Genomic DNA, 57671 nt, shown 5'->3' with positions numbered 1-57671 from the left:
GCATTTGCTCGTACGTGTCGAGCAGCTGCTGGAGAGCGTCGACCGTCCCGGCGTCGATCTTGTCGTCGGCGGCGGCCTCGTCGATGCGCTCGCGCAGGTCCTCGACCCGCTTGGCCCGGTCCTTGGGCTTGCCCTGGTCCAGCTCGGCCGCCTTCTCCCGCAGGTCGTTCGCGGTCTTCGGGTCGATCTGGCCGTTCACCTCGGCCTGGTCGAGCACCTCGGCGAACTGCGCGGCGAGCTCGCGGAGGGTGACCGGCGCCGGCCGGGTGGTGGTGGGCTCGGTGGTGGCCGGCTCGGGCGATTCCGTCGCGGGTTCCTCGGCGGGCGCCGAGGTGACCGGCCCGGCGTTCGTCGGGGGCTTGGAGTCGTCGTTGAGCAGCAGCGTGCCGACCAGGCCGAGCAGCAGCACCAGCCCGGCCGCGACCAGCACGCCGATGAGCCGGTTCGACCGGGCGGGCGGGCGCGACGCCGGCGGCGGGACAGGACGCACCGGCGCGGCCGCCCGGTCGATCAGGGTCGGCGAGTGCTCGGGCGGGGTCAGCGTGGGCATGATCGCGGTCGGCGGGTCCGCGGGCTGGCCGGCGCCGAACCGGGCGGCGAGCTGGGCGGCGGTGGGCCGGCGGGCCGGGTCCACGGACAGGCAGGCCAGGGTGAGGTCGGCGACGTCGGCGGGCAGCCCGGGGATCCGCAGCGGCGGCACCGGGGGTCGCCGGGCCTGCACGTCGTACACGTCGTCCCAGGTCTGCACCGGCAGCGGGGCCCGCCCGGTGAGGGTGCGGTAGAGCAGCGCACCGAGGGCGTAGATGTCGCTGGCCGGGTTCGCCGGTCCGGGCGTCATCCGCTCCGGGGCGAAGTAGGCCGGCGTACCCATCATCAGCTCGCCGGTCTGGCCGGCGAGGGGGTGGCGCGGCCCGGCGAGGGTGGCGATGCCGAAGTCGAGCACCTTCGCGCCCGTCTCGGTGAGCATCACGTTGCCGGGCTTGATGTCGCGGTGCACCACGCCGAGCTTGTGCGCGGCGGCCAGCGCGGCGGCGACCTGCCCGGCCACCCGGACCGCCTCCGGCCAGGCGAGCGGGCCGCCGGCCAGCCGGTCGGCCAGGGTGTGCCCCTCCACCAGCTCCATCACCAGGTAGGGCACCAGCGAGCCGTCGGGCAGGGTCGCCTCGCCGTAGTCGTACACCTGGGTGATGTGCGGGTGGGTGAGCCGGGCCGCGGCGCGCGCCTCCCGCTGGAGGGTGGCCCGCAGCTGCGGGTCGGCGGCGAGCTGCGTCGCGAGGGCCTTGACCGCCACGGGACGGTGCAGCACCTCGTCGTCGGCGCGCCACACCTCGGACATCCCGCCGAGCCCGATGTGCTCGCGCAGGACGTACCGATCGTGCAGACGCAGCGAGGGTGTGAACGGCGACATGGTGGTCCAGTCTGCCTGGCCCCCCGCCGGACCCACCAACCCGGTGCCCGGTTCGGTGCCGACCGGGCGTTTTCTGGGGCGAACGGGGTGCCGTCCGGGTGGTGCCAGCCACCCGGACGGCACGTCGAAGGAGGTCAGGGACGGCAGGGCGGCACCGCGGCCGGTCGGGGCTCCATGAGGTCGGCGAGCCGGCGCAGGGCCCCGGCAGCGGCCAGCCGGGTGGGCGCCAGCCGGGGCGTACGCGGCCGGTCGGGGCGGACCGGGGCGTCGGGCCGGGCGGAGTTGACGTGACGCGTGACCGCGTCGACGGCGAGGACGAAGCCGGTGGTGTGTTCCATGGTCAGCTCCTGGGGACGGGACCGGTGGAGGTGCGGACGACGAGGTCGGTGGGGAGCAGGAGGTGGCCGTCGACCGGCGAGGCCGGCGGCTCCAGCAGCAGCTCGGCGGCGAGCCGGCCCTTCTCCTCGGCCGGTTGCCGGACGGTGGTGAGCCCCGCGGTGGCCGCCTCGGCGATGTCGTCGAAGCCGGTGACCGAGACGGGGTGCGCCAGCCGCGGGCCGGCCGCGGCGAGTGCGTCGAGCACCCCGAGGGCCAGCACGTCGGAGCAGGCCAGCACGGCGGTGGGTGGTTCGTCGCCGGTCAGGGCGGGGGCGACGGCGGCGGCGCCGGCCGCGCGGCTGTTGCCGGTGGCGTTGAGCACGGTGATCGTGGGCCAGGCCACGCCGGCGGCGGCGAACGCGTCGGCGAAGCCGGTGAGCCGGCCACGGGTCGTCGGGTGGGGAGCGTCTCCGGGCTCGGCCAGCCGGAGCGGCCCGGGTGGGGCGTCGGGCAGCACGGTGTCGCCGAGCAGGGCCACCCGTCGGTGGCCGAGGGCGGCGACGTGGGCCGCGACGGAACGGGCGGCGGCCCGCTCGTCGATGCCCACGTACCGATCGGTGGGGCCGGCGTCGGCGCGGGGGGCGGTGGTGACGTAGGGCAGGCCCCGGTCGCGAATGGCCCGCAGGGCCCAGTCCTCGTCACCGACGCAGTAGACGCAGAACCCGTCGACGGCCGCGTTCTCGACGGCGGCGCGGACCCGGGCCCGGTCGGCGGGCAGCGGGACCAGCAGCAGGCTCGTGCCGTGCCGCTCGGCGGCCTGGCTGACGCCGGCGAGGAAGCGCACCGCGAAGGGGTCGGTGAAGGCGTACGACAGCTCGGAGGTGAAGAGGACACCGAGCGCGCCGACGAAGCCGCGGCGCAGCGAGCGCGCGGTCGGGTCGGGGCCGGGATAGCCGAGGCGCTGCGCGGCGTCGAGGATCTTCGCCCGGAGCGCCGCGGAGAGCTGGTCCGGCCGGCTGTAGGCGTTGGACACGGTGCTCCGGGACACGCCCACCTCGTTCGCGACGTCCTGCAGGGTCGGCTTCACGGTCTCCCCTTCTGGATCGATTCAGTACTGGATCGATCCAGAGGCTACTCGCACCGGTCGGTGACGGTCAATGCCAGGCGCGAAAGCCGGCCGGGGACGCCCGGTCAGGCCGGGTAGAGCTCGTCGCGGATCCGGGCGAGGATCTCGGGGGTGCGCTCCGGCGGCGCGGCCTCGACGCAGAGCCGCTCCATGGCCAGCGCGTAGTAGTCGAGGTCGTCGCGCTTGTCCAGATAGATGGCGCTGGTGAGCTGTTCGATGTAGACGATGTCGGGCAGGTCTCCGTCGCCGAAGCGGAGGATGCTGAAGGCGCCGCTGGCGGCGGCGTGCCCGCCGGCCGCGAACGGGACGACCTGCAGCTGGACGTGCGGCGCCTCGGTCGCCTCGATCAACGCGTCCAGTTGGCCGCGCATCACCTCGGGTCCGCCGATCGGTCGGCGCAGGGCCGCCTCGTCGAGCACCGCCCAGACCTGGGGCGGGTTGCTGCGGCGCAGCAGCTCCTGACGTTCCATCCGCAGGCTGACCCGGCGATCGATCTCCTCGGGCGCGGCACCCCGGTGGCCGAGCAGGATCACCGCCCGGGCGTAGTCGGGGGTCTGCAGCAGGCCGGGGACGAACTGCACCTCGTACGTGCGGACCAGCACGGCAGCCGCCTCCAGACCCAGGTAGGACTGGAACCAGCCGGGCAGTACGTCGCCGTAGCGGTGCCACCAGCCGGGGCTGTTCGCGTCGCGGGCGAGCTTGAGCAGCGCGTCCCGCTCCTCCGGTGCCGTGACGCCGTAGAGGGTGAGCAGGTCGGCGACGTCGCGTTCCTTGAAGCCGACCCGACCCAGCTCCATCCGACTGATCTTCGACTCGGAGGAGCGGATCTCCCAGCCGGCGGCCTCCCGGGTCACTCCGGCACCCTCGCGAAGCCGGCGCAGCTGGGACCCGAGCAGCATGCGCAGCACCGTCGGCCCGGTGGCTGGGCCTCCTTCGGCGGGCACCATCGTCACGTGCGTGTCCTTCGCATGTGGACTGTCGCCGGCCGGGCGCCCTGGCCCGGCCGACGTGTAAGCATGCCATGGACCCTGAGTGAGGTGAACTCCTCCGGACGGCCGAGTCGGTCCGGTCAGCGGGACGGGCGGTCGACGATGAGGTTGTCGAAGTCGCCGTCCCGAGCACCGAGCACGAACGCGGCGATCTCGTCCACTGTGTATATCAGCGCCGGACCCTCGGGATGCCGGGAGTTGCGAACCGCGATCCCGGCGCCGCCGGGAAGTGGGGCCAGTTCGACGCAGTTGCCGCTCGGGTTGCTCCGGCGACTCTTCTGCCACTGAAGCGGCGGTAGCTGATTGGTGGGTACGCCGTTCTGAGGCTGCTGCATGGGGCATCTTTCTGTGGAAGAGCCAGCCGATGCCGCGGGGAGGGGCGGTGGTGGCGACCGAGGGGTATATCGACTGTGGACTGAGATGCACGTGCATCTGCTATTGCATCTGCATTGGACAGCGAGCATGATAACGCACGTGCGGTGTACCCATCCGTTCACTGTGGGTTACCCCGATCCCGGTTGCCAGCAGGGAAAAAGCCGGGTCACCGACGAGACCGAGGGATGCGGTGAGGAGGGCGCGTGCCGGATCCGATGACCGTCGCCTCCGGTATCTCCGCCGTCGGTGCCCTGGTCTCCGCCTGGCAGCTGCGCCGCCGGGCGCTGCGCGCGGAAACGGAGATCGAGCTGCTCCAGGCCGAGTTGGAGGCCGAGCGGCACGCCGCCAGTCACGACCCGCTCACCGGGCTGCCCAACCGCCGCGCCTTCTTCCGGCTGGCCGCGACGCTGCTGACCGACGCGGCCGGCAAGCCGGTGGTCGCGATCGTGCTGGACCTCGACGGCTTCAAGCAGGTCAACGACCGCCACGGGCACGCCGCCGGCGACCAGGTGCTGATCAGCGTGGCCCAGCGGCTGTCCGCGTTCGCCGGGGACAACCTGGTCGCCCGGCTCGGCGGCGACGAGTTCGCCGGGCTGCTGGCCAGCCCAACCGTGGACCGGCGGTGGATCGAGCACGCCACCCGCCGGCTCTGCGAGGCGCTCGCCGCGCCCATCCCGCTCGGCACCCGGACGGTGCAGGTGACCGCCTCCGTGGGGCTCGCCCCGGTGCACGGCCCCACCCAGCTGGCCGAGGCGCTCTGCCGGGCGGACGCGGCGATGTACCAGGCGAAGAGCGTCGGCGCGGCCCGGGCGGCCCGCCAGCTCGTGGCCGAGTACTGAGCGGCCGGTCAATCCTCCCAGCGGCCGAGGTCATGCAGCGCGGCCCGGGCCAGGCCAACCAGTCCGAGCGGCGACAGCAGCCCGGCCACGATCCGCAGGGCGCGCACCCGGTCCGCGCCCGGGCGGCCCGGGTCGGCCGCCTCCGCCGACCAGCTCCAGATGTCGTCCAGCGCCCGGACGCCGAGGTGGTACGCGAGCCGGACCGGGTCGAGCTTCACCGGCCCGTAGCCGGTCCGGAAGGCCGCCTCGTCCACCCGCCCCTCGGGCGCGAAAGCCGGCCCGCCACCGATGACGAACATCAGGTCGCGTTCCCGTGGGGCGAGCACCGCGTCGTCCCAGTCGATCAGCCAGACCTGCCCGTCCGGGCCGAGCAGCAGGTTGCCCAGATGCGGGTCGCCGTGGCAGACCACCAGCTCCGCCGGCCGAGCCCGCAGCTCCGCGCCGAGCCGGTCCATCGCGGCCAGCAGCCGCGCGAGGTCGGGGGCGACGGCGCGCCAGTGGACGGCCGTCTCTCGGGTCCACCGGTCGGCGGCGTCGTCCACCGCGCGCAGTTGGCGGTCCGTCCGCCGGACCGCTGCGGCAACCGAGGCGTGGGTGTGGTCCTCCCGGGGCAGCCCGGCCAGCTCGTCGGTCACCGGAACCGCGTGCACGGCGGCGAGCAGGGCGCCGTACCCGCGCCAGTGGGCGGGGCGCAGGCCGCCGGCGGGGGCACGCTCGTCGGAGACCCACGGCACCACGGTGAGCCGGCGCCCGTCGTGGACCGCGCCGAGCCGCCCGTCCCGGGTGGTCAGCGGTGCGGCGATGCCCGGTACGCCCTGCCGGGCGAGCCGCGCCGTCACCACCGCGCCGGCCGGGGTACCGCCGCCGGTGAGCTTGACCGCGTACTCGCGGCCGTCGGCCGTGGTGGCCCGCCACAGCCGGGCGGCCGGGTCTGCGCCGAGGTCCACCGGCACGGCGGTGAGCAGGGTCAGGCCGAACTCCTCGGCGACCCAAGCGGCGAGCCGCGCGTCCACCCGCCGCCCGTCAGCGCCAGCCGTAACCGACGCGCAGCGCCTGGCCCACCCGGTCGAACCGCCGCCGGTCCAGCACCGCGCCCTCGCGGCGGATGCTGTCCTCGCGCATGGTGAGCACCCGGTCGAGGCGTACCCAGCTCGGGCGCTGGTCACGGTCCCACTCCCCCGGGCCGAGGGCCAGCCAGTGCCGCTGGCCGTCCCGCTCGCCCTGGCTGGAGAGCATCAGCCCGAACAGCGTCCGGCTCTGCCGGCCGACCACCAGCACCGGCCGGTCCTTGCCCTGGCGGGGGTCGTCCTCGTACGGCACCCAGGTCCAGACGATCTCCCCCGGGTCGGCCTGACCGTCCAGCTCCGGGGCGTACGCCAGCTCGCGCCGCTGCAGCGCGGACACCTGGCGCCGCCGCGCGACCTGGGCCGGGATCGGCCCGGCGGTCCGGGTCGGCGCGGACGCGCCCCCGGTGAGCCGACCAAACCGGGACGCCACACTCCTCAACAGACCTGCCACGGCCGGCAGCTTATCCCCTACGCACACCGGGCGCGCGGCCGCGGCGCGGGGCGAAACCCGGTGGCCGGGCGGGGCCGTCCCCGGCGACGATCCTCCGGTGACCGTTCCGCGCCACCAGATCAGAGCCGCCTTCACCGCCGACACCGTCACCGTCTACCAGGCGTACGGCCCGGAGATCGCCGACCCGGCGCTGGCCGCGGGCCGGTTCGTGCCGCCGTTCAAGCGGGCGCGGATGACGTGGATCAAGCCGTCGTTCCGGTGGATGATGTACCGCTGCGGCTGGGCGCTCAAGCCCGGGCAGGAGCGGGTCCTGGCGGTCGAGATCAGTCGGGCCGGCTTCGAGTGGGCCCTCGCCCACGCCTGCCTCAGCGGCTACGACCCCCGGCTGCACGCCGACCGGGCCGCCTGGCGCCGGCAGCTCCGGACCAGCCCGGTCCGGGTGCAGTGGGATCCGGAACGGTCGCTGCGGTTGGCGCCGCTGCCGTACCGCGCGGTGCAGGTGGGCCTCGCCGGCGACGCGGTACGCCGCTACCTGGACGAGTGGCTGGTCGACCTCACCGACGTCACGCCGCTGGCCCGGGCGGTGCACGCCCGGCTCACCGCCGGCGACGAGCCGGGCGCGGCCGCACTGCTGCCGGTCGAGCGCCCGTACCCGCTGCCGGCCGAGGTGGCCCGAGTGGTCGACGCCAGTTCGGACTGAAGCGCGGAGGGCGCCCGACCGGCCGGGCTGGTTGACTCGACCTGGTCGGGAGCAGAGGTGGTCGGCATGACCTTCGAGGTACGCACGCGCAGTCTGCCGGAGCGGCCGGCGGCGATCGGCTCGGCCGGCCCGTTCACGCTGGTGGTGGACCGGCCGGCGGAGGGCGGCGGGGACGGGCTCGGCTTCAACGGCGGGCAGCTGCTCTACCTGGCCGTCGCCGGCTGCGTCTCCAACGACCTGTTCCGGGAGGCCCAGGCGCTGGGGATCACCCTGCACCGGGTCGAGGTGACCGTGCACGGCGACTTCGCCGGCGACCCCGCCGTATCGACGGAGATCGGCTACGACGTACGGGTGGACGGTGAGGCCAGCGACGAGCGGCTGCGGGAGCTGGTGGCGCGAGTCGACGCGATCGCGGAGATCCCCAACTCGCTGCGCCGGGGCACCCCGGTGCGGCTGCGGCACGCCGAGGTGACCGGCGACGCAGGCTGACGCGCCGGCTCAGCCCGGTCAGGCCGGGCGGCGGGCCAGGACCAGCGTGGTGCGCAGGCCCAGGCCGAGCAGGGTCCGAGTGGCCAGGCCGGTCCCGGCGCCGACCTCGACCAGGGCGCCGGGCACCCTGCCGTCGTACACCCGGATCGCCTCGACGATGTCGGGCAGATAGCCTGGGCGGGCTTCGTCGTAACCGCCGGCCACCTCACCGAAGAGCTGCGACATGATCGCCATCTCGCAGGGCGGGCCGGTCGCCACCCACCGTTGGAGGAGCCGTGCGCCCCGAACTGCCCCAGGATCTCCCGGTGATCGAGCGCCGCGCGGTCCGGCTGGTGGTCCTCGACGCCGCGGACCGGGTGCTGCTGTTCCACACCCGCGACCCGGAGCACCCCCGCCTCGGCACCTGGTGGGAGCTGCCCGGCGGCGGGCTCGACCCCGGGGAGACGTACCTGGAGGCGGCGGTGCGGGAGCTGCGCGAGGAGACCGGAATCGTGGTCGCGCCGGCCGGCCTGGGCGCGCCGACCTGGCGGCGGCGGGCCAGCTTCATCCACCGGCAGCTGCGCCACCTTCAGGACGAGGTGGTCGTGCCGGTACGGCTGCCCGGGCCGGGACCGGACGTGGACGAGGCGGACCGGCTGGACTACGAGGTGGAGGACTACTTCGCCTTCCGCTGGTGGCCGGTCGCGGAGCTCGTCACGGAGCGGCCGCGCTGCTACCCGGGGCGGCTGCCCGAACTGCTGCCGGAGTTCCTTGCCGGCGAGGCGATCGACGAACCGTTCGAGCTGTGGTCATGACGGACGCCGCGGCAACCGGCACAGTGGAGCGGTGAACCCTCTCCGCGCACCCCTGGCCCGGTACGCCGAACGGTTGCACCGCGCCGCGGGCGACGGGCACCACGTCGCGTCGCCGCTCGGCGCCTGGCTGCTGCTCGCGCTCACCGGCCCCGCCGCCACCGGCCACACCCGCAAGGAGCTGGAGGTGGCGCTCGGCACCGACGTGGACGACGCCGCGGCGGCGGCCCATGCGCTGCTGGAAGCGCCCCACCCGCTGGTCGCCGCGGCCACCGCCCTGTGGGAGCGGACACCCCTCGACGGGCTGGCCGACTGGCGCGCGAGCCTGCCGGAGCGGACGCGGACCGGCCCGCTGCCCGACCAGGCTGGGCTGGACGCCTGGGCGCGGAAGCACACCGACGGGCTGATCGAGAGGTTCCCGATCAACCTTCGGCCGCAGGTCCTGCTGATCCTGGCCAGCGCGTTGGCCACCCGGGTGTCCTGGGTCGACCCGTTCCAGGTGGCGCCCGCCGACCAGCTCGGCCCGGGCAGCGCGTGGGCGGGGCGGCTGCGACGGGTGCTGCGCTCCCCCGCGCGGGGGCACACCAGCTGGATCGCGGCCACCGAGCGGGCCGGGGACGTCGCCGTGCACGCCGCGCCGGCCCGGCCGGTGTCCACCGACGGCGGGGAGGCCGGCCTGCTGGTGGTCTCGGTCGCCGCCGCCCCGGACGTGCCGGCGGTGGACGTCCTCGCTGCCGCGCAGGAGATCGCCACGGTGGCCGCCACCGCCAAGGAGGGTGCCGGACCAGGCCGCCGATCGCTGTTCGACCTGCCGTTGGGCGACACCCCGCTGTGGACGCTGCGCGAAGAGACGGTACGCACGTTCGCACGCGACCGCCGGGAGGAGCGGGCGACGGCCGTCCTGCCCTGCTGGTCGGCGGAGAGCCGGCACGACCTGACGCCGGCCGGGTTCGGCTTCGACGCCGCCGCGCGGGCGCTCGGCACGCTCATCGGGCTGGCCGCACCGCAGTACGACGCGGCCCAGTCGGCGGTGGCCCGGTTCGGGCGATACGGCTTCGAGGCAGCCGCGGTGACCGGGCTGATGGACTGGATGAGCCTGCCGCCGGAGGGCACCGCCCGCGTCGCGGAGCTGCGCTTCGGGCACCCGTACGCGGTGGTGGCGGTGACCACCGACCGCGCGGGCCGGCCGTGGCACGGCCTGCCGGTCTACTCGGCGTGGGTGGCCGAGCCCGAGGAACTGCCCACCGACGAGCTGGCCGACCCGCCGCAACAGTGGTGAGCGCGGGGCCCCCGGGCCGTACCGCCGGCGGCCCCGCGCGCTGCGCCCATGAGAAGGGAACCCTGCTCCACCGCAGGCGTGAAGGGGGGCCCTTCCTTACGTCAGGCCGCGATCGGCTCCCGCTCGGCGGCCCGGGCGGCGAGCCGCCGTTCCCGCTCCTGCGCGCCGACCAGGTCGTCGGGCAGTGAGTCGGGCACCTCGGTGTCGAACCGGCGCAGCGTCCTGATCAGGAACCCGCCGCCGGTGACCAGCGCCAGCATGATTCCGAACAGCAGGTAGGCGAACCCGATCCCGCGCCCGGGGCCGACCCCGATGAGGCCGCCGACCGAGCCGGCGAGCGCCCCGCCGGGCGCGAGCAACGGCTCGAGCAGCGCGGTCGCCGCCGGGGCGAGCAACGCGAACCCGATCGGCAGGGTCGACCAGGAGATGGTCTGGTTCAGCGCGAACACCCGGCCGTGGTAGCGCTGCGGCACCTTGACCTGCACGATCGTGGCGTAGATGTCCTGGGCCGTGGCCATCGCCGCGGTCATCAGGAACAGCCCGACGGTGACCACCACGATGGAGGGGCGGACGCCCACCAGCGCGCAACCCGCGGCGGTGCCGAGGTTGCCGAGCAGCACCCCGATCATCCGGCGCTGCCGGGGGCCACCCCAGACGGCCATCACCGTGCCGCCCGCGATCGCGCCGAGCGCCTCCGCGACGGCGACCTGCGCCACCTGGGCCACCGTGCCGAAGGACAGCACGAGCGGGGTGGTCAGCACCAGCGCCGGCGCCAGGAAGATGTTCCCGAGCGCGAAGTAGCCCAGCATCAACCGGAACCCGCGGTGGTTCCACGAGTAGCGCAGCCCGTTGACGATGGCGGTCGGCAACGGTTCCCTGGGCCGCCAGCCCAGCGAGTCCGGGAAGCGGATGAACAGCAGGGTCAACACCGCGAACAGGTAGCTCGCCACGTCGACCAGCAGGATGCCCTTCAGGTCGATCGCGGCGAGCAGTCCGGCCGCGATCATCGGCATCAGCAGCAGGGCGAAGCCGTTGGTGAGCTGGGTGATGCCCATCGCGTGGCCCAGGAAGCGCTTCGGCACCAGTTGGGGCACGGCCGACTGCAACGCGATCCGCTGGAACGAGGCGGCCACCTGGCTCAGCGACACCAGCGCGTAGATCTCCCACAGGGCGAGGTGCCCGGACCAGAGCAGCCCGGCCAGTACCAGTTGGAGGCTGCCGGAGACACAGCTGGCGATCATCATGATCCGCCGCCGGTCGACCCGGTCGACCAGCGCGCCGGCGACCGGCAGCGTGAGCACCCCGCAGAGCAGCGCCAGCGCCCAGAGCAGGCCGAGGTTGGCGACGGAGCCGGTACGGGCGTAGAGCCAGATCGGCAGCGCGAAGCTGGTCAGCGCCGACCCGGTGGTGGAGACGAGCTGACCGGCCGACACGGCCAGGAACCGCCGCATGCTCGGCTGCACGGTCCGGTCGGCCGGCTCGGCGTCCGCGCCGCGGCGCTGCCAGTCGTGCAGCGCCCAGGCCGCGTCCGCCCCGCGCGCCTCGGGTTCCAGGGCGGTCGTGTCCCCGTCGGCCAGCGCCGGATGCGTCGCCGTGACGATCTCGGCGAGTTCGTCGGCGCGGTGCTTGAGGAAGAAGTGGCCGGCCTCGTCCAGCACCACCAGGCCGACGGTGTCGCTGAGGAACTGCCACTCCGCGTACCGCTCCGCGTGGTACTCGGTGACCGGGTCCTCCGAACCCACCACCGAGATGATCGGCGCCCGGAGCTTGCGTACCTGGCGGTCGAGCAGCCCGGTGAAGTACTCCTCCGAGGCCCGCGAGTCGGCCCGCATGTTGCTGATGATCCGGTCGGCCTGCTCGGGGTCGAGTTCATCGGTGTCGACGCCCATGCCCTTGAGCCAGCTCGCGTAGTGCTTGTTGCTCCGCAGCGCCTCCAACCGGGTACGCAGTGCCGAGAAGAGCCCCTTGGGACGGGCGAACGGGAACATGGCGCCGATGTACACCGCGTCGAGTTCCCGGCCGGCCGCCTCGAGCTTGCGGGCCACCTCGGCGACGATCGCGCTGCCGACGCCGCAGTGCCCGTAGAGCACGAGCGGACCGGAAATCCGCTCCCGCACCTCCGCCGCGACCCGACCGGTCAGCTCGTCCAGCGGTACCGCCAGCTCGTCGAGGCCGACGTCGTGCCCGGGGATCGCCAGCGAGTACAGCGCGACGCCGTCGGGAAGCGCGTCGGCCAGCGGTTGGTAGACGATGGCGCTGCCGCCGCCGTACGGCACACAGACGTAGGTCAGCGTCCGCCGGTCCGCCGGCACCCGGGTCAGCTCGTAGAGCAGGCGGCGCGGACCGTCGTCCTGCGCCGGTCCGTCCACGAATTCGGTGAGGTCGCGGATGGTCCGGTGCTGGAAGAGGTCCATCACGCCGACCGGGCGACCGCCCAGCTCGACCTTGCGGATCCGCGCGACGACCTGGGTGGCCAGCATCGAATGCCCGCCCAGGTCGAAGAAGTCGTCGTCGATGCCGAGCGTCGGCACCCCGAGCACCTCGGACCAGATCCCCGCCAGGGATCGCTCGGTGGAAGTGCGGGGTTCGACGAGCTCCGCGGCCGACTCCCGGGTCACCACCGGCGCGGGCAGCGCCCGCCGGTCGAGCTTGCCGTTCGGGCTCAGCGGCAACGCGTCCAGCGCCACGAACGCCGCCGGCACCATGTACTCCGGCAACCGTTGCTTCAGCGCCGCCTTCAGGTCGGCGGCCGACGCCAGCCCGACCACGTACGCGGCGAGCCGCTTGTCGCCCGGCGTGTCCTCGCGGACCACGACCGCGGCCTCGGCCACCCCGTCCTGCTCGCGCAGCGCGCTCTCGATCTCGCCCAGCTCGATCCGCAGGCCGCGCAGCTTCACCTGGTGGTCGATCCGGCCGAGGAACTCGATCACCCCGGACGGTGGCACCGCGGCGCCGTCGTCCTCCGGTGTCGGCTCGGCCGGCGGCCGCCAGCGGACCAGGTCGCCGGTCCGGTACAACCGCGCCCCCGGCTCCGGGCCGTACGGATCCGGGACGAACCGCTCCGCGGTCAGCGCGGGCCGACGGTGATAGCCGCGGGCCACGCCGACGCCACCGATGTACAGCTCACCGCTGACCCCGGGCGGCACCGGGTTCAGCCGCTCGTCGAGCACGTACAGGCGCAGGTTGGCGATCGGGCCGCCGATCGGGACGGTGGTCAGCCCCGCCAGCTCCGCCGGCCGGCAGGGCCACCAGCTGACGTCGATCGCCGCCTCGGTCGGTCCGTACAGGTTGTGCAGTTCGCAGCCCGGGAACCGGCGGGTGAACTCGACCGCCGACGCCAGCGGCAGTTCCTCGCCGCTGCAGATGACCCGGCGCAGGGCGGCGCACGCCTCGGCGCCTTCCTCGGCGAGGAACGCGGCCAGCATCGACGGCACGAAGTGGGTGGTGGTGACCCGCTCGGCGGTCAGCAGGTCGCGCAGGTAGCCGGCGTCCTTGTGCCCGCCGGGCCTGGCCAGCACCAGCCGGGCACCGGTCTGCAACGGCCAGAAGAACTCCCACACCGACACGTCGAAGCTGGCCGGTGTCTTCTGCAGCACCGCGTCGTCCGCGCCGAGCCGGTAGGTCCGCTGCATCCAGTCCAGCCGGTTGACGATGCCCCGGTGGGTGTTCGGCACGCCCTTCGGCCGGCCGGTGGAGCCGGACGTGTAGATCACGTACGCGACGTTGTCCGCGGTGGCGGTGGGCGCCGGATCATCCCCCGGCTCCGTACGCCACTCGGCCTCGTCGTCGAGGGCCAGCACCGTCGCGCCGGTGTCCGGTAAGACGCCGCGCAGTCGGTCCTGCACCAGCACCACCGGGGCGGCGGCGTCGGCGACCATGAACGCCAGCCGGTCGGCCGGGTACTCGGGGTCCAGCGGCAGGTAGGCCGCGCCGGCCTTGAGCACCCCGAGCAGGCCAGCGACCAGCTCGACCGAGCGCTCCGCGCACACCCCGACGAGGCTCTCCGGGCCCACCCCGGTCCGGCGCAGCCGATGCGCGATCCGATTGGCCATCGTGTTCAGCTCGGCGTACGACACCGAACGCCCCTCGAGGCGGAGCGCGACCGCGTCCGGGGTGCGGGCGACCTGCTCCTCGACCAGTCCGTGCAGCGTCGCGTGCGCCGGGAACGGGGTCGCGGTGGCGTTCCAGGCGTCGAGCACCAGCGTGCGTTCGCCGTCGGCGAGCAGGTCGAGCCCGGAGACCGGGGCGTCCGGCGCGGCGACCGCGGAGCGCAGCAGGGTGGCGAACCGGTCGGCCATCCGCTCCACGGTGGACCGGTGGAGCAGGTCCGTGTTGAAGACCAGCTTGCCCCAGAGGCCGCTGGCCACCTCGACCAGGTGCAGCTCGATGTCGAACCGGGTCGCCCGCAGCTCCATCGGCGTCCAGTCGAACTGCACGTCGGCGTCGGCGGCGGCCGTCTCGAACCGCCCCATCTCGTAGTTCTGCAGGACGAACATCGCCTGGAACACCGGCGAGCGGCTGACGTCGCGGGGCACGCCGAGTTCCTGCACCACCCGGGCGAACGGCACGTCGGCGTGCTCGAAGGCGTCCAGCACCGCCGGGCGGACGCGGCCGAGCAGTTCGGTGAAGCTCGGGTCGCCGGCCAACTCGGCCCGCAGCGGCAGCATGTTGATGAACATGCCCACCACGTTCTCCAGCTCCGGGGCGGAGCGGCCGGCGACCGAGACACCGACCGCGAAGTCGTCCTGGCCGCAGTGCCGGGCCAGCAGCACCTGCCAGGCGGCCAGCAGCGCCATGAACAGCGTGCCGCCGTCCTGCCGGGCCAGCGCGGCCAACCCGTCGACCGCCGCCCGATCGACCCGGAACTCCACGAAGTCGCCGTGGTAGGTCTGGGTGGCCGGGCGGGGGCCGTCGAGCGGCAGCTCCAGTGGGGGCATCCCGGCCAGTCGGCCGGTCCAGTAGTCCAGGTGCCCGCGGGCCTGCGGGCCGGCCAACGTCCGGGCCTGCCAGTGCGCGAAGTCGCCGTACTGGACCGGCAGCTCGGGAAGCTGTTCCACCGACCCGTGGTAGAGCGCGATCAGGTCGCGCAGCAGGACGTCGACCGACCAGCCGTCGGAGATGACGTGGTGCTGGGTGAGCAGCAGCACGTGGTCGTCGGCCGCGAGCCGCACCAGCAGGGCCCGCATCAGCGGCCCGGCGGCGAGGTCGAACGGTTCCACCGCGGCCCGGTCGACCAGCTCCTGCGCGGCGGCCCCGTCGGCCGCCTCGACGATCCGCAGCGGCACCGTCACGGTGTCCTCGACCAGCGCGACCGGTCGCCCGTCGGCGTCGGCCGGGAACCGGGTGCGCAGCGACTCGTGCCGCCGGGTCAGCCCGTCCAGTGCCGTCCGCAGCCGGTCGACGTCGAGCCGGCCCCGCACCCGCAGCGGCACGGCCATCAGGTACGCCGCCTCGCCCGGAGCGATCTGCTCCATGAACCAGACCCGCTCCTGGGCGTAGGACAGCGGCGGGTCGACGTCGTCGGGTCGGCGGGGGATGCGAGCCGCGGGTGCGGCGGTCCGGCGCTTCAGCCGCCGGGCGATCAGCGCCTCGCGGGACGCGGCACGGTCGGCCGGCTCGGTCCGGGCGGTCACGGCTTGGTCCCCTCCTCGGCGGAGAGCAGCGCGGCCACCTCGTCGTCGGAGAGGTCGTCCACCTCGGCGGCGATGAGCTGTTCGATCTCGGCCGCCAGGTCGGCGACGACCGGATGGCCGAACAGCGCCCGCATCGGCAGGTCGAGGTCGAGCTCGGCCCGGATCCGGGCCATCGCCCGCATCCCGCGCAGCGAGTTCCCGCCCAGGGCGAAGAAGTCGTCCTGCGCGCCGACCTTCTCCACCTGGAGGATGTCGGCGAAGACCTCGGCCACCAGCGCCTCCGCGTCGGTGCGCGGCGCCACGTACGCCTGGCCGGCCCGCTCCGGCGCCGGCAGCCGGGCCCGGTCGAGCTTGCCGTTCGGGGTCAGCGGCAGGTCGTCGAGCCGGACGAAGGCCGCCGGCACCAGGTAGGCGGGCAGGGTGCGGGCCAGGTCGGCGGTGAGGGTGTCCGGCTCGGCGGGGCCGACGACGTAGCCCACCAGGTACGGCTCGCCCTGGGCGTCGGCTTGGACCAGGACCACCGCCCGGTGCACGTCCGGCCGGGCCAGCAGGGCCGCTTCGATCTCCCCGAGTTCGATCCGGTGGCCGCGCACCTTGACCTGATGGTCGGAGCGGCCCAGGTATTCGATGGTCCCGTCCGGCCGCCACCGGGCCCGGTCGCCGGTGGCGTACATCCGCCGGCCCAGTGCGCCGAAGGGGCAGGGCAGGAAGCGTTCCGCCGTCCGCGCCGGCCGGCGCAGGTAGCCGCGGGCCACCTGGTCGCCGGCGACGTACAACTCGCCGGTCACCCCGACCGGCACCGGTCGCAGCGCCGCGTCCAGCAGGTACGCCTCGATGTTCCAGCCGGGACGGCCGATGGTGACCGGGCCGGGGGGCAGCGGATCGCCCGGTGCGATCCGGGCCGCGACGCAGCCGACCGTGGCCTCGGTCGGGCCGTACTCGTTGATGACCGCGACCTCGGGGTGGGCGGTGCGCCAGGCCGCGAGCTGCTCGCTGGTCAGCGCCTCGCCGCCGATCACCAGGTCGGTGGTCGGGGACACCTCGCCGACGAGCAGCGGCAGGTGGCTCGGCGTCGCCTTGAGGAACGCGGGCCGGCCGCCGGCCCGGGCCGCGGCGGCGTCGATCGCGGCCAGCCGGATCGTGCCGCCGGCGGTCAGCGGGCCGAGGAGTCCGGTCACGCTGAGGTCGAAGGAGATCGGCGAATGCAGCAGCGTAGTGCCGGCGAGGCCGGGGTAGGCGTGCCGGGCCCAGGCGAGGTAGGCGTTGACCGACCGGTGTTCGACCACCACGCCCTTCGGCTGCCCGGTCGAGCCGGAGGTGTAGATGACGTAGGCCGGATGCGCCGGGTGCAGTGGCGCGAGCCGGTCGGCGTCGGTCACCCGCACCCGGTCGCCGTCGGTCAGCGGTGCGTCGTGACCCACCTCGCCGGTGAGCACGAGCGCGTCGCCGGGCACCAGCGCGGCGGTGGCCGCCGTGGCGAGCACCAGCGCCGGCGCCGCGTCGTCGAGCAACTGGGCGATCCGCGCGGCCGGGTGGCCGGTGTCGATCGGCACGTACGCCGCGCCGGACTTGAGCACGGCCAGCACGGCGACCACCAGCTCCGGCGCGCGCGGCACCGCAAGCGCCACCAGCGCCTCCGGGCCGACGCCGCGGGTGATCAGCGTCCGGGCGAGCCGGTTGGCCCGCGCGTCCAGCTCGGCGTACGTCATGGTGACGCCGTCGCAGACCAGCGCGGTCGCCGCCGGTGTCCGGTCGACCTGGGCCTCGATCAGCGCCGGCAGCGTGCGCTCGGCGACCGGGCGGGCGGTGGCGTTCCACTCCCCCACCACCAGCGCCCACTCCGCCTCGGTCAGCAGCGGCAGCTCGGAGACTCGCAGCGCCGGGTCGGCGACCGCCGCCTGGAGCAGCCGGACGTACCGGTCGACGACCGCCTCGGCGGTGGACCGGTCGAACAGCGCCGTCCGGTACACCAGCCGGCTGGTGCCGGTGGCCAGGTCGAACGCGAGGTCGTCCTTGGTGGTGCCGAGTGGCACCGGGTCGAAGCCGGTGTCGGGGATGTAGTTGATCGCGGCCTGGAAGATCGGCTGCACCGCGGGGTCCCGCTGCGGCGCGACCTCCTGCACGACCAGCTGGAACGGGGTCTGGCCGTGATCCATCGCGTCCATCAGCGCGTCCCGGGCCCGACCGAGCAGCTCGGTGAAGGTGGGATCGCCGCTGACGTCGCAGCGCAGTGCGATCGGATTGACGAACATCCCGATCAGCGGGTTCAGCTCGGGCAGGTCCCGCCCGGTGGTGGAGACACCGACCACCACGTCCGGGCTGCCGGACAGCCGGGACAACAGGGCGCTGAACGCGGTCAGCAGCACGGCGAACGGGGTGGCCGACGCACCCCTGCCGAGCGCCGCCACCCGGTCGAGCAGCCCGTCCGGGAGGTTGAAGTGCACCTCGTCCCCGGCGAAGCCGGGCTTGACCGGTCGGGGGCGGTCCAGCGGCAGGTCGAGCACCGGCGGGGCGTCGGCGAGCCGGTCCCGCCAGAACGCGAGCTGGTTCGCCAGCCCGGCGCCGGAAAGCTGCTCGCGTTGCCAGGCCGCGTAGTCCGCGTACTGGATGGGCAGCTCGGGCAGGGCGGCGGTCGTGCCGGACACCGCGGCCCGGGACAGGGCGTCCATCTCGCTGCGGAAGACGGCCACCGAGTGCGCGTCGAAGACCGCGTGGTGCAGCACCAGGAGCAGCCGCCAGGCGGTGTCCCCCAGGCGCAGCAGCCGAGCCCGCCACAGCGGCGGCCGGTCCAGCGGGATCGCCGTCCGGGACAGTTCCCCGGCGAGCTCGGCGGCCCGGGCGGCCCGCTCCTCCTCGGGCAGCTCGCGCAGGTCGTCGACGGGCAGCTCGACCGGCTCGACCGCGCGCACCACCTGCACCAGGGTGCCGTCGTCGAGGCGCAGGTAGCTCCGCAGCGCCTCGTGCCGGGCGAGGACCTCGGCGAACACGCCGGTGGCCTGTTCCCGGGTCAGCCCGACGGGGAACAGCCAGGGGCTGGACACGTTGTAGACCGGTGATCCGACGTCGAGCTGGTTGGCGAACCAGACCCGCTCCTGGGCGTACGACGCGGGGAAGGTCCACTCACGAGGCTCGGTCATCAGCTCGCCTCGCGCAGCGACCGCGGACGCATGTCCGTCCACACCTCGTCCACGTGGGCGAGGCAGTCCGCCCGGGTGCCGGTGAACCCGGCGTCGTGCCAGCCGGCCGGGATCTCCCGGCCGGCCGGCCAGATCGAGTACTGCTCCTCGTCGTTGCGCACCACGACGAACCGGTCTTCGCTCATTTACTGCTCCTGCTGCTCGATCGGATCCCGCCGGCTGTCCGGGCGGTACGGCTCGGCCATCGCGACCGCGATCCGGCGAGGTCCGGTGAACGGCTCCCGGCCGTGCGCCGCGGTCATGTTGTCCACCACCAGGACGTCGTCGGTGCGGTAGTCGAAGCGCACCGACGCCGCCCGGTACGCGGCCCGGAGGTGGTCCATCACGTCGGCCGGGATCGGCTCACCGTCGCCGTAGTATGTATTGGTCGGCAGCCCGTCCTCGCCGAACATGGCCAGCAGGGCCTCCTGAAGGTCCTTGGCCAGGGTGGACACGTGGAAGAACGTCGCGTGGTTGAACCATCTGGGGACGTCGCTGCCGGGCCGGCGGTGGACCGCGTCGCGGACCGTCCGGGTCCGCAGGCCGTTCCGACCGATCCACTCCGCCTCGATCCCGTTCGCCGCGCAGTAGCCGGCCACCTCGTCCCGGTCGTCGGTGTTGAACACCTGCTGCCACGGCGTGCCGAAATCGGCGTGGAAGTTGCGGACCAGCATCCAGCGCCGCCGTTCGAACTCGGCACGGATCTCCGGGTCGATGTTCCGGTACACCTGCCGGACGTCGGCCAGCGGGGTGGCGCCCTGCGTGCCGGGCGGCTGGATGCAGTAGAAGAACAGGGTCAGCGGCCAGCCCGCCTGGTACGAGTTCTCGTTGTGCAGGAAGATCTCCTCTTCCGGCGGGTAGTCGGTCGAGGTGTAGACCCGGCCCTTGATGGAGTGCCGGGGCGAGGACCGTTCGGTGTAGGTCAACGGCTCGCCGGACAGTGCCCGCACCACCCGGTCGAACCCGTCGACGCCGCCCACGTCGAAGCCGCGCAGCAGCAGCCCGCCGTGCTCGACCAGGGCGGCGCGCAGCTCCGCGCGGCGGCTTTCGATCAGCTCCAGGACGGGCGTGCCGTCGCTCTCGACGGTCACCGGCAGACCTGCGGCGACAGTGTCGGTCATCTGGGTCTCCTTTCGTGCGCTCAGCCGCGGGGCAGCCGGGGGATGGTCGGGGTGGCCGGGTCGGCGGCGGGGGTCGCCGCGGGCTCCTCGGCCCGCATCTGTTCGATCAACGCGGCCAGCTCGGCGATGGTGGGCCGTTCGAACAGGCTGCGCATCGGCAGCCGTACCCCGACCGCCTTGCGCATCGCGGCGATCAGTTGGACCGCGACCAGCGAGTTGCCGCCGAGTTCGAAGAAGTCGTCGTCGACGCCGATGTCGTCCACGCCGAGGTTGTCCCGCCACACCGCGGCGATCGCGGCCGCCAGCCCGCCGGCCGGGAGGGCCGAGCCGCCGCCGGTGGTCGACGTGCCGACCGCCGGTTCCGGCCCGCTGTCGGTCACCCGGCGCCGGGTCCGGGTCAGGACGTCGTCCACGGACCGGGTGGTGATCACCACCTGGGGTCCGAGCCCCGCCGCCAGGCTCCGGTGGAAGGCCTCGGCCCCCTCGGCGGGACTGATCGCCCCGGTGGATCCGGCCGGCGCGACGTCCGCCGGCTCGACCCGCACCGCCGCCGGCGCGGCCGCGGCGAGGTCGCCGGTCACCGCCGCCCGGTCCACCCGGCGCAGGACGAACTCGCTGATCGCGACGAGTTCCCGGCCGTCGGGGTCGACAAGCGACAGGTCGGCCACGACCACGTCCCCGGTGGTGGTTGCCCGGTGCCGCAGGTGGCTGTAGAAGGTGGCCGGCAGTTCGCCCCGCACGACCACGCGACCGTACGACAGCGGCAGGTAGTTCCCCTCGCCACGGGCGCGGCCGAACGCGGTGGCCACGTCCAGCATCGCCGGGTGGAGCCCCCAGGCCGCCAGGTCACCGGCGGCCACCGGCGGCGCCTCGATCCGGGCCAGTTCCTCACCGTCGCCCACGTGGTGCTCCCGCAGCACGTCCCAGCGCGGCCCGAAACTCACCATCCCGGTCCGGGGCGGGCCGGAACCCTGCCCGTCGTCGATCCGCCGGCACCGGGCGAGCACCGCGGCGAGGTCCAGCACCGGGGCGTCGCCCGCCGCGGTCCAACCCGCCGATCCGCGTACGTGGGTGCGGGTGCGTCCCCCGGACCGGCTGCGGACCTCGAACGTGCCGTCCTCGGTGGACAGCTCGACCCGGTACTGCGCCACGGCACCCTCCGGCACCGCGAACGGCTCCAGGAAGGCCACGTCGGTCAGCTCGACGACCTGCCCGGCGCCGGGCGCTGGCACGGCGTTGGCGACCGCGGCGCGGGCGCACTCCAGGTGTCCGGTGCCGGGCACCACCGGCACACCCGCGATCCGGTGCTCGTCCAGCACCCAGTGGGTGGTGGCCGAGACGACACCGTGCACGACGACCCCGTCCGGACCGCCGACCCGGGTGGTCAGCACCGGGTGCGTGACCGGCCCGGTCTCCTGGTCCGCCCGACGGAGCGTGGCGGAGGTGGTCTCGACGGCCATCCCGACCTCCGCCCAGCCGCCCCAGTTCTGCGACAGCACCGGGGCCCGCCAGCCCTGACCGGCCCGGGCGTACGCGTCGAGGAAGGCGTTGGCCGCGCAGTAGTCGACCTGACCGAACCCGCCGGCCAGCGCGGTGACCGAGGAACAGAGCACCACGAAGTCCAGCGGCAGGTCACCGAAGACCTGGGCCAGGGCGAGGGTGCCGGCGAGCTTCGGCGCGAGCACCCGCTCGGCGTCGGCCCGCGCCTTGAGCTCGGCCACCCCGCCGCCCGGCAGGCCGGCGGCGTGCACGATGCCGTCCAGCCCGCCGAACGCCGCCTCGGCCTCGGCGCGTACCCGCCGCAGGTCGGCCGGGTCGGTCACGTCTGCGGCCAGCACCAGCACCTCGGCCCCGGCGCGCTCCATCCGACGGATCGCGGCGACGGCCCGACCGACCCGGTCGGTGGGCGCGCTGCCGTGCACCGCCAGGTAGCCGTCCCATTCCTCGCGGGGCGGCAGCCCGGAGCGGGCCAGCAGCACCAGCCGCGCCCGTACCCGCGTGGCGAAGTCCTCGGCCAGGGTGATGCCGAGGCCGCCGAGGCCGCCGGTGATCAGGTAGCGGCCGCCCTCGCGCAGCGCCCCGGTCTCGGCCGCACCGTCCAGGCGGACCGGCTCGAACCCGGACACCCAGCGGCGCATACCGCGCAGCGCCACCTCGGCGGGCCCGTCGTCGGCCGGTCGGCGCAGCTCGGCCACCACCGCGGCCACATCGGTGGCGGCCGGGTCGGCGTCGATCAGGCGGACCCGCAGCCCGGGCTGTTCGACCGGGAGCACCCGGGCCAGCCCGGCCAGGGTGGCGTGCTCCGGTCGGCGCAGGTCGCCGCCGACGGGGTCGCCGACGCCCGAGGTGACCAGGTCCAGCCGGACCGGCTCGGCGCCCTCCTCACCGGCGGTCAGCCCCGCCGCGGCGAGGGCCTGGACCAGGTGCAGCGCGCTGAAGAACCCGAGGTCCTGGGCGGCCCAGGCGGCGGCCCCGTCGGTGCCGGCCGGCTCGCCGTCCAGCGCCCACGCGTGCACGACCCGGCCCGGCGCACCGACGGCGGACAGCGCCTCGACCAGGGCGTCGTGGTCCTCGCGTACCCCCGGTCGGAGCTGGAAGCCGTGCGGCGTCGGACCGAAGCCCGGTCCCGGCCGCACCTCGACCAGCTCGGCGCCGGCGGCGCGAAGCGCGTCGGCCACCGCGGCACCGCGCGGGCCGTCGACGAAGGCCAGGCAGCGGCCGACCGGCGCGGTACGCGGGTCGGGCGGGGCCTGGCGCCAGGTCGGCACGGCGAACCAGTCGGCGAGTTGCCGCGGCCCGCTCGGCGGTGCGGCGGCCACCATCGGCTGGTCCGGGTCCGGGTCCACCCAGTGCCGGGTGCGCTCGAACGGGTAGACCGGCAGCGGCACCCGCGACAGCACGGGGCCGTCGTCGTCCGCACCGGGCAGGGCCCGCACCGGCGTGCCGCGTACCCACAGCGCGCTCAGCGCCCCGGACAACGTGGCCAGGTCGCCCGTCGACTCGGCCGGGCCGGGCAGGCTGGCCAACGGGGCGAGGGCCCGCTGCGCCGATGCGGCCCGAGCCACCTGCATGCGGGCCAGGCCGGCCAGCTGCCGGCCAGGCCCACACTCGACCAGCGACCAGGTCCCCTCGGCCAGCAGGGTCGCCACGCAGGCGCCGAACCGGACCGGCTGCCGCAGGTGGGTGGCCCAGTACCCGGGATCGGTCGCCTGGCCGTCGGTGATCCAGGTGCCGGTCACGTTGGACAGGAACCGGGTCCGCGGGCGGCCGAGCGGGACCGCGGCGACCACCTGGGTGAACTCGGCCAGGATCGGTTCCATCATCGGTGAGTGGAACGCGTGCGACGTGCGCAGCTTCTTGGTCTTGCCGGGCAGGCTGTCGGCGAACGCCGCGACCGCCGCGGTCTCGCCGGCCACCACGCAGGCGCCGGGCCCGTTCACCGTGGCGATGGTGACCCCGGCCGGCAGCCGGGCGGCCACCTCGGACTCGTCGGCGGCGACGGCGAGCATCGAGCCGGCCGGCATCGACTGCATCAGCCGGCCCCGGGCGGCGACCACCCGCAGCGCGTCGGGCAGCGTGAACACCCCGGCCAGGGTGGCCGCGACGTACTCGCCGATCGAATGCCCGATCATCGCCGCCGGGCGTACGCCGAGCAGCTCCCAGGTGACGGCGAGGGCGTACTCGACGGTGAACAGGGCCGGCTGGGTGTACCGGGTCTCGGTCAGCTTCTCCTCGGCGTCCGGGTCCCGGCCGAGGATCAGGTCACGGATGTCCAGCCCGAGGTGCGGCTCGAGCAGCTGGGCGCACTCGTCCACCACCCGGGCGTACCCGGGCTCCTCGGCGTAGAGCCGGGCGCCCGTGCCGGCGTACTGGGCGCCCTGGCCGGAGAAGAGGAACGCCACCGGCGGCGCGGCGCCGTCGACGACGCCGCTCTGCCGGCGCCGCTTGTCCCGCAGCGCGGCGACCGCCTCGGGCAGGTCCTCGGCGACCACGCTCACCCGGTGCGGATACTCCGGGCGACCGACGCGCAGCGTGTGCGCCACGTCGGCGAGGTCGTCCGTGGCGTCCGCCAGGTGCTCGGCGAGCTGGTCGACGGCGCGGTCCAGCGCGGTCGCCGTCCGCGCCGAGAGCCGCAGCACCCGGGGACGGCGGGACCGGGACCGCCGGGCCACCGACAGCCCCTCCGGCGCCTCCTGGAGGATCACGTGGGCGTTGGTGCCGCCGATGCCGAAGGAGCTGACGCCGGCCCGCCGGGGTCCCCCGTCGGTCTCCCACTTGGTCAGGGCGCTGGCCACGTGGAACGGCGTCGCCGCGAAGTCGATGGCCGGGTTCGGCCGCTCGTAGTTGATGGTCGGCGGGATCAGCCGGTGTTCCATCGCCAGCACCGTCTTGATCACCCCGACGATGCCGGCGGGCTGGCTGAGGTGGCCGATGTTCGACTTCACCGAGCCGAGCGCGCACCAGCCCCGCTCGCCGGTGCCCCGCCCGTACACGGCGGAGAGCGCGGCGACCTCGATCGGGTCGCCCACCGCGGTGCCGGTGCCGTGCGCCTCAAGGTAGGTGACGGTCCGCGGATCGATCCCGGCCGTGCCGACCGCCTGGGCGACCGCGGCCATCTGACCCTCGACGCTGGGCGCGGTGAACCCGGCCTTCTGCGCGCCGTCGTTGTTGATCGCGTTGCCGAGGATCAGCGCGCGGACGGCGTCCCCGTCGGCGATCGCGTCGGAGAGCCGCTTGACCAGGGTGACCCCGACTCCGCTGCCCCACACCGTGCCGTTCGCCCCGGCGTCGAACGGCCGGCAACGTCCGTCCGGCGAGGTGAACCCGTCCATGCCCAGGTAGCCGATGCCGTGCGGCATCTCCAGGTTGACCCCACCGGCGAGCGCCATGTCGCACTCCCCGTTGCGCAGCGCCTCGCAGGCCAGGTGGAGCGCGACCAGGGAGGTCGAGCAGGCGGTCTGCACGGTCAGGCTGGGCCCGCGCAGGTTGAGCCGGTAGGAGGGGGTGGTGCTCACGTAGTTCGGCGAGTTCCCGGTGCTGATGGAGACCACGCTGCTCGGCGAAGCGCTGACCCGGCGGTTGCGCATGATGTTGTCGCGCAGGTAGCCCTGGCTGCCGGTGCCGCCGTACACGCCGACCGACCCCTCGTAGCGGCCCGGGTCGTAGCCGGCGTCCTGCAGCGCGACGTAGCACGCCTCGAGGAAGAGCCGGTGCTGCGGGTCCATCACCTCGGCTTCCCGGGGGGTCAGCCCGAACACTCCGGCGTCGAAGCGGTCGAAGCCCTCGATGACCGGCGCCCGGGCGACCCAGCCCGGATCGTCCACCTCGGAGAGTTTGGCGCCGCGGGCCAGTTGCTCCGCCCGGCTGAACGTGGTGACCGACTCGACGCCGTCCACCAGGTTGCGCCAGAACTGCCGGACGTCGTCGGCGCCGGGCACGCGGGCGGCCAGCCCGACGATGGCCAGCGGCTCGACCCCGTCCTCGGGAAGGATGTCGGAGAGGTTGTGGAGGACCACGGCGATTCCTCTATCTTTCGGCGCCGCTGACGCGGCGGGACGGTTGACGACGGACTCGGCGGCGGACCCCGACCGGCGGCACGGGCCGCGTCACGGTTCGGCCCGCCCGGGGGCGCGGGTGGGGCGCCGGGACTGCCGGCCGCGCGCCCGCGACCGGCGGTCCGCGGCGCGTTGCAGGGCCAACTGGATCCCGTCCGCGTTCTCCGCGCCGTCCAGGAAGGCGGCCAGGGCGCGGACGTTGGGATAGCGGAACAGGTCCACCAGGGCGATCTCACGACCGATCGCCTCGGCGAGCCGGTGCTGCAGCTCGGCCATGGCCAGCGAGTGGCCGCCGAGGTCGTAGAAGCTGTCGGCGGCGCCCACCCGATCGACGCGCAGCGTCTCCCGCCACACCCGGGCCACCAGTTCCTCGGTCGGACCGGTCGGCGCGACCGGATCGGCCCCCGCCGTAGGGGCGGCCGGGGTCGGGCCGGCCGGGGCGGGCGGCGGGGTCGGCCGGACCGCGCCCTGCCGGACCCGCACCAGCGCGGCGGGGGTCGGCACGGAGTCCGCCGGTCGTGCGGGCCCGGCGGTGAGCGCGTCCAGCACCGCCAGGTAACCGTCGAGCAGGTCGGCGATCCGGGCGGCGGCGAACAGGTCCGGGTTGTAGACCGCGTCCAGCGCCAGCACGCCGTCCCGCTCGACCAGGTAGAGGGTGAGGTCGAACGGCGAACCCGGCAGACCGGCGGACACCCGCTCGGCGACCAGGTCCGGCAGCTCCAGGGCCGGTTCGGCGAAGTTGAACACGTTGAACAGCACCTGGACCAGCGGTGGGCGGGCCGGGTCCCGGGGTACCGACAGCTCCTGGACGATCCGCTCCAGCGGCGCGTTCGGGTGGGCCAGCACGTCGAGCAGCTCCTGCCGGCAGGCCAGCACCTGGTCGGTGAAGCTACGCGCGCCGTCGGGGCGTACCCGCACCGGCGCGATGTCCACGAAGAACCCGACGAGGTCGGCGACCGCGGCCAGCCGGCGATCGGCAACCACCACCCCCACCACGTGGTCGTCGCGGTCGACCAGTCGCCGCAGCACCTCGCCGAAGGCGGCCAGCAGGACGGTGGACGGGGTGGCGCCGAGCCGGTTGGCCAGGTCGCGTACCCGGGCGTCGAGCGCCGGTGGGAACGGCGCGGTGGCGAACGCGCCGGAGTAGGTCTGGGCGGGCGGGCGTACCCGGTCGGCGGGCAGTTCCAGCACGGTCGGCGCGCCGGCCAGGTGGGCGGTCCACCAGGCGAGGTCGTCCGCTCCGCGCAGCCGGTCCCGGGCCGCCCGCCAGACCGCGTAGTCGGCGTACGTCGCGGGCAGCGGCTCCAGCGGCGGCGCGCCGTCCCGGGCTGCCCGGTAGGCGGTGGCCAGCTGGTCGTAGAGCACCGCCTGGGACCAGCCGTCGAACACGGCGTGGTGGAAGGTCATCGCCAGGACGTGGTCGTCGACGTCCAGCCGGTACAGCTCGGCCCGCCACACCGGCCCGGTGGCCAGGTCGAAGCGGGTCGCCGTCCCGGCCTGCAACCGGTCCCGCAGCGCGTTCTCCCGGTCGGCCGGAGCGACGCCGGACAGGTCGACCACGGTCAGCGGCACGTCGGACGGCGGGTCGCAGACCACGTGCGGCGCGCCGGCCACCCGGGTGATCCGCCAGCGCAGCACCTCGTGCCGGTCGGCGACGGCCCGCAGCGCGGCGCGCAACGCGGTCAGCTCCAACGGGCCGCGCAGCCGCTCCGCCATCGCCGTGTTGTAGGCCGCCGAGTCGGGCGCGAGCTGGTCCAGGAACCACAGCCGGCGCTGGGACGGGGACAGGGTCGGTGGCTGACCCGGGACCAGCTCCGGCTCGCCGAGCGGCGGCGCGCCGGCGACCCGGGCGGCCAGACCGCCGAGGGTCCGGCTGTCGAAGACGTCCTCCACCGAGACGTCCCGGCCGATCTCGTCGCGGAGCAGGGCGACCAGCCGCATCGCCGACAGCGAGGTCCCGCCGGCGGCGAAGAAGTCGTTTGCCCGGTCCGTGGTGGGCCCGCCGAGCACCCGCCGCCAGGCGTCGGCGACCGCCCGCTGCTGGGCCGCGCCGCGCGCGTCGGCGGGCCCGCCGGCCGGCGGGGCGTCGGCGCCGACCGGCGTCGCGCCGGACGAGCCGGTCGGCGCGGCGAACGCGGCGGCGGCCAGCTCACCGAGGCGTACCGCGTCGCGCTTGCCCGACGGGGTGAGCGGCAGCTCGTCCCGCCGGAGCAGCCGCCGGGGCACCATCACGTCCGGCACCCGCTGGCGCAGGAACTCGAACAGCTCGTCGTCCGACGGCGATCCGGCGGGCGTCACCACGGCGACCAGTTCGGTGCCCGCCGGGCCGTCGACCGGCACCACCGCCGCGTCGCGGACCTGCGGGTGCCCGCCCAGCACCGCCTCCACCTCGCCGAGTTCCACCCGCTGGCCGCGGACCTTGACCTGCCGGTCGATCCGGCCGAGGAAGAGCAGTTGCCCCTCGGGCAGCCAGACCGCGCGGTCGCCGGTGCGGTACAGCCGGGCGCCCGGCTCGCCGGAGAACGGGTCCGGCACGAACCGCTCGGCGGTCAGGCCGGGGCGGCCCAGGTAGCCGCGGGCCAGGCCGATCCCGCCGATCAGCACCTCGCCCGGGGTGCCGGGCGGCACCGGCGCGCCGTCGGCGTCGACCAGATGGATCCGGTGGTTGGGCAACGGCCGGCCCATCGGCACCGGCCCGTCCCACGATCCGCTCGCCCGGTAGCCGGTGACGCAGACGGTCGCCTCGGTGGGGCCGTAGCCGTTGGAGAACCAGCGGGTCGGTCGCTCCATCGGCCCGGCCCAGCGGGCGATCTGCTCCGGGGCGGGCGCCTCGATTCCGGTGAAGACCGTACGCCAGTGCGGCAGCCGGTCCGGGTCCAGCAGCGGCAGCAGCGCGGCCGGCAGGCACCCCCAGGTGACCCCGTGCGCCTCGGCGAAGCGCTGCAGCCGGGCCGGGTCGACCCGGTCGGCGTCCGGCACCAGGGCGATCTCGCCACCGGCGACCAGCGGGATGAACAGGTCCTGCACCGACGCGTCGAAGCCGAGCGGGGCGAAGCCGAAGGCCCGGCAGCTCTCGTCCGCGCCGCTGTAGGCCCCGAACGCCGTCACGTGCGCGACGACGCTGCGGTGGCTGACCACGACCCCCTTGGGCCGGCCGGTCGACCCGGAGGTGTAGAGCACATAGGCGGCGTTGTCCGGCCGGGCCTGGCAGGCGACGGCCGGAGAAGCGCCGACCGGCTCGACGGGGACGTCCACCAGGCGCAGGTCCAGCTCGGGCAGCGCCTCGCGGCCGGCCTTGTCGACCACCACGGCCGCCAGCCCCGCGTCCCGGGCGATCTCCCGGAGCCGTCGGTGCGGGTGGGCGCGGTCCAGCGGGACGTAGCACCCGCCGGCGAGCAGCACGCCGAGCACCGCCACGAGCAGGCCCGGCCGCCGCTCGGCGCAGATCCCGACCCGGGTCTCCGGGCCGACGCCGTGGCCGCGCAGGGTGGCCGCCAGCGCCCCGGCCCGGTCGACCAGCTCGGCGTAGCTGAGCACCTCCTGCCACTGCCGCACGGCGACCGCGGCGTCGCGGCGGGCGGCGGTGGCGAGGATGAGGTCGGCCAGGGTGGCCTCGGGATAGCCCCACACCGGTCCGACCGCGTACGGGTCGATCGCCGCCGCGCTGGCGGGAGCGGCGGTGAGCGCCTCGGTCATCGGGTCACCTCCGTCGTCGCGGCCGGGGCCGGGTCGACCACCTGGATCCGCAGTTCGGACTGGTACCGGCGGCCCTGACCGTCCGGAACCCAGGCCTGGTCCGGGCCGGGCAGCGACTCGCTGACCACGACCGTCACCCCACCGCCGGCCTGCTGCCGGGCGGCGCGGACCATCGCGCACAGCGACGATGCGAACAGCGGGCTGGACAGGTCCACGTAGCAGGGCTTCGTCTCGGTGGAGAGCTTCACGTAGACCTGTTCCGGCAGCCCCAGCGACCGGCGCCAGCGCCGCACCGCGAGGTACCGGCCGAGGCTGCCGGTGGCGTCGGCCAGCCCCGACTCGTCGATGGTGGTCCGCCAGGTCTCCCGGACGGCGACCAGCCGGTCGATCGTGACGCGCGGCGTGTGCGGCCGGGCGCTGACCAGCTTGAAGCCATCGGCGGCGTGCATCGACAACAGCTCGCTGAACACCTCCAGCAGCGGCCACGGTCCGTGCCCGGCGCCGTCGACCACCAGTTCCCCACCGACGGCCCGCACCCGCAGGGCGGTGATCGGCACGCAGTCCGGCTTGGCCCCGGGGGCCGGCACGAAGGCGAGTTGGACGTCCGTGGGGTGCTGCAGGGCGAAGGTCACCCGGGCCGTGTGCCGGGGCATCGACGGCGGAAAGAGCAGCCGTACCCGGCCGGGGCCGAGGTCCGCGGCCAGCCACTCCGCGAGCCGCTCGGGGGCGTCGTGGCCGGAGACGAACACCGAGTTGTCCAGCGTGGACCAGGCGGTGTGCAGCTCGCCGAGCACGACGGTCGCCTCGCCCCGGTCGATGTCGTCCACGTCGGCGGCGCAGATCTGCAGGTCGGGACTGTGGATCCGCCCCGCCGACCAGCCGGGGCGGGTGGCCGGGAAGAGGTCGTCGACCCGGGCGGCCAAGTCGGCGGCGGACAGCTCCACCCGCCGGGTCCGCCCCACCGGGTGGTCGTCGAGCCCGGTCAGCCGGCCGAACCGGGCCGCCAGCTCGGCCACGACCGCGTCGATCGGCCGCTCCCCGGCCCCGAACAGCGGCCCCTGGGCCAGGAACCAGAAGTCCGCGAAGGACACCTCCGGTTCACCCGTCTCGGCGGCCAGTTCCTCGTAGAGGCCCCGGAACGCCGTCCCGTACGCCCCGGCGATCGCCACGGTCAGCCAGCGGGCCGCCCGGAGCAGCACGTCCAGCGGCGCGGCCACCAGGTCCAGCACCGCCCGGCCGAGCGTCACGTCGAGGTTCCGGACGGTGTCCTCGTAGCAGACCGCCCGGCCGGCGTACGTCTCACCCGCCCGGTGCAGGGCGGGCTGGCCGGTCAGCGTGGTGAAGTCGGCGTGCAGCCGCTGCAGCGCCCGGTGCAGCCGGTCCGGGTCCCCGGCTGCCGCCGCGACCTCGTCCCGCGCCGCCCACAGCCGGGCGAAGTCGGCCTCGACCGGCCCGCGCACCTCCGCCTCCGCGATCCCGGCGATCAGCTCGCGCAATCGCGCCTCGGCCGCGCCGCTCATCGGCAGGGACACCCCCCACCAGGCCAGCCCGCGCTCGACCAGCCGGTCCAGCGTCAGGTAGACGGTGTCGTCGGTGCGCAGCCCACGCGGCGCGGCCGGCTCCTCCGCCACCAGGCACCGGGCGATCTCGATCACCGGGGTCCGACCGTCCAGCCGGGCGACCACCGCCGCCTCGGCGGAGCTGAGGACGACCGGTGGCGCGGCGGGACGGGCCACCCGGCGTTCGTCGGCAAGGCGGAACGGCGGATGCAACGCGGCCGGCAACCACCGGCGGACGGCCGGATCGGCGGCGACCCGGTCGCCGAAGGCCGCCAGCGCCCGCCACTCGAAGGAGACCATCCGGCGCCGGACCAGTCCCGGTCCCGCCGTGACGATGCTCGTCGGGGTCCGCTCGGTCAGCGTCGCCCAGCAGATCGGCCCGAAGAAGCCGATGGTGTCGTTCTTCGCCGTGTACCGCTGCCAGTACCGGCCGATGGCCTGCTCGCGGGCGCGTCGCTTGTCGTGGCTCCGCTCGTCCGGGCCGCCCCGGCGCACCGAGTCGAACGCGCTGAGCACGTTGAGGTTCTGCCAGGTCACCGCCTCCCGGAACAGCGGGTCGCCGGCCAGGTCGTAGACCGCCTTGCTGGTCTCGGCCACCGCCGCGGCCAGCACCGGCAGCAGCTCGGCCTCCGGCACCGTGCCGTCGAGGTAGGCGTCCGCCGTCGCGGCCAGCTCGGGCGCGGTCAGCCGCAGCACCCCGTCGGCCGGGAAGCCGGCGGCCCGTAGCACGCCCTCGCGCCACACCCGCCAGCCACCGCTGCCGAGCGGGATCAGGTGCTCACCTTCCGGGCCCGGCGGCACGGTCTCGGCCGGACGAACGGCGCCGGTCGCGGTGGTCGCCGGGGCACCGGTGGCCGCGAGCAGGTCCGCGCCGACCAGTGCGGCCACGTCGACCGCCCGCTCGGTGACGAACAGGTGGCCACCCTGGACGGTACGCAGCGTGCAGCCGGCGGCGGCGTGCTCCGCCCAGGCGGCCATGGTCGCCGCGTCGGCGTCCGGGTCGTCGGTGCCGGCCAGGCAGACGATCGGCACCGGCACCGGCGCGTCCGGCCGGTACGTGTACCGGTTGAGCCAGTCGAAGTCGGCCCGCAGCGCCGGCAGGATCAGCTCCAGCAGCTCCGGGACGTCGCGCAGTCCGGCCGGCAGGCCGCCCAGCTCGGCGATCCGGCGCAGGAACTCCTCGTCCGGCAACTCGGCGATGGGGGCCAGCGTGTCCGGCAGCTGCGGCGGACGGCTTCCGCCCAGGTAGAGCCGGCTCGGCAGCCGCGCGCCCAGGCGGCGCAGTGCCCGGACCACCTCGAAGGCGAGCAGGCCGCCCATGCTGTGCCCGTACATGGCGTAGGGCCGGTCGGCCCGCTGCCGGACCGCCTCGACCACGTCGGCCAGGTCGAAGGTGGGCGGTTCGGTGATCCGCGCCTCCCGCCCGGGCAACGCCAGCACGGCCAGTTCCACGCCGGCCGGCAGGGCCGCCGGCCAGTCCCGGAAGGTGCTCGGGCCGGCGCCGGCGGGCGGCAGGCCGAGCAGCAGCGGACCGGCCGTGGTCGGGCGTCCCAGGGTGACGAACCACGGTGCCGCCGGGGGCACCGCGCCACCCGCCGGTCGGATGTCAAGTTGGCTCATGGCCGGCCTCCGCTCTGCCGGGCAACCTCGGGCGGCTCGATCCAGTGCCGGTCACGTTGGAACGGATAGCCGGGCAGCGGCACCCGTCGCCCGTCGGGCGCGGGAACCTCACCGCCGCGCCGCCACTCGGCGGCGCGGTCGCGCAGCTCGGCCGGGGCGTCCGCGGGCACCGCGAGGTCCGGGTCGCGCCCGTCGGCCAGCGACCGCAGCGCCGCGACGGCCTCGGACCGGCCCCGGGCCACGACGGCGGCCCGGTACGGCAGCCGCCGCCGGCCCACCGTCAGGGTGTACGCCGCGTCGGCGGGCGAACCGCCGGCGTCGACGTGCTCCGCCAGCCGGCCGGCGAGCTGGCGCAGCGCCCGAGGGTCACCGGCGCTCAGCGGCAGCAGGACCCATCGCGGCCCGGCGCCGGCCGCCGGGCGCACCGGCGCTTCCTCCACGAGCACGTGCGCGTTGGTGCCGCCCAGGCCGAAGGAACTGACCCCGGCCCGCCGCGGTCCGGCCCATTTCTGCTCGCCGGTCGTCACCAGGAACGGCGTGGCGGCCAGGTCGACGTCCCGGTGCGCTCGCCGGAAGTGCACCGTGCCGGGGATGACCCCGTGCCGTACGGCGAGCACCGCCTTGATCAGGCCGACCACGCCGGCGGCTGCGTCCAGATTCCCGACGCCGGACTTCACCGAGCCCAGGACGCAGTACCCGGACCGGTCGGTGTGCATCCGGAAGGCCCGGGTCAGCGCCTGGATCTCCAGCGCGTCGCCGACCGCGGTGCCGCTGCCGTGCCCCTCGACGAAGCCGACGTCGCCGGCCTGCCACCCCGCTGCGGCCAGCGCCTCCGCCACCACGGCGGCCTGGCCGGCGACGCCGGGGGCGGTGAAACCAGCCCGGTCGGCGCCGTCGTTGTTGACGGCCCAGCCGGCCAGCACCCCGTAGATGTGGTCGTCGTCCTCGATCGCGTCGGCGAGCCGCTTGAGCAGCACCGCCCCAGCGCCATTGCCGAACACCTGCCCAGAGGCGTCGGCGTCGTACGGCCGGCAGACGCCGTCGGCGGCGAGGGTGCCGCCGGGACGGTGCCGGTAGCCCACCTGCCGGGTGGACACCACCGCCGCTCCCCCGGCGAGCGCCAGGTCGCAGCGGTAGTCGAGCAGGCTCTGCGCCGCCTGGCAGACCGACACCAGCGAGGACGAGCAGGCGGTCTGCACGGCGACCGCCGGGCCGGTCAGGTCCAGCGCGTACGCCACCCGGCTCGGCAGGTAGTCAGAGGTGCTCCCGGCGAGCGCGTCGTCCCAGTCCTCCATCAGGCCACCCGCCGGCTGCACGGCCGGGTTGCCGAGCAGGTGGTGCCGCAGGTAGCGGTTCGCGGCGCAGCCGGCGAAGACGCCGACCTGGGTCTCCGGGTCGGGCCGGGCGTAGCCGGCGTCCTCGAGCGCCCACCAGGCCACCTCGAGGAAGAGCCGGTGCTGCGGATCCAGCCGGGCGGCGTCGGCGGCCGGGTAGCCGAACAGCGCGGCGTCGAAGTCGGTGAGCCCGGCCAGTTGGCCGAAGGCGGGCACGAAGCCGGGGTCGCTGGCGGTCTCGGGCGGCAGCCCGGCCACCGTCAGGTCAGGTACCGAGAACCGCCGTACCGAGTCGACCCCGGCGGTGAGGTTCGCCCAGAACTCGGTCGGCCCGTCGGCGCCGGGCACCCGGCAGGCCAGCCCGATGATCGCGATCCGGTCGTCGTCCGTCATTCCGTCTCCCCTGACCGCGCCCGGCGGCGTCGGCGCATCCGACCGGCGGCACGCAGCAGCGCGCCGTCCTGCTCACCCGCCCCGTCGGCCGGTTCACCGACGCGCAGGTGCGCGGCCAGTCCGGCGACGGTGGGGAACTCGAACAGCCGCACCAGCGGGATCCGCCGCTGCAACGTCGCCTCCAGCCGCGCCTGCACGAGCGCCATCAGCAGCGAGTGGCCCCCCAGGTCGACGAAGGCCGTCTCCCGGCCGACCCGGTCCAGGCCGAGCACCGCGCACCAGGCGGTGGCGATGATCGCCTCCAGCGGGTCGTGGTCGGCGGCCTCGACCACCGGCCCGGACGGCTGCGGAAGGGCGGCGACGTCCAGCTTGCCGGTCACCCCCATGGGCAGGGTGTCCACCAGCACGACGGCGCGCGGCAGCATGAAGTCGGGCAGCCGGACCGCGAGGCCGGCGCGCAGGGCGGTCGGGTCGACCGACGCCTCCGGCGACGGCACGACGTACCCGATGATCTCCTTGTCGCCGGCCCCGGTGCCGCCGGTGCGGGGCCGGGCCACGACGGCGGCCTGCCCGACGCCGGGCAGGGCGGCCAGGGCCGCCTCGACCTCGCCCAGCTCGACCCGGTGGCCGCGCACCTTCACCAGCCGGTCCGCCCGGCCGAGGTAGACCAGCCGGCCGTCGGGCAGCCGCCGGGCCAGGTCTCCGGTCCGGTAGGTCCGCACCCCGTCGTGCTCACCGAACCGGGCGGCGGTCAGGTCCGGCATACGCCAGTAGCCGAGCGCCACGTGCGCCGAGCGGATGACCACCTCACCGGTCAGGCAGGTGGGCCGGCCCGCCGGGTCGAGCAGCAGGACCTCGACGCCGTCCAGCGGGTGGCCGATCGGGACGACCGGGTGGTCCAGCGGCGCGTCCGGCGGGAGGTGGTCCTGGGTGGCGAAGCTGATCTCGGTGGTGCCGTAGCCGTTCACGAACACGGCCGCCGGGGCGAAGTGGCGGCGGGCCAGTTCGACGTCGTGCCGGGTCACCTCCTCGCCGCCGAGCAGCACGGCCCGGATGTCCGGCAGCACCCCGTCCGGGCCGAGGCTGGCGCACAGGTAGCGGTAGACGGTCGGCGTCGAGTGGTAGACGGTGACGCCCCGGTCGGCCAGGGTGCGGGCGAGGTGGCCCAGCCCTTCCCGACGGATGTCCACCGGCACGACGGCGGCGCCGCAGAGCAGCGCGCTGAACGTGTCGGTGACCGCCATGTCGTAGCCGAACGAGGTGAGCACGCTGGTCCGGTCGGCCGGGGTCAGCGCGAAGTTGCGGATGTGGTTGCCGACGCCGAACAGCACGTTGCGGTGGCTCTGCACGACCCCCTTGGGGCTGCCGGTCGACCCGGAGGTGTAGAGCAGGTACGCAGCGTCCTCCGGGCCGGCCGGGGTGGCCAGCCCGGCCGCCAGGTCCGCGAGGTCGGCCGGTTCACCGGCCGGGGCCACTGGTACGACCCGCAGGCCGGGCCGGCCCGCCAGCTCGCGCAACCGGTCCGCCAGGTCGGCGTGCTCGGCGTCGGTGAGCAGCACCTCCGCGTCACTGTCGGCGAGGATGTGGGCCAACCGCTGCGCCGGGAAGGTCGGATCGAGCGGGACGTACGCCCGGCCGGCGGCGAGTGCCGCGAGCAGCGCGACCACCGTGCCGGCGCCGTGCCGGCAGAGCAGCGCGACCTGCCCGCCGGCGCGGGTGCCGGCGGTGGACCGGATGGCGGCGGCGGTGGCGACCGACGCGGCGGCCAGGTCGCGGTAGCTCAGGGCGCCGGTGTCGGCGAGCAGCGCCGGGTGGTCCGGTGTCCGGAGCAACTGCGCGGCGAACGCGGCCGGGATGGTGTCCCCGGGCGCGCGCCCGGTCCGGACGCCGGCACCGCCGTGCAGGTCGCCACGCCGGGGCGCGCGGTGCCGTTCGTACGCGGAGACCGGCAGCAGCCCGGCGGTGCCGGCCCGCTCGTCGTCGGCGAGCGCGGCGAGCAGGGTGACCAGGTCGGCGCGCACCGGTTCGACCAGCTCGTCCGGACAGCCGCCGAGCTCGATCTCCCAGCCCGCCTCGGCGGCCCGGACCGCCAGCGCGATCCCGTCGGCGAAGGGCAGGTCCGGCGTCGGCCCGGCCGGCTCCGCCAAGGGCGCGGCGTCCACTTCGGCACGGCTGGTGGCCGCGGCGGCGAGCGCCTCCCCCACCGGCCGGTCGTCGGTGAGCTCCAGCCGGTACCCGGTCTCCGGGCAGCGGACCGCGACCTCGGCCCGCCCGGTCCAGCGGCGGACCAGCAGGGCCACGGCGACGACCGCCACGACCTGCGGCGGCACCCCGTGGCGGGCGGCGAGGGCGGTCAACCTCCGGCTCGTCCCGGCGTCGACCACGATCCGCGGACGGTGCCCGGCCGGCTCCGGTCCGGGGCTGGTGACCGGCGCCGGGTCCAGCGGGGTCAGGGTCGGGCCCATCAGCGCCCGCCGAGGACCGCCGCGGCGACCTCGTCCACGGTCGACACCTCGGCGTACGGCTCGGCCGTGGCGTAGTCGTCGGCGGTGTAGCAGCCGGAGCCGTGCAGCACGATCTCGCTGCCGGTAGGGACCAGCCCCCGGTCGATCGCGTTGAGCACGCCGGTCAGCGCCATCACGATCGACCACTCGCGCAGCTGCGCGGGATCCGCCGGGAGCGGGCGCGGGCCGGTTGCGAACCAGTCCCGCAGCAGCGGGTAGCGCCGTTCGCACTCGCGCCGCGACACCACGATTCCGTCGCCGCCGAACCGCCGGATGAGGTCGTTCATCGCCGGTGAGGTGACCGGCTCGTGGGTGTAGAAGGTCGGGTCCAGGACCTCGTCCGGGTCGTCGGTGACCTCCGGGAAGTGCGGATCGTCCCGCTGGGTCCACCCGCCGGCCGCCTCGTCCCGGAGGTAGCGGGGCAGGTGCGCGCGGGAGAAGCTGCCGTGCCGCAGGTTGAGCACCATGTCCGGGGTGCCGAGGTGCTGCACGAGCAGGAAACCGGGACGGTCCGCCGGCTCGGCCCGGCCGGTCGCCTCGAGCACGTCCCGGCCCAGGTTGTACCCGAGCAGCCCGTACGCGCTGGAGACGGAGTGCGCGTGCCAGCGCGGCGGGGCCGACGCGGTCGGCGACACGTCGGCCTCGAACGCCGCCCGGGCGGCGTCGGCCACCAGGTAGTTGCGGAGGTCCAGGGAGTACCAGAGGTTCAGCCCGTGCTTGTCGTACGCCTCGGCGGCGTACGCGTCGACGAACGCCCGGCCGAGCGTCTTGACCCCCTCGGGGGCGCCGCCGGTGAACCGCAGCAACGGGTTGAGCGGGCGCAGGGCGGGGTCGCCGGCCAGCCGGTCGGCGCGGAACTTGTGCCGGGTGGACTCCGGCGCGAGGACGACCACCGACAGCTGGTCCGGCGTGACCAGGCCGGCCGCCAACGCCCGCCCCACCGCGTCGCGCAGGGCGACACCCTTGTTGGCGGAGGTGGGGGTGAAGATGCAGATCGCCTCGCCGGTCCGCCGGATGTGCTCGACCGCGCGCGCCACGATGACCATCGAGGCGAAGGTCTTCGTGGTGTGCGTGCCGGGGTTGCCGGTCAGATCCATCAGCTGGACCGGGTGCCCCTGGTACTCCCCGAGCGCCCGCCAGGCAACGGTGGCCGCGGCGAAGAACTCGCGCGTCTGGTCGGTCAGGGCCGGCAGGTCGAAGCCGGGCGCGAAGGCGGGGCTGCCGGCCGGGCCGGCCGGGGTCGCGCCGCACCCGGCGACCGCGGCCGGGATCAGGTCGTAGTAGTCGGTGATCAGGTTGCGGGAGGTGACGATGGGCGGCGTGGTCAGCATCTGGTCTCCTTGGTCAGGCCAGCCGGGCGGCGGCGGGCACGGGTGGCGCCAGCCTCAGCCGTGCCCGTAGCGCGGTGAGTTCTTCGGTGACCTGGTCGAGGGCCGAAGGCGTCCATCCGTCCGCGAGGGCGGGCAGGTGGTCCGCGATCGCGGCGGCGGTGGCCGGCGGGTATTCGATCCGCCCGTCGACCAGCTGCACCCCGTCGCGCCGCCCGACCCGCAGGTTCCAGTCGACGGCGGCGGTCCGGGTGACCTCCGCGGGGAGGTCCAGGGCGATCGTCTCGGCGGAAATCCGGACCGGGTACCCGCCGGGCAACCCGATCGGCCCGGGCAGGTTGGTGCGGACCTCGGCGCCGGAGACCAGGTCGAGCAGCAGCCGGGCCGCGGCGTGCCCGGCGATGGCGTTCAGCTCGCGGCGGGGCAGCGCCCGGTCGGCGGCCAGCAGGGCGGTCACGCCGGCCACCGGGACGCCGTCGGACCAGGCGCGGACCTCGTCGTCGGGGTTCGTCGGGGCGGCGAGGTGCACGTGGTGGCCGAGCATCGCGAGCCGGTCGGCGGCGCCGAGGCCCAGGCTGGCCCGCAGGCAGGCGGCCAGCGTGGCGACGTTGCCGATCCCGCACAGCACGGGCAGGTCGAGGGCGGCCAGCAGCGGGTTCACCACGTCCGGGAAGGCACCGTTGACGAACCGGGTCTCCGGGGACACCCGGGCGACCGCCCGGGCCAGCCGCACCGCGACCGTGGCCTGCAGCGGCAGGGTGAGCCCGAAGCCCGCCTCGGCGACCAGCTTGGTCCAGGCCGAGGGGGCGGTCAGCCGCTCGTACGGCGACTGGCCCGAGGCGCAGCAGACCAGCAGGTCCGGGCGGAGCCGACCCAGCGCCTCGGTTTCGTCGATCAGCGGTTCGGCGGCGAACGAGACTGCGGTGCCGCTGACCGCGGCCCGGATCTGGCAGGCGCGGGCGAGTTCTTCGACCGCGGCGCCGTCGCGGGCCAGCAGGGTGACCATGACCGGTGCGTCGGACCGGACGGGCGGACCGGACGGCGCGAGCGCGGCGAGCGAGTGGGCGAGGGCTCGGGCGAGAGCTCCGCTGCCGACCACCGCGATGTGTCGAGGGATCATCGCGCGTGGACCGGGCCAGCCCCGCGCGGCTCCACCTCGGACCGGATCAAGACATGGAGCATCACCAGCACGCCTCCCCCCAGACAGGCACGCGCCCGCATCGTCGCGGACATGATCGATGTAGTCGCATAGATCGAATCGACGCAACTGCATCCGCGAGGGATACTGCCATGGATTCCCGCGAGTGGATAGACCGTGTCGGATACGGCCCGGAACAGGAATTTCGACCGCCTAAGCCGCCTCGTCCCGGAATCAGTTGCGTCGGAAACCATCTACGCGGCACGAAATACGGCGAGCTGAGCTACGCTGCTGCCCGCACGCCGAACCGGGCCGGGCGGCGGGTATACATCGGACAGTGCCATCGGCGGGGTGGATTACCATCGCGCGAGGGCGCGGTCAGGGTACGCCCGACGCGGCCCTCCCCTCCAACGGAACCGTCCGTGCATGGACACGGGCGGCACGGCGAAAGGCTGACTGATTTGCTTAGGAATCGTCAGTGTTCGTAGATTGATCGTGTGGAACTTCTTCGGCTCCCGCTGGCCGCGAAGCGTCTTGGTTTTCACGCTGTGACGGTTAGTTCTTGGGCTGAGTCGGGGAAGGTTCCGGCGATTTGGGTCGGTCGTGAGCGTCGGTTCTTCTGGTTTGATGGCGAGGCGATGAATTGCTGGCCGGGTCCGGGCAATGCGAGGCCGGTGGCCGGTGAGCCGGAAGCCGCTGCTGGCCGAAGGCGAGGCCTCCCGTACCGCGTGCGCCCGCGCCCTTGTGCGCGCAGGCGTGGAGGAGGAGACCGGCAAAGTTCTGTCCCAGGCGATGCTCGCCGAACGGATCGGCTGGTGCGCCGACCTGGTGGCCGGCATGGTGGGCGCCCTGATCAGCGACCACTGGAACACCGCAGATGTGAATGTGCTGGCCTCCGGGCAGGACGTCGGCGGCGGCAAGCTGCCGTCGAACGCGTGGATGGCGCTGCGGCGGCTGGGTTGGACCGTCACCGCCCCGGAGGGTGTGAAGGTCAATGACCGGATCGTGCGGATGGCTCAGGAGCAGGCTGGGCGAGCGCTGCGTTCGGTGAAGTGGCGTGCTGATCTGACCGCCGGGGTACTGGCAACCTGGCCGGCCGATCCGCGCAAACGTACCCCGCAGGAGTGGGAGCAGGTTCGGGACTCGATTCCCGGCGGGAAGTATCTGCCGTCGAGCCTCATCAAGGGCCGCACCCGGCAGGCCACCACGTTCCTTGCCGCGCATGGCCGCCTGCCCGTGGACGTGTTCGAACTGGAAAACCGCCCGAAAATCCCGCGGACGCTGCTGCTCGCCGCGTGCGACCGGCAGCAGGCCACCATCGAACGCAGCGAGACCGACCCGGGCAGGGCGCTGCTGCGCCTGCAGTTGCCCACCCGTCCAGATCCGCAGGCGTACCGGGACTGGACGTGGGTGGCCTGCCCGATCACGCTACCGCCCACGGTCCCTGCGGACGCGGTGGTGCACCTGCCCACCCTGCGCGTGGCCGGCCGACAGGTGCGCGCCGACGTTGCGTACACGCATGCCGTGCCGAAAGCCCGGCGCACCGGTCACACGGTCGCGCTCGGCGTGGACTGGGGCCTCAACACCCTCCTGTGCGCCGGAGCGCTGCGACTGCACCCGCAGGGGTGGATCACGGCTAAAGGGGCTGGTGGCCAGTTCCGGGCCGCTGGAGTCCTCGCCAAGCAGCACCGCCTGCGCCGCCACAGTGAGCGGCTGCACGCCAAGGCCGACCACTACCAGCGGCTGATCGACGGCCGCCTCGACGAACACCTGAGAGCGAAACACGAGGTGCTCCGCGGCGAGATTCGCCACGTGTCCGAGCGCCGCCAGAACCTGAACGACGCGCTTGCGTGGGCTGCTGCCAGGTGGGCCGTGGACCAGGCAATCGCCGCCGAGGCGAGCGTCATCTATGTGGAAGACCTGCGGTCGATGGAAGCCAAGGGCATGGGCGCCACCCTGAACACGCGCCTGTCCCAGCAGGTACGCGGAAAGATCACCGACCGCATGCGGCACCTCGCCGCCGAGGCCGCTATCGCCGTCGTCACCGTCCCCGCCCGCCACACCTCCAAACACTGCCCGCAATGCCTGACCCCGCTGCGGCACCGCAAAGCACCCGACCGGCCCACCACAGCGGGCTGGAAGTGGGCCACCTGCCCCAACACCGAAAGCTGCGGCTGGCAAGGCGACCGCGACCACGGCGCATGGCGTCGCATCGCCGCCCGTGGCCTCACCCATCAGGCCAAGACCGTCACCGACCGCGGCAGCGGTGCCATGACGATCCGCTCGGTCGTGGACACCCTCGAAGCCACCGCCGTCGTCACCCCCACTGCCAAGGCCAGCCGAGGAGACGGGTCAAAGACCGGCCCTACCCGGCACAAGCCACCACGCCCCGCGCCCCGGCGACGCAGGGCACCCTCCCCCACCCGGCCCCACAGCCAGGCGGGCAAGCGTCCGGAGGGACACGCACCAACGGATCGGCTGAGGCTGCCCCGCGCAGCCCACCGACGCCAGAGCGTGAACACGATCAGCACACCCACCACCGGCCACCGGCCACGAGGAGCAGCACTGGGCGCCGGATTCCACCTCCACGCCCACGCAACTCCACCACGGTGGGAAACGATCCCGGAAACCCAATCCGACTCAGGATCGCTAAGCTGATCAGAGACGCTGCTACGCGTCCGCCAGCCTCACATCCACCGCACCCTGTACGCCGCCATCCGCCACGGCACCCGCCAACACCCCCTGATCAGCTGTCTCCTCGACACGTTGACCAGCAACGCCCAACAGCTGCGCATCGACCCCGAAGGCGGTGGTCCGCCACCGGTAGCGCAGGCCCGAGCACGAACTCGCTCGCACGTACCCGTCCGCTGACCGGCGATGCTGCCAGGCGTCCACTCATTCGGACGGGCCACCTGCCTGAATGGAGTCCTCGCCGTGCCGGATAGCGTTCCGTATCTCCTGATTCGCCGAGGTCGGGTCGCAGCCGATGGCTCGGAGCAGGTCGCTCGCAGCGGTGCGGAGCTGGGTCACCACCGCATCTCCGAAGTCGTTGACTCCGCGGGCTGGGGCCCGGCCGGCGTCCTGCACGGCGTCGCGGATCTTCCGGCGGGTTCCTTCGGTGGGGCGCCCGGCACGGTGCTCACGGCGCAGGAGCTCGACCGCGTCGGCGAGGTGGCCGACGCCGACGGACAGGTCGGGGGGAATCGGCTCGTCGTACTGCAGCGCCAGCGCCGACCGGCGGGCCACCCCTCGGCTGTGTTCGATGACTCGTTCCAGGTACACGGTCGCGCGGGCGAAGCGCTCCACGTCCTGGCGGCGCTGCCATCGGGCAGGCGCCAGGCTGACGACCTCTTCGGCGCCGCTGAGCGCCTCATGCATCCGCTCGATGTCCGGTCCCATGCTGCGTAGTGTGTCCAGCGCGCGCACCGCCCGTTGCTGATCGTGGGTCGCGAGGGCTGCGGAGACCTCCCTCAGCTGATGGGCCAGGCACTGGTAGACGGGGGCCGCGTCGCGGTCGAGGATCCGCATCGGGTTGATCGGTAGCAGCAACGCGACCACCACAAGGCCGACGACAGCGCCGACCGTCGACTCGACGATCCGCGGCCACTCAAGGTTCTTTTGAGCCGGAGCCAGGGTCGCGAGCAGCACCGCCGTGCCGCCGGCCTGCCCGACGGCTGCCCCGCTGCGGCCGAACAACACGAGCGTGGCCAGGATCGCACATCCGACGACGAAGCCGGTCTGCCAGATGCCGGTGCCCAGAAATGTCAGCAGGAAGTCGGTGGTGGCAATGCCCAGTCCGACTCCGATGAGCAGCTCAGCGGTGCGGCGGGCACGCTGGCCGAGCGCGGCGACGATCGTGCCCACCGCGGCGGACGGCGCGAAGACCGGCGAGGGGTTGCCCAGCACATCGTGTCCGATCCACCAGGCCAGAGCTGCGGCGAGTCCCGCCTGCAGGGAGATCACCAGAGCGACTTCAAGGTGATTCAGCCGCAGTCGACCGGCGCGGCCACTTCGACCTCGAATCCGGGCCGCACCGGCCTTCACGTTCTCCGCGGCGCGATCACGCTGTGACCGATTGACGCCTGGTCGGCGGTCGTCAGCACTCACTGAGCACTCGTACCACGCACCGGCCGAACGTATCCGGCCAACCACCATCGGCCACCACGAAGTGGCGGTGCGTCCTCAGCGATCGTACGGTGGTCGGGGGATCGGGTCGACCATCGCGTCGAATCCCTTCGGCAGCTGCGCCACCAGGTCCTGGAACTCGTCGACGGTGACCGTCTCCCGCAGCGTGACGAGCACCGCCCGGGTGCCCATCTCGGCGACCGCCGGGTCCACCGCGGCCCGGTCGGCGACCCGGTGCACGAAGGTGACCGCGCCCCCGGTCACCGCACCCTCGGCCGGGGCGGTGAGGTAGCCACTCAGCTCGTCGGGCAGTTGCGCGGCCAGGTCGGCCGACTCACCTCCGGTCACCCGCTCGGCCAGGGTCTGCAGGACGGCGCGGGAGATCGTGGCGGCCAGCTCGGTGGGCAGCTCGGCGCGGCGGGACACCGCCTCGACGAATCGGGGAAACCGCACGCCCGCCTCCTGTCCTCGCCGGCCGCCCCGGGCCGCCGCGGGCCGGGATACCCGCGGCCGGCGGCGGCAAACGACGGTCACCGCCCGACGGGCACCGCCGCGTCGGCCTCCGCCGGGGCGGGCCGGTCCGCAGAGGTCGGGAAGTCCCGGGTACGCCAGACCGGCGAGCAGCGGGTGACCAGCGCCGCCGCGGCCATCCCCACCGAGGCCAGCGCCAGGTACGTCGGCGCCCCCGCCAGTGCGGTCAGCACCCCGCCGAGGGACGCGCCGAGCGGCATCGCGCCCCAGATGACGAACCGGCTGGTGGCGGTCATCCGGGACAGCATCGCCGGGGGCGTGGCGGCCTGCCGGAGACTGACCGCGTTGACGTTGTAGAGCCCGCTGGCGAACGCGTTCACCGCCAGACCGGCGGCGATGCCGAGCGGGTGCGGCACGAGCACCAGCGCGGCGCCGGCCTGGAGGACGGCCGCCCAGGTGACCGCCCGCCCGACGCCGAGCCGGGCGCGGGCCTGGCCGGCCACCGCCGCGCCGAGTAGGTAGCCGACGTTGGCGCCGGCGATCAGCAGGCCGACCGTGGCGGCGGGCAGCCGCAGCTCGCGGACCGCGTACACCAGCAGCATGGCCAGGAAGCCGGCCTGCCACAGGTTGGTCAGCCCGGAGCAGAGGGTCAGCGCTCGGACCACCGGGTCGCGGAACACGAAGCGGATCCCGCCGGCGGCGTCCCGCCACATCCCGCCCGCACCGGGAGCCGAGGACCGGGCCAGTCGGGGCGTACCGGCGAGGAAGAGCGCCGAGGCGACGAAGCTGGCCACGTCGACCAGCAGCGCGACCGGCGCGCCCAGCGCCCCGACCAGCACGCCGGCCACGCCGGGGCCAGCGGTCTGGCCGACCGCCCGGGTCGCCTCCAGGCGGGTGTTGGCGTCGGCGAGCCGCCCGGCCGGCACCACCGCCGGCACCGCGGCGAAGTACGCCACGTCGAACAGGACGGTGGCGCAGCCGGCGAGCAGCGCCACCGCCACGAGCTGAGCGAGGCTCAGCAGCCCGGCCGCCCAGGCGAGGGGCACGCTGGCCAGCAGCAGGGCGCGGGCGACGTCGGCGGCGACGAGCACCGCCCGGCGGGGCAGCCGGTCCACGATCGCCCCGGCGGGGATGCCGAGCAGCAGGTACGGCAGGGTGGTCGCGGCGGTCAGCGCGGCCACCCCGGTGGAGCCGGCGCCGAGCACGGTCAACGCGGTGAGGGGCAGCGCCACGGTGGTGACGTGGGTGCCGAGGGTGCTGACGGCGTCGGAGAGCCAGAGCCGGCGGAAGGTGGCGTGCCGCCAGAGGGCGGCCGGGGTGACGGTCATGCGGGCAGCTTCCGGCGCGTACCCCGGAAGCCGGGCGGGGCAGATTGTCACGGTGACAATCCGGCGGCGGCCGGGCGGCGCGGCGGCTAGATTGTCACGGTGACAATCTGGGACCCGACGGGGCTGTCCGGGGCCGGACCCCGCTACCTGGCGCTCGCCGACGCGATCGGCGCGGACATCGCGGCCGGCCGGCTCTCCCCCGGCGACCGGCTGCCGCCGCAGCGCGAGCTGGCCCGACGGCTCGGCGTCACCATCGCCACCGTGGGCCGCGCCTACCAGGTGGCCGCCCGGCGCGGCCTGCTCAGCGGCGAGGTCGGTCGGGGCACCTTCGTCGCCGCCGCGCCCACCCCGCCGACCGCCGGCGCCGCGCCCGCGCTCGACGTGGCCGCCGTGCACCCGCCCGGGCACGGCCCGGTGCACCGCGCCGTCGCGCCGATCCTGCACCGGATCGCCGCCGACCCCCTCGCGGTCGGCGCCGAGGACGCCGACGCGGTGCGGCACCGCATCGCGGGCGCCCGCTGGATGGCCCACGCCGGCTGGCAGCCCGACCCCGACACGGTCGAGGTGACCGCCGGCGGGCAACACGGCCTCGCCGCCGCGCTGGCCGCCGTCGCCCAGCCCCGACAGGTGGTGGTCACCACCGAGCTGACCAACCCCGGGCTGCTCGCCGCCGCCCGCCTGCTCCGCATCGAACTGGCCACCGTGCCCAGCGACGCGGCCGGGGCCCGCCCGGACGCCATCGACCGGCTCTGCGCGCGCCGACGGGTCGCCGCGCTGCACCTGCACCCCACCCTGCACAACCCGACCGGGGTCACCATGGCGGCCGCGCGCCGCCGGGAGATCGCCGCCGTCGCCGCCGCCCACGACCTCACCGTCGTCGAGGAGGACCCGTTCGGCGCGCTGCTGCCCGACCGGCCGCCGCCCGTCGCCGCCTGGCACGCCCGCACCGTGCACCTGACCGGAATCACCAAGACCCTCGCCCCCGGACTGCGGATCGGCTACCGGTACGCCCCGGCGGCCCTCGCCGAACCGTTGCGCGCCGCCGCCCGCGCGCTCGCCTGGGCGCCCGCGCCGCTGGTCGCCGAGGTCGCCACCCAGCTCGTGCTGAGCGGGACCGCGCACCGGCTCGCCGCCGCCCGAGCCACCGAACTGGCCGGCCGGGCCGCGCTCGCCCGGGACCTGCTCGGCGACCGGGTCACCGCCCCCGGGCCGGCGCCGTTCGCCTGGGTACGCCTGGACCACGACGCCGAGGCGGTCACCGCGCTGGCCCGCCGCCGGGGCGTCGCGGTCGCCGGGGTGGAGGAGTTCGCCGCCCGGCGCGGCGCCCCGCCCGGGCTGCGGGTCAGCCTCAGCGCCGACGAGGACACCGTCCGGACCGCGCTGCGCGCCCTGGCCCGGCTGCTGCCCGGCTGACCGGCCGTCAGCGCAGTACGCCGGTGGACCGGAAATGGTCGAAGATGACCTGGTCCACCGGGGAGACCCGATGCCGGTCGGCGTAGCCGAGCCAGGCCAACTCCTCGATCTCGCTCGCCGGCCGCAGCGTGCCCCGGTAGTCGGCGGCGTAGCAGGTCATCCGCACCAGCGTCCCGGTGGCGTGCCCGTGGGCCTGCGCGGTGAACGTGCCGACGTGCGCCGCCGACCCGGGCTCGATCGCGACGCCCAGCTCCTCGGTGATCTCCCGGGCCAGCGTCTCCAGATCGGTCTCGCCCGCCTCCCGCTTGCCGCCGGGCAGGTACCAGACGTCCTTCCCCCGGGATCGGGTGCTGAGCACCCGACCGTCCTCGATCCGGATCCAGGCCACCTTGTCGATCTCGCGCACGACGCTCCCACCGCTCGACTGCGGCACCACGCTAGTGGACCTGGTCGGTAGGCTCGCGGCATGGCCCGCACCACCCACCCCGGCGCCTGCCCGTTGGACTGCCCGGACACCTGCGTCTGGCAGCTCACGGTGGAGGACGGCCGGGCCGTCGCGCTGCGCGGCGACCGCGACCACCCGTTCACCCGGGGCGCGCTCTGCGGCAAGGTCAACCGTTACCTGGACGCGGTCAACGGATCCGACCGGCTGACCACGCCGTACGTGCGGACCGGGCCGAGGGGCGTCGGGCGGGTCGCCTACCGGCCGGCGAGCTGGGCGGAGGCGATCGACCGGGTGGCCGCCGGGCTGCGCGCCAGCATCGAGCGGGACGGCCCGGAGTCGATCCTCCCCTACTACTTCGCCGGCACCATGGGCCACGTGCAGGGCTGGACGATGGGCCCGCGGCTCTTCGCCCACCTGGGGGCCTCCCGGCTGGACACCACCATCTGCACCGGGGCGGCGCGGGCGGCGCTGAGCTCCATCTACGGCGGCTCGGTCGGCTTCGAGCCGGAGTCGATCGTGGACGCGAAGTTGATCGTGCTGTGGGGCGCGAACCCGCTCGCCACCAACCTGCACCTGTGGCCGTTCGTGCAGCGGGCCCGGGAGCGCGGCGCGTACCTGGTCACCGTCGACCCGCTGCGCACGGACAGCGCGGCGCGCAGCGACGAGCACGTCGCCCCGCTGCCCGGCACCGACGCGGCGCTGGCGCTCGGGCTGATGCGGCACGTCCTCGACGCCGGCGCGGCCGACGAGGAGTGGCTGGCCGCGCACACCGTCGGCTGGCCCGACCTGGCCGCCCGGCTCGGCGAGTGGCCGGTGGAGCGGGCCGCCGCCGAGTGCGGCCTGCCCGTCGAGGTGGTACGCCGGCTCGGCGAGCGGATCGCCACCACCCGGCCCACCGCGATCCGGGTGGGGCTGGGCCTGCAACGGCACCACGGCGCCGGGCAGGCGATCCGGGCGATCTGCGCGCTGCCGCTGGTCACCGGCGACTTCCGCCACCCGGGCGGCGGCGCCCTCGTCATGACCAGCGGGCACCACCGGGTCCCCGCCGACGCGGTCGTCCGGCCGCCCGACATGCCGGCCCCCAAGGCCCGGTCGGTGAACATGAGCCGGCTCGCCGCCGTGCTCACCGGCGAGGCCGACCCGCCGGTGACGTCGCTCGTGGTGTTCAACGCCAACCCGGTGGCCACCGCTCCCGACCAGAACCGGCTGCTCGCCGGCCTGCGCCGCACCGACCTGTGCACCGTGGTGCTGGAGCAGCGCTGGACCGACACCTGCGACTACGCCGACGTGGTGCTGCCGGCGACCATGCAGCCCGAGCACCTCGACCTGCACACCTCCTACGGGCACCACTACACGACGCTGAACCTGCCGGCCACCCAGGCGCCCGGCGAGGCGCTGCCGAACACCGAGATCTTCCGCCGGATCGCCGCCGCGCTGGGCCTCGACCATCCCCGGCTGCGGGACAGCGACGAGGCGCTGGCCCGGCAGCTGCTGCGCGGCGCCCCGGTCAGCTTCGAGGAGCTGTGCGAGCGGACGTACGCCCGGACCACCGGGGTGGCGGTCGGCACGGCCCCGTACGCCGACGGCGGCTTCCCCACGGCCGACGGCCGGGCCCGGCTGCACGACCCGACGCTGACCCGGCTCGGGGTGGACCCCCTCCCCGGCTACACCCCGCCGGTGGAGGCCGCCGATCCGGAGCTGGCTCGCCGGTTCCCGCTGGTGCTCGTCGCGCCGGCCGGCCGGTTCCTGATGAACTCCACCTTCGCCTCGCTGCCCTGGCACACCCGGCGGACCGGGCCGCCCCGGGTGCACCTGCACCCCGACGACGCGGCGGCGCGCGGCCTGGCCGACGGCGATGCCGTGCGGGTGCACAACGACCGGGGCGCGTTCGTGGCGGCGGTGGCGGTGGACGACGCGACCCGGCCGGGGCTGGCGTTCACCTACAAGGCGTACTGGGCGCGGTTGAGCCCGAGGCGGGCCACGGTCAACGCGGTCACCGCGGTCCGCGACACCGACCTGGGCGGCGCGCCGACGTTTCACGACTGCCGGGTCGAGGTCGAGCCGGTCCCCGCCGAGCTGCTGACCCCCGAGCCGCCCCTCGACGTGGAGGCCGCGCCGGCCGCGCCGGCCCGGGAGGTGGCGGCCGTCCCGGCGGGTTGAGGCCGCCGCCGGTCAGCCGACCGCCGGGCTGCGTCGTTCGAGGAGGACGACGTCCCGCCAGCGGCCGTGGTGGCGGCCGACCCGCTCGCGGGTGCCGATGACCCGGAACCCGGCCCGTTCGTGCAGGGCGAGGCTGGCGGTGTTCTCTGGGAAGATCCCCGACTGGATGGTCCAGACGCCGACCGCCTCGGTGGAGGCGATCAGCGCGTCCAGCAGCAGCCGGCCGACGCCCCGGCCCCGGGCGGCGGGGTCGACGTAGACGGAGTGCTCGACCACCCCGGCGTACACCGCCCGGGTCGAGGTGGGCGAGACGGCGACCCAGCCGAGCACCCGGTCGTCGGCGTCGGCCGCTACCAGGCGGTGCCGGGGCAGCCGGCCGGTGTCAAAGGCGCTCCAGGAGGGCGCGACGGTCTCGAAGCTGGCCTCGCCGCCGTCGAGTCCCTGCTGGTAGATGGCCAGCACCCGGTCGGCGTCGGCCGGCCGCATGGCCCGTACCCGTACCTCCTGCATGGGCCGCAGGATATCCAGCGGGTGAGCCACCGGCCGCGGCTCACCCGTCGGCGAGGGCGTCCAGCAGCAGCGAGGCGGTCCAGCTGAACGCCGGCGAACCCAGGCCCTCCCCGGTGTCGGGGTGGAAGTACTCGTGGCAGCCGGCCTGGGCGACCAGGGCGAACATCGACTCGCGGAGCCCGGCGGCCAGGTCGGGCCGGTGGTGGGTACGCAGCCCGCGCCACAGCAGCCAACTGGTGTTCAGCCAGCTCGGGCCGCGCCAGTAGCGCAGCGGCTCGAAGTCCGGCGCGGTGCGGTCGTAGCTGGGCAGCGGGCGGTCCATCCGGGCGGCGAGGCCGAACCGTGGCGAGCACGCCTCCGCGAGCACCGCCCGCACCTGCCGAGCGGGCAGGTCGGGCAGGACCAGCGGCATCAGCCCGAGCACCGTCCGGGCCGGGACGAGCCGGTCGGTGCGCAGGTCGCGCGGGTGGAACGTGCCGGTGACCGGGTCGTAGAGCCGGGCGACCACCGCCTCGGTGATCCGCGCCGCGCGGTCCCGGTGTGGCCCGGGGTCGGCGCCGACGACCGTGGCGATCCGGGCCAGCGCCTGCTCGGCCGCCCCGAGCGCGGAGTTGACCAGCGGGCACTCCACCAGGAACGGATGTCGCCGGGCCAGCCCCTCGTCCCGGTAGCGGCCCGCCCGGTAGGCGGCGACGATCGCGACGTAGCGCGCGTAGTCCAGGTCGGTGGGGCGGTGCGCGGCGTCGGCGTGCGCGATGTCGTGCCGGCGGTACGCGCGCATCACGGTGGCGTCGGCCGGCACCGCGGCCATCGGGACGTCCCAGGCGGGGCTGTTGTCCAGCCCGGACTCCCACGGGTGCACGATGCAGGCCAGCCCGCCGCCGCCGACGTCGCGCCGCCCGGTCAGGTAGCGCTGCTGGGCGACCAGGCGCGGGTAGAGCCAGTGCAGCGCCTGCAGCGACGCCTCGGAGGGGGCTTGGCGGTGTACCAGCCAGGCGGCCGGGGCGTGCACCGGTGGCTGGACGATGCCGGAGGTCGCCGTCGCCGGGGCGCCGTCGGCGCGGCCGGAGTCCCAGAACTCCGGCCCGGGGAAGTAGGAGCCGACCCGCAGCGCGGGGTTGAACACGATGTGCGGCACCCGCCCGTCGGCCCACTGGGCGGCGAAGAGGGTGCGCAGCTCCCGCCAGGCCCGGTCGGGGCGGACGTGCACCAGCCCGAGGGCGATGAAGGCCGAGTCCCAGCTCCACTGGTGCGGGTAGAGGGTGCGCGACGGGACGGTGTGGTCGTGTTCCCAGTTGGCGTCGAGGGTGGTGACGGCCAGCCGGCGCAGCGCGGCGGCGCGTTCGGCACCCGACGGGTCGCCGGCGCGCAGCGACGCGGCGCCCGCGGGGGTGCCGCCGTTCACGCCGCCGCCCGGCTCGGCCGGGTCCGGGCGAGGACCGTGGCGGCCTGCCGCAGGGCGGCCACGGGCTCGCCGCGCAGCCGGCACTCCAGGGCCAGCCAGCCGGGATAGCCGAGGTCGTCGAGGGTACGCAGCAGCGCCGGCCAGTCCAGGTGCCCCGCCCCGGGCTGGTACCGGTTGGAGTCGCTGACCTGCACATGCCCGAGGTACGGCGCGGCGGCGCGCAGCGCCGCGGGCACGTCGTCCTCCTCGATGTTCATGTGGAAGGTGTCGGCGACGACGCGTACCGAGGGCAGGTCGACGGTCCGGCAGAGGGCGACGGCCTCGTCGAGGCGGTTGACCATGTGGTCCTCGTACCGGTTGAGGGGTTCGAGGAAGAGGGCGACCCCCTCGGCGCGGGCGTGCTCGCCCAGCTCGCCCAGGGCGTCGACGAGCACCTGCCGATCGCCCTCGGGCGGGCGGGGCGGCTCGAACGGCGGCAGCCGGCGGGAGAACATGCCCCAGGCGGCCGGGGTCATCGCGCCGATCCCGCCGATCTCGGCGATCACCGAGAGCTGGGAGCGGAGGTTGCGCACCGCGTCCCGGGATCGTTCCGGGTCGAAGTCGCCGATGAAGTGGTCCATCTCGACGCAGACGGTCGGCATGACCACCCCGTCGGCGCGGGCTCGGCGCAGCTCCGGCAGCCGCCGGGCGAACGCCAGGTCGCCCCGGCCGCGCAGCTCGATGCCCTGGTAGCCGAGGGAGACGGCGAGGGCGTACTTGTCGGACAGGCTGGTGCCCGGGAGCAGTTGCTCCTGGCAGGCGAGGGGGATGGTCATGGGAACCTCAGGACTACTTGGAGGACGTCACCGTCACCGCGGTCGAGCAGCGCCAGCGCGTCGGCCACCGCGCCCGCGTCGACGACGTGGCTCACCAGCGGCAGCGGGTCGACGCTGCCCTCGGCCACCAGGTCCATGAAGGTGTGGGCGATCCGGGCTCCGGTCCACCGGCCGGCCGTGCCGGGCGCCGGGTTGGGCCCGGAGACCTGGGCCGCCACCAGCTGGATCCGGTTGTGGTGGAACTCCTCGCCGAGCCCCAGCCCGTGGGCGTACCCCTGATAGAAGCCGGCGGCGACGACGCGGCCGGCGTGGGTGGTGGCGCGGATCGCCTCGTGCAGCGCCGGGTACGACCCGGACAGCTCCAGGCAGACGTCCGCGCCGCGCCCGTCGGTGGCCTCGTGCAGCACGGCGGCGGCCGAGTCCGCGGCGGCGTCGACGATCCGGCGGGCGCCGAACCGACCGGCGTGATCCAGCCGGGTCGGCACCCGGTCGACGGCGACCACCCGGGCTCCGGAGAGGACGGCGAGCCGGGTGCCGAGCAGCCCGATCACTCCCTGCCCGAAGACCCCGACCCAGTCGCCGAGGTGCAGGTCGCCGGCGAGCACGGCGGTCAGCGCGATGGCGCCGGGGCGGGCGAAGACGGCGGCGAGCGGGTCGAGCCCGGGCGCGAGCGGGGTCACTGCGGCGGCCGCCACGACGGCCTCCGCGCGATGCCCCCAGATCCCCCAGACGACCTGCCCCGGGCGGCGGTCGGCGACGTCCGCGGCGACTTCGACGACCTCGCCGACCTCCTCGTAGCCGAAGCCGACCACCGGGTACGCGGGCGCGGCCTGCCGGGGCACGAACATCCGGGTGGCGTCGTCCCAGTCTTTGCTGAGGCGGGGGTTGCTGCCCCGGTAAAGGGTCAGCTCGGTGCCGGCGGAGATGCCGGAGTAGCAGGTGCGGACGCGGACCTGGCCCGGGCCGAGCGGGTCTGGGGGGCAGGGCTCCAGGCTGATCCGCCGGGGCCCGGCCAGAGAGACAACCCAGTTGGCCATGGCGTCGCTCCGAGGGAAGTGCCGGCCCCGATTCTAACCCAAGAAAATCGGCATATGTGGTTAGATGCCCCATCGAGCGGCTGCTCCTCGCCCCCGCTCGCCGCTGGTGCCGATCGGCGAGCTGGCCGTCGCCACGTACGCCGAGGTGCTGAAGTCGGGCCGGGCTGCGCGGGTCGCTGGTCGGGCTGGTGCTGGTCTACACCGGTTCCTCTTCGCCCTGCTCTTCCTGATAGACCGACCCAACCGGTGGACGGTCTCACTGGGGCTGTCGCTGCTCGCCGACGGCGTCGAGGTGCCGAAGACCGTGCTGATGGCCGGGTCGGTGATCCTCACCCTGCCCATCGTGGTCCTCTTCCTCGCCGGCGAACGGCTGCTCACCGAGGGGCTGACCAGCGGCGCCGAGAAGGGTTGAGCGGGCGCACCGCCAGGCGCGGAGGGGTTCTCGCCGACGCCTGGCAGTGCCGCCCATTCGAGCAGAATCGCCCGGTTCACGGGCTAATGTCGATGCAGATCACGGCGATCGGGGGTGGGATGGCGGGGGTACGCGAGACGCTCAAGATCCCCCGGGCCGGGCACCAGCTGCATGTCGAGGTGAGCGGCGGCGAGGGGGTGCCGCTGGTCCTGCTGCACGGCTTCCCCGACAACCTCCACCTCTACGACGAGCTGATGCCGCACCTCGGCGACCGGCGAGTGGTCCGGTTCGACTTCCTCGGCTGGGGCCGCTCGGACAAGCCTGACGGCTACCCGTACACGGCGGACAATCAGACCGGGGACCTCGCGGCGGTGATCGACCACCTCGGGCTGGAGCGCGTGGTGCTGGTGGCCCACGACGCGTCCGGGCCACCGGCGATCGACTGGGCGCTGCTGTATCCGCACCGCGTTGCCGCGCTGGTGCTGCTCAACACCTACTACCACCAGACGGCCGCGCTGCGCCGGCCACCCGCCATCGCGCTGTACTCGACTCCGCTGGTGCGCGTCGCCGCCCGGGCGCTGGCGGGCCGTGGGTCGCCCCTCGCGCTGCGCCTCTACGCCTGGCAGGTGGGCAGGTTCATCCGCGACGACCAACGCCGAGCCCCGCTGGTGCGGCGCCTGTGCGACGACTTCGTCGCGGCTCAGCCGGCGTTCTGGCGGCTCAACGACGACCTGCTCGGCACCGTCCTGACGCGCCGGCGCCGGATACCCGACCTGCGCCGGTTCGACCGGCCGGTGCGGGTGATCTTCGGCGTGGAGGACCGCTCCCTCAACCCGCGGGTCGCGCGCCGCTTCGCCGAGCTCTTTCCGCGCGCCGACCTCCACCTGCTCGGGGACGCGGGCCACTTCGTGCAGGTCGACCAGCCGGAGCGGATCGCGGAGCTCGTCCTCTCCGCCGGTTGACGGGGTGGTGCCTGCCGCGCCTGCTGGCCGGACGTGGCCGACCGGCTCCGCCGGTGGGGGTATCTCCAGCGCAGGGCCGGCTGACTCCCTCGGTCGGGGGCGGGAAGATCCGGTTACGGTGGCCCCATGAGCAAGCCAACCCGTTGGGTGACCGAGACGAACCCAGGACACTCGCAGTGGTACATCGACCGGTTCCGCCGGCTCGCCGCCGAGGGGGCCGACCTGGCCGGCGAGGCGCGGCTGCTGGACGCGCTGGTCCCGCCGGGCGCGCGGATCCTGGACGCCGGCTGCGGCACTGGCCGGGTCGCCGCCGCGCTGGCCGTGCGGGGTCACTCGGTGGTGGGCGTGGACGCCGACCCGGTCCTGATCGAGGCCGCCCGGGTCGACCACCCCGGCCCGCGCTTCCTCGTCGCCGACCTCGCGGAGCTGGACCTGGCCGCGCAAGGCGAGCCGGAGCCGTTCGACGCCGCCGTGTGCGCCGGCAACGTGATGGCGTTCGTCGCCCCTGGCACCGAGCGGGCGGTGCTCACCCGGATCGCCGCGCATGTCCGCCCGGACGGCGTGGCGGTGGTCGGCTTCGGCACCGACCGCGGCTACCCGCTGGCCGACTTCGACGACGACGCGGTGGCGGCCGGGCTCCGGCTGGAGCACCGCTTCGCCACCTGGGACCTGCGCCGCTGGCAGGAGGACGCCGACTTCCTGGTGACCGTGCTGCGCAAGCCCGCGGCTTGACCGCCCAGTCCGAGGACCGGGCCGCGCTCCGGACGGCGGGGCGCGGGCCGGTCGGGCTGGCCGTCAGGCCGGGGCGGCGACCGTGGGGGCGGCGGCCGGGTCGAGCGGGCTGCCGGCCGGGACGAGGCTGACCAGGCTCGCCGGCAGCCGGGCCGGGCGGACACCGGCGTAGCCGAGCATGCCGAGCACGTCGGCGCCGGCCAGCACGTACCGCCGGCCCAGGTCGGTGACGACGGAGACCGCGCCGGAGGCGCCCGGCGCCGCCGCCGATTCGACCACCGCGCCTCGGCCGGGCTCGACCGCCACCTGGTCGGCGAGCCCGCCCCGGCCGGCGGTGGCCCGCGCGGCGGCGGAGAGCTCCGGCGGGGTGACGTCCACCCGGATGTCGCGTACGCCGGTGTCGTCGCCGACCCGGGCGCAGAGCGCACCGCCGTCCACGGCGGCCAGCCGGGGCGGCACGGCCGGCGGGGCCGTCGGCCCGATGGGCACCCGGTCGGGGCGCTTGGGCAGGGCGGCGAACCGGCCGAGGGTGATCGGCTTCGGGTCGCCCTGACCGGTGCGGGCGAGCAGCAGGGCAGCCTGGAGTTCGGTGATGCCGGCCAGGCCGTCCCGCTCGGCCACCGCGTACTGGCGTCCGCCGCCCGAGTTGCGCACCAGGTAGACGTCGCCGGCGGTGGCGCCGGCGACCCGGTCGGACGGCGCGCCCAGACCGGGCACCGCGGGCGGGACCAGGTCGGCACCGGCCGGCACCGTGTTGAGCAGCGCGGCGGCCGCCGGCAGGGCCCGCTCCCGGGTGGCGGCCAGCGCGGCCAGCACCCGGTCGGTGTCGCGGAGCAGGTAGCGCCGGTCGTGCCAGAGCAGGTACAGACTGCCGTCCGGGTGGCGGAGCAGCAACGCCTGCTCGCCGAGCGGCCGGCCGCCGGTCGCCTCCCGCCCGATCAGCACCGCCGAGCGGGCCTCGGTGCGGCCAGGCTCGGTGGCGGCGACCGAGCAGACCGTCCAGGGAGCGGAAGCGAGCCGGCCCGGCGCGGGCAGCGAGTCCGGCGCGTCGGCGATGCCGAGCGGCAGCCCGCGCGGTACGCCGTCGATCGAGCGGCGGGAGACCAGGATGGTCTTCGGGCGCTCCGCCCCGATGATCAGCAGCGCGGAGGCGTAGTTGAGCACCGGGTGCAGCTTCTCCTCGCGGTAGACGAACCGCGCGCCGGACTCCTTCTCCACGATCACCGCGCCGGCGTCCCGCCAGGAGTTGCCGCCGCCGGCGAATAGGCCGTAGAGGGCGACGCCGCCGAGCGCGATCACCGCGACCAGCACGCTGGCCAGTCCCGCGCCGGCCAACCGCCGGAACGGCGACTGCGCCGGGTCGGTCTCCCGCATGACCAGCGCCGCGACCGCCCGCTGGACGGTGAACTGGTACGAGTGGAGTTGGTCCTGCCGCGACGGCATCGGGTCCCTTCCGCCTGGTCGGTCGGCGCACATGATAGACGCTCCGTCGATCCCCTGTGGACCCTGCGTGTCGTCAGCCGGCCGGGGCCGGCCGGACGTGCGTCTCGTACATCCGCACCGCGACGAGCAGGCCGGAGACGGCGGTGAGTCCCGCCACCGCCCAGGTGGCTCCGCGGATGCCGACGAGGTCCGCGAGCAGTCCGGCCGACACGGCGCCTACCGCGAAGCCGGCGTCCCGCCAGAGCCGGTAGACGCCCACGGCGCGGGCGCGCCACGCCGGGTGGGCGACGTCACCGACCGCCGCCAGCAGTGCGGGATACACCATCGCGGTGCCGGCACCCAGCAGCATCGCGGCCGTCGCCCACGCGCCGAAACCGTCGGCGCCGGCGATCAGCCCGAGCGCACCGGCCTGGGTCAGCATCCCGACGACGATGAGCGGCTTGCGGCCGAGCCGGTCGGAGAGCGGGCCGGTGACGAGCTGGCCGAGTCCCCACACTGCGGGGTACAGAGCCGCCAGCAGACCGATCCGGGGCAGGGAGAGCCCGGCGGCGGCGAACAGCACCGGAAACAGGCCCCAGGCGAGCCCGTCGTTGAGGTTGTTCACCAGGCCCGCCTGGCTGGCCGAGCTGAGTGCCGGCTCCCGCCAGCTGACCAGACCCAGGACCTGCCTGGTGCTGAGGCCGCCGTGCTGGGTACGTCCCTGGTGGGTGGCTGCCTCGTGGTGGGCGTGGCCACGCGTCTCCCGGACGAGCAGCGCGGACAGGCCCAGGCCCACCGCGACGTAGGCGGCACCGAGCAGGAACGGGGCGGGCCGCAACCCGTACCGCGCGGCGAGGGCGCCGGTGGCCAGCGCGGTGACGGCCACCGCCAGGTAGCCGGCAGCCTCGTTCAGTCCCATGGCGAGGCCGCGCCGGTGCGGTCCGACCAGGTCGATCTTCATGATCACCGTGGTGGACCAGGCCAGTCCCTGGTTGACGCCGAGCAGCACGTTGGCGGCGACCACCCAGCCCCAGCTCGGCGCCCAGATGAGCAGCAGCGGCACCGGGATCGCCACCAGCCAGCCGGCCAGCAGCACCGGCTTGCGGCCGTACCGGTCGGAGAGGGTGCCGGCGAAAAAGTTGGTGACCGCCTTGGTCGCGCCGAAGGCGAGGATGTACGTCAGGGCGGCGGTGTACGCCGTCAGCTGGAAATCCCGCTCGCCGAGCAGCGGCAGCACGGTGCGCTCGGTGCCGAGTACGCCGCCCACCAGCGCGTTGACCGCGACGAGCAGGAGGAACTGGGCCGCGTTCGCCCGCAGCCCCAGCCTCGGCGCGACGGAAGTCGCTGTCATCTCTTCTCCAGGCGTCAGGCGGGTGACCGGTGGATTCCCCCCGGTCACCCGCGATCGGGCAGTCAGACGGCCGCGTGCAGCGTCTGCCAGGCGCCGTACCCGCCGAGCAGGTCGGAGACGTCCGCCCGGCCGGCGCCGCGGAGCAGGCTGGCCGCGACCGAGGAGCGGTAGCCGCCGGCGCAGTGCACGACGAC

General features: G+C 74.9%; 41 protein-coding genes (1 of these 41 running past the window's edge). 11 read left to right on the top strand and 30 right to left on the bottom strand.

Annotated elements, in window-relative coordinates:
* The 5 genes from ACFYOS_RS30210 to ACFYOS_RS30190 all read right to left on the bottom strand — a co-directional run.
* A protein-coding gene (locus ACFYOS_RS30210) for a serine/threonine-protein kinase (protein ID WP_387148796.1) crosses the window boundary here: on the bottom strand, positions 1-1408 show its 5' portion. It extends 26 nt beyond the left edge of the window; 1408 of the gene's 1434 nt are visible here — the first part of the coding sequence; it begins with the start codon at positions 1406-1408; its stop codon lies off the left edge, out of view.
* A 134-nt stretch (positions 1409-1542) separates the two neighbouring features.
* Entirely contained in the window at positions 1543-1746 is a 204-nt protein-coding gene (locus ACFYOS_RS30205; RefSeq protein WP_387148794.1) for a hypothetical protein, read from the bottom strand.
* A 2-nt stretch (positions 1747-1748) separates the two neighbouring features.
* Complete coding sequence (locus tag ACFYOS_RS30200; RefSeq protein WP_387148792.1) at positions 1749-2813, bottom strand: LacI family DNA-binding transcriptional regulator; 1065 nt, start codon at positions 2811-2813, stop codon at positions 1749-1751.
* A gap of 104 nt (positions 2814-2917) precedes the next feature.
* Positions 2918-3799: a helix-turn-helix domain-containing protein gene (locus tag ACFYOS_RS30195; protein WP_387148802.1), complete on the bottom strand. Its 882-nt coding sequence runs from the start codon at positions 3797-3799 to the stop codon at positions 2918-2920.
* A gap of 122 nt (positions 3800-3921) precedes the next feature.
* On the bottom strand, positions 3922-4176 hold the full coding sequence (locus tag ACFYOS_RS30190) for a DUF397 domain-containing protein (protein WP_387148790.1): 255 nt from the start codon (positions 4174-4176) through the stop codon (positions 3922-3924).
* A 243-nt stretch (positions 4177-4419) separates the two neighbouring features.
* Between ACFYOS_RS30190 and ACFYOS_RS30185 the strand changes: the two genes are divergently transcribed.
* A complete protein-coding gene (locus ACFYOS_RS30185; protein ID WP_387148788.1) occupies positions 4420-5055 on the top strand; it encodes a GGDEF domain-containing protein in 636 nt (211 codons plus the stop codon).
* An 8-nt stretch (positions 5056-5063) separates the two neighbouring features.
* Here ACFYOS_RS30185 and ACFYOS_RS30180 read toward each other — a convergent pair whose 3' ends face one another.
* Positions 5064-6068, bottom strand: coding sequence for a phosphotransferase (locus ACFYOS_RS30180; RefSeq protein WP_387148786.1), 1005 nt, complete (start codon positions 6066-6068; stop codon positions 5064-5066).
* A 10-nt stretch (positions 6069-6078) separates the two neighbouring features.
* Positions 6079-6573, bottom strand: coding sequence for a type II toxin-antitoxin system PemK/MazF family toxin (locus tag ACFYOS_RS30175; RefSeq protein ID WP_387148784.1), 495 nt, complete (start codon positions 6571-6573; stop codon positions 6079-6081).
* A gap of 97 nt (positions 6574-6670) precedes the next feature.
* Here ACFYOS_RS30175 and ACFYOS_RS30170 point away from each other — a divergent pair, with 97 nt between their 5' ends.
* Positions 6671-7273, top strand: a complete 603-nt coding sequence (locus ACFYOS_RS30170; protein ID WP_387148782.1) for a DUF4291 domain-containing protein — start codon at positions 6671-6673, stop codon at positions 7271-7273.
* 66 nt (positions 7274-7339) lie between these two features.
* Entirely contained in the window at positions 7340-7762 is a 423-nt protein-coding gene (locus ACFYOS_RS30165; protein ID WP_387148780.1) for an OsmC family protein, read from the top strand.
* An 18-nt stretch (positions 7763-7780) separates the two neighbouring features.
* Here ACFYOS_RS30165 and ACFYOS_RS30160 read toward each other — a convergent pair whose 3' ends face one another.
* Positions 7781-7987, bottom strand: coding sequence for a hypothetical protein (locus ACFYOS_RS30160; protein WP_387148778.1), 207 nt, complete (start codon positions 7985-7987; stop codon positions 7781-7783).
* A gap of 80 nt (positions 7988-8067) precedes the next feature.
* On the opposite strand from ACFYOS_RS30160, the gene ACFYOS_RS30155 reads away from it, so the two are divergent.
* A complete protein-coding gene (locus ACFYOS_RS30155; protein ID WP_387148776.1) occupies positions 8068-8556 on the top strand; it encodes an NUDIX hydrolase in 489 nt (162 codons plus the stop codon).
* Between the two features lie 31 nt (positions 8557-8587).
* Positions 8588-9832, top strand: a complete 1245-nt coding sequence (locus tag ACFYOS_RS30150; protein ID WP_387148774.1) for a hypothetical protein — start codon at positions 8588-8590, stop codon at positions 9830-9832.
* Between the two features lie 101 nt (positions 9833-9933).
* Here the strand turns inward: ACFYOS_RS30150 and ACFYOS_RS30145 are convergent, their stop codons facing one another.
* The 11 genes from ACFYOS_RS30145 to ACFYOS_RS30095 all read right to left on the bottom strand — a co-directional run bounded on the left by ACFYOS_RS30145 (position 9934) and on the right by ACFYOS_RS30095 (position 38871).
* Positions 9934-15465 carry an amino acid adenylation domain-containing protein gene (locus ACFYOS_RS30145; RefSeq protein ID WP_387148772.1) on the bottom strand — a complete coding sequence of 1844 codons (5532 nt, stop codon included), beginning with the start codon at positions 15463-15465 and terminating at the stop codon, positions 9934-9936.
* The gene (locus ACFYOS_RS30140; protein ID WP_387148770.1) at positions 15462-18602 is read right to left on the bottom strand and encodes an amino acid adenylation domain-containing protein; all 3141 of its coding nucleotides are present in this window, start codon (positions 18600-18602) and stop codon (positions 15462-15464) included. Before ACFYOS_RS30140 ends, ACFYOS_RS30145 begins: the two co-directional genes overlap by 4 nt.
* Positions 18602-18787, bottom strand: a complete 186-nt coding sequence (locus ACFYOS_RS30135) for an MbtH family protein (RefSeq protein ID WP_387148768.1) — start codon at positions 18785-18787, stop codon at positions 18602-18604. Before ACFYOS_RS30135 ends, ACFYOS_RS30140 begins: the two co-directional genes overlap by 1 nt.
* A complete protein-coding gene (locus tag ACFYOS_RS30130) occupies positions 18788-19762 on the bottom strand; it encodes a TauD/TfdA family dioxygenase (RefSeq protein WP_387148766.1) in 975 nt (324 codons plus the stop codon).
* A gap of 20 nt (positions 19763-19782) precedes the next feature.
* Complete coding sequence (locus tag ACFYOS_RS30125) at positions 19783-25278, bottom strand: SDR family NAD(P)-dependent oxidoreductase (RefSeq protein ID WP_387148764.1); 5496 nt, start codon at positions 25276-25278, stop codon at positions 19783-19785.
* A 90-nt stretch (positions 25279-25368) separates the two neighbouring features.
* Entirely contained in the window at positions 25369-29013 is a 3645-nt protein-coding gene (locus ACFYOS_RS30120; protein ID WP_387148762.1) for an amino acid adenylation domain-containing protein, read from the bottom strand.
* Positions 29010-32192, bottom strand: coding sequence for a lantibiotic dehydratase (locus tag ACFYOS_RS30115; protein WP_387148760.1), 3183 nt, complete (start codon positions 32190-32192; stop codon positions 29010-29012). The genes ACFYOS_RS30120 and ACFYOS_RS30115 overlap by 4 nt, the downstream gene beginning before the upstream one ends.
* A complete protein-coding gene (locus tag ACFYOS_RS30110) occupies positions 32189-33919 on the bottom strand; it encodes a beta-ketoacyl synthase N-terminal-like domain-containing protein (protein ID WP_387148758.1) in 1731 nt (576 codons plus the stop codon). Before ACFYOS_RS30110 ends, ACFYOS_RS30115 begins: the two co-directional genes overlap by 4 nt.
* Complete coding sequence (locus ACFYOS_RS30105; RefSeq protein ID WP_387148756.1) at positions 33916-36384, bottom strand: amino acid adenylation domain-containing protein; 2469 nt, start codon at positions 36382-36384, stop codon at positions 33916-33918. Before ACFYOS_RS30105 ends, ACFYOS_RS30110 begins: the two co-directional genes overlap by 4 nt.
* Positions 36384-37754, bottom strand: coding sequence for a DUF6002 family protein (locus ACFYOS_RS30100; RefSeq protein WP_387148754.1), 1371 nt, complete (start codon positions 37752-37754; stop codon positions 36384-36386). The genes ACFYOS_RS30105 and ACFYOS_RS30100 overlap by 1 nt, the downstream gene beginning before the upstream one ends.
* A 13-nt stretch (positions 37755-37767) precedes the next feature.
* Positions 37768-38871, bottom strand: coding sequence for a potassium transporter TrkA (locus tag ACFYOS_RS30095; RefSeq protein ID WP_387148752.1), 1104 nt, complete (start codon positions 38869-38871; stop codon positions 37768-37770).
* A 699-nt stretch (positions 38872-39570) separates the two neighbouring features.
* Between ACFYOS_RS30095 and ACFYOS_RS30090 the strand changes: the two genes are divergently transcribed.
* Positions 39571-41547, top strand: a complete 1977-nt coding sequence (locus ACFYOS_RS30090) for a zinc ribbon domain-containing protein (protein WP_387148750.1) — start codon at positions 39571-39573, stop codon at positions 41545-41547.
* Positions 41548-41784: 237 nt separating this feature from the next.
* Here the strand turns inward: ACFYOS_RS30090 and ACFYOS_RS30085 are convergent, their stop codons facing one another.
* The 3 genes from ACFYOS_RS30085 to ACFYOS_RS30075 all read right to left on the bottom strand — a co-directional run bounded on the left by ACFYOS_RS30085 (position 41785) and on the right by ACFYOS_RS30075 (position 44813).
* Positions 41785-43044, bottom strand: a complete 1260-nt coding sequence (locus ACFYOS_RS30085) for an aromatic acid exporter family protein (protein ID WP_387148748.1) — start codon at positions 43042-43044, stop codon at positions 41785-41787.
* 27 nt (positions 43045-43071) lie between these two features.
* On the bottom strand, positions 43072-43467 hold the full coding sequence (locus ACFYOS_RS30080; protein WP_387148746.1) for a DUF2267 domain-containing protein: 396 nt from the start codon (positions 43465-43467) through the stop codon (positions 43072-43074).
* Positions 43468-43544: 77 nt separating this feature from the next.
* Positions 43545-44813, bottom strand: coding sequence for an MFS transporter (locus ACFYOS_RS30075; RefSeq protein ID WP_387148744.1), 1269 nt, complete (start codon positions 44811-44813; stop codon positions 43545-43547).
* Between the two features lie 99 nt (positions 44814-44912).
* Between ACFYOS_RS30075 and ACFYOS_RS30070 the strand changes: the two genes are divergently transcribed.
* Positions 44913-46226: a PLP-dependent aminotransferase family protein gene (locus ACFYOS_RS30070; RefSeq protein WP_387148742.1), complete on the top strand. Its 1314-nt coding sequence runs from the start codon at positions 44913-44915 to the stop codon at positions 46224-46226.
* A 7-nt stretch (positions 46227-46233) separates the two neighbouring features.
* Here ACFYOS_RS30070 and ACFYOS_RS30065 read toward each other — a convergent pair whose 3' ends face one another.
* On the bottom strand, positions 46234-46632 hold the full coding sequence (locus ACFYOS_RS30065; RefSeq protein WP_387148740.1) for an NUDIX domain-containing protein: 399 nt from the start codon (positions 46630-46632) through the stop codon (positions 46234-46236).
* 60 nt (positions 46633-46692) lie between these two features.
* On the opposite strand from ACFYOS_RS30065, the gene ACFYOS_RS30060 reads away from it, so the two are divergent.
* A complete protein-coding gene (locus ACFYOS_RS30060) occupies positions 46693-48831 on the top strand; it encodes a molybdopterin-dependent oxidoreductase (RefSeq protein WP_387148738.1) in 2139 nt (712 codons plus the stop codon).
* A 12-nt stretch (positions 48832-48843) separates the two neighbouring features.
* Here ACFYOS_RS30060 and ACFYOS_RS30055 read toward each other — a convergent pair whose 3' ends face one another.
* From ACFYOS_RS30055 to ACFYOS_RS30040, 4 genes are read right to left on the bottom strand one after another with little or no spacing between them, the layout of a single operon-like run.
* Positions 48844-49341 carry a GNAT family N-acetyltransferase gene (locus ACFYOS_RS30055; protein ID WP_387148737.1) on the bottom strand — a complete coding sequence of 166 codons (498 nt, stop codon included), beginning with the start codon at positions 49339-49341 and terminating at the stop codon, positions 48844-48846.
* A 40-nt stretch (positions 49342-49381) separates the two neighbouring features.
* Entirely contained in the window at positions 49382-50746 is a 1365-nt protein-coding gene (locus ACFYOS_RS30050) for a hypothetical protein (RefSeq protein ID WP_387148735.1), read from the bottom strand.
* Positions 50743-51561, bottom strand: a complete 819-nt coding sequence (locus tag ACFYOS_RS30045; RefSeq protein WP_387148733.1) for a TIM barrel protein — start codon at positions 51559-51561, stop codon at positions 50743-50745. Before ACFYOS_RS30045 ends, ACFYOS_RS30050 begins: the two co-directional genes overlap by 4 nt.
* On the bottom strand, positions 51558-52598 hold the full coding sequence (locus tag ACFYOS_RS30040; protein WP_387148731.1) for a zinc-binding alcohol dehydrogenase: 1041 nt from the start codon (positions 52596-52598) through the stop codon (positions 51558-51560). The genes ACFYOS_RS30045 and ACFYOS_RS30040 overlap by 4 nt, the downstream gene beginning before the upstream one ends.
* Positions 52599-52662: 64 nt before the next feature.
* Here ACFYOS_RS30040 and ACFYOS_RS30035 point away from each other — a divergent pair, with 64 nt between their 5' ends.
* The 3 genes from ACFYOS_RS30035 (at position 52663) to ACFYOS_RS30025 (ending at position 54704) form a co-directional block, all read left to right on the top strand.
* Positions 52663-53010, top strand: coding sequence for a hypothetical protein (locus ACFYOS_RS30035; RefSeq protein WP_387148730.1), 348 nt, complete (start codon positions 52663-52665; stop codon positions 53008-53010).
* A gap of 92 nt (positions 53011-53102) precedes the next feature.
* Entirely contained in the window at positions 53103-53972 is an 870-nt protein-coding gene (locus tag ACFYOS_RS30030) for an alpha/beta fold hydrolase (protein WP_387148728.1), read from the top strand.
* A 126-nt stretch (positions 53973-54098) separates the two neighbouring features.
* The gene (locus ACFYOS_RS30025; protein WP_387148726.1) at positions 54099-54704 is read left to right on the top strand and encodes a class I SAM-dependent methyltransferase; all 606 of its coding nucleotides are present in this window, start codon (positions 54099-54101) and stop codon (positions 54702-54704) included.
* 63 nt (positions 54705-54767) lie between these two features.
* Here the strand turns inward: ACFYOS_RS30025 and eccB are convergent, their stop codons facing one another.
* The 3 genes from eccB to ACFYOS_RS30010 form a co-directional block, all read right to left on the bottom strand.
* Positions 54768-56147, bottom strand: coding sequence for a type VII secretion protein EccB (gene eccB / locus ACFYOS_RS30020; RefSeq protein WP_387148724.1), 1380 nt, complete (start codon positions 56145-56147; stop codon positions 54768-54770).
* 73 nt (positions 56148-56220) lie between these two features.
* The gene (locus ACFYOS_RS30015) at positions 56221-57477 is read right to left on the bottom strand and encodes an MFS transporter (protein WP_387148722.1); all 1257 of its coding nucleotides are present in this window, start codon (positions 57475-57477) and stop codon (positions 56221-56223) included.
* A 62-nt stretch (positions 57478-57539) separates the two neighbouring features.
* A partial coding sequence (locus ACFYOS_RS30010; protein ID WP_387148800.1) for a rhodanese-like domain-containing protein occupies positions 57540-57671 on the bottom strand: 132 nt, incomplete at its 5' end.

This window comes from Micromonospora sp. NPDC005806 (genome assembly GCF_042871425.1).
Classification (GTDB): domain Bacteria; phylum Actinomycetota; class Actinomycetes; order Mycobacteriales; family Micromonosporaceae; genus Micromonospora.
This window is presented reverse-complemented; position numbering and strand designations above follow the sequence as displayed.

Coding starts and splice junctions, on each gene's coding strand:
- ACFYOS_RS30205 (WP_387148794.1), bottom strand. CDS start 1,746: ATGGAACACACCACCGGCTTCGTCCTCGCCGTCGACGCGGTCACGCGT.
- ACFYOS_RS30195 (WP_387148802.1), bottom strand. CDS start 3,799: ATGGTGCCCGCCGAAGGAGGCCCAGCCACCGGGCCGACGGTGCTGCGC.
- ACFYOS_RS30190 (WP_387148790.1), bottom strand. CDS start 4,176: ATGCAGCAGCCTCAGAACGGCGTACCCACCAATCAGCTACCGCCGCTT.
- ACFYOS_RS30165 (WP_387148780.1), top strand. CDS start 7,340: ATGACCTTCGAGGTACGCACGCGCAGTCTGCCGGAGCGGCCGGCGGCG.
- ACFYOS_RS30160 (WP_387148778.1), bottom strand. CDS start 7,987: ATGTCGCAGCTCTTCGGTGAGGTGGCCGGCGGTTACGACGAAGCCCGC.
- ACFYOS_RS30140 (WP_387148770.1), bottom strand. CDS start 18,602: ATGACCGAGCCTCGTGAGTGGACCTTCCCCGCGTCGTACGCCCAGGAG.
- ACFYOS_RS30135 (WP_387148768.1), bottom strand. CDS start 18,787: ATGAGCGAAGACCGGTTCGTCGTGGTGCGCAACGACGAGGAGCAGTAC.
- ACFYOS_RS30130 (WP_387148766.1), bottom strand. CDS start 19,762: ATGACCGACACTGTCGCCGCAGGTCTGCCGGTGACCGTCGAGAGCGAC.
- ACFYOS_RS30120 (WP_387148762.1), bottom strand. CDS start 29,013: ATGACCGAGGCGCTCACCGCCGCTCCCGCCAGCGCGGCGGCGATCGAC.
- ACFYOS_RS30115 (WP_387148760.1), bottom strand. CDS start 32,192: ATGAGCCAACTTGACATCCGACCGGCGGGTGGCGCGGTGCCCCCGGCG.
- ACFYOS_RS30110 (WP_387148758.1), bottom strand. CDS start 33,919: ATGACGGACGACGACCGGATCGCGATCATCGGGCTGGCCTGCCGGGTG.
- ACFYOS_RS30105 (WP_387148756.1), bottom strand. CDS start 36,384: ATGGGCCCGACCCTGACCCCGCTGGACCCGGCGCCGGTCACCAGCCCC.
- ACFYOS_RS30100 (WP_387148754.1), bottom strand. CDS start 37,754: ATGCTGACCACGCCGCCCATCGTCACCTCCCGCAACCTGATCACCGAC.
- ACFYOS_RS30095 (WP_387148752.1), bottom strand. CDS start 38,871: ATGATCCCTCGACACATCGCGGTGGTCGGCAGCGGAGCTCTCGCCCGA.
- ACFYOS_RS30085 (WP_387148748.1), bottom strand. CDS start 43,044: ATGGTGGTTGGCCGGATACGTTCGGCCGGTGCGTGGTACGAGTGCTCA.
- ACFYOS_RS30075 (WP_387148744.1), bottom strand. CDS start 44,813: ATGACCGTCACCCCGGCCGCCCTCTGGCGGCACGCCACCTTCCGCCGG.
- ACFYOS_RS30060 (WP_387148738.1), top strand. CDS start 46,693: ATGGCCCGCACCACCCACCCCGGCGCCTGCCCGTTGGACTGCCCGGAC.
- ACFYOS_RS30055 (WP_387148737.1), bottom strand. CDS start 49,341: ATGCAGGAGGTACGGGTACGGGCCATGCGGCCGGCCGACGCCGACCGG.
- ACFYOS_RS30045 (WP_387148733.1), bottom strand. CDS start 51,561: ATGACCATCCCCCTCGCCTGCCAGGAGCAACTGCTCCCGGGCACCAGC.
- ACFYOS_RS30040 (WP_387148731.1), bottom strand. CDS start 52,598: ATGGCCAACTGGGTTGTCTCTCTGGCCGGGCCCCGGCGGATCAGCCTG.
- ACFYOS_RS30035 (WP_387148730.1), top strand. CDS start 52,663: ATGCCCCATCGAGCGGCTGCTCCTCGCCCCCGCTCGCCGCTGGTGCCG.
- ACFYOS_RS30030 (WP_387148728.1), top strand. CDS start 53,103: ATGCAGATCACGGCGATCGGGGGTGGGATGGCGGGGGTACGCGAGACG.
- ACFYOS_RS30025 (WP_387148726.1), top strand. CDS start 54,099: ATGAGCAAGCCAACCCGTTGGGTGACCGAGACGAACCCAGGACACTCG.
- eccB (WP_387148724.1), bottom strand. CDS start 56,147: ATGCCGTCGCGGCAGGACCAACTCCACTCGTACCAGTTCACCGTCCAG.
- ACFYOS_RS30015 (WP_387148722.1), bottom strand. CDS start 57,477: ATGACAGCGACTTCCGTCGCGCCGAGGCTGGGGCTGCGGGCGAACGCG.